Genomic DNA, 56,503 nt, shown 5'->3' with positions numbered 1-56,503 from the left:
ACACCACCAATTTTTTTTGGTGGGGTTGGCCCCCCTCCCCCCCCCCCCCCGCCGGGGGGGGGGGGGGGGCGGCCCCCCCCCCCCCCCCCCCCCCGCGGGGGGGGGGGGGGGCCCCCCCCCCCCCCCCCCGCCACATTGGGGCGCTTGGGGGCCGGGCCGTGCGCCGGGAGCAACGAAACGGCCCCGGTGGGAAGCCGGGGCCGTTTCATGGTCGCGTTCGGTGGTGGGCGGTTACTCCTCCGCGTCCGCCCAGGCCTTCAGCATCACGCGGGCGATCGACGAGTTCCCCGGCAGGATGATCTCCGCCGCGCCGCCGGCGATCGGCGTGGGGCGAGAACCCGCGCCCCGGTCGGCGCTGTTCTCGAACGCCTCCCGCACCTCCGCCCGCGAGACCCACAGCGCCTCTTCGATCTCCCCGTCCGCCGGCACCAACGGCAGCGCGCGGTCCGCGCGGGCCGTGAACCCCAGCATGATCGACCTCGGGAACGGCCACGGCTGGCTGCCCAGGTACCGCACGTCGGACACCGAAGCGCCCACCTCTTCGCGGATCTCCCGGACCACGCACGCCTCCAGGGACTCCCCCGCCTCGACGAACCCCGCCAGCACCGAGTACCGCCCCGCCGGCCAGATCGGCTGGCGCGCCAGCAGCACGTGGGAGCCGTTCACGCCCTCCGCCGAGTGGACCAGGCAGATCACCGCCGGGTCCGTGCGGGGGTACTCCTCGCGCCCGTCGTTCGTGCACTTGCTCGCCCAGCCGAACTGGATCAGCTCCGTCGGGCTGCCACACCGCGTACAGAACCGGGCCTGACGCCGCCAGAAGCGCAACGCCTGGGCCGTCGTGAAGAGCCCGGCCGACGTGTCGTCCAGGAGGTCTCCGTAGCCGCGCAGCTCGACCCAGACCTCGCCGTCCGCGCGCGGGACCTCCTCCACGAAACCCCAGCTGCCCGCCATCTTCACCGTGTCGGCCGCGCCCGACGGGCCGCCCGGCAGCGACCAATAATCGACGTCCTGCCACTCGCCGAGGAACACCGCGTCCTCCGGCGGCGAAGCACCGAAGTCGATCGCCTTCCGGAACGCCAGCGTCGACGCCCCTTCGGCCACCGGGGTGCGCCCGGCGTCGTCCAGGAGGACGACCCGGGCGTCCGGCCAGCGCGAAGCGAGCCGTGCGGGGTTGGTGCGCAAGCCTTCCTGACGGTCCACTGTGGACCGGGACAGGGTCGGCAGGTCCCCCAGGGTGAACGGGACCGACATCAGGCCGGCTCGCCCACGACGACGTCGCCGAGCGCCAGGAGCTTGCGCTCCAGCACCGCCGCGTCGCCGACCACCACGCCCGTGAACCGCTTGGGCGCGAAGTACTTCAGCGCCGCTTCGGCGACGTCGTCCGCGGTCACCGCCGCCACCCGCGCCGGGTGCTCGTTCAGCCACTCCAGGCCCAGCCCGGTCGACGCCAGCGCCAGCACCTGCCCGGCCAGCCCGGCCTGCGACGACGTCGACGTCAGCAGCGAGCCGATCGCGTACTGCCGCACCGACTCCAGCTCGTCGCCCGACGGCGGGACCTGGCCGAGGCGGCCCAGCTCGTAGCGGGTCTCCAGCAGCGCCGGGGCCGTCGCGTCGGTCGCCGTGTCCGCGTCGACGTTGACCACCGCCGTGCCGTCGGTGAACTCGAAGCCGGAGTGCGCGGAGTACGTGTACCCCTTGTTCTCGCGGATGTTCTCCACCAGCCGCGACGAGAAGTACCCGCCGTAGGCCAGGTTCGCCAGCTGCAGCGCCGCGTAACCCGGGTCCGTGCGCGGGATCGTCTGCGCCGAGAGCCGGATCTGCGACTGCACCGCACCCGCGCGCGGCACCAGCAGCACGCTCGGCCCGGTCAGGTCGGGCAGCGGCGGCAGCCGGACGGCGGAGCGGTCGGACGCCCAGCCGCCGAGCACCTTCTCCAGGTCGCCGACGACACCGGCCGGGTCGAGGTCGCCGACCAGCACCACCACCGAACCCCGCGGCAGCACCGACGCCTGGTGCAGCGCCCGCACCTGCTCCGGCGTCACGACCGCGACGTCTTCGGCGCGCGGGACCTCGCGCGTGGCCGGGTGGTCGCCGTAGCGGTGCTTCTGCAGGGCCTCCCGCGCGATCGTGCGCGGCTGCGTGCGCGAGACGGCGATCCGCTCGACCAGCCGCTCCTTCTCGCGGGCGATCTCCTCGTCGGCGTACGTCGCCCCGGTGAGGACGTCGCCGAGGACGTCGAGGAACGTCGGCAGCTTGTCGGCCAGCGCGGACCCGGTGAGCACCAGGCGCTCCGGGTCGACACCCGCGCCGATGTCGCCGCCGATCAGGGCCAGCTCGGCGTCGATCTCGATGCGGTTGCGGCGGGCCGTGCCGGTCAGGATCGTCTCGGCGAGCACCTCGGCCGTCGCCGGGTGCAGCGGGTCGTCGCCCGCGAACGGGATCCACAGGCGCGCCTCGACCATCGGCACGGTCGCCTTGCGGACGGCCACCACGCGCAGGCCGTTCGCCAGCGTCGTGTCCACATGGGACAGATCGGCGGCGGCCCGCTGCTCGCCGAGCGGCGGCAGCGGCCGCGGCCCCCGCGCGGTGCGGCCGATCTCCTCCGCGCTGCGGTGCGTTGCTGAAGTCACTGCTCGTTGTTCCCTTCCGAAGCGGGCTTGACCACCAGCACGGCGCGCGCGTCCGGGCGCAGCGCCTTCGCCGCCGCCGACACGGCCTCCGCGGTGACGGCGGACATCCGGTCCGCGAGCCGGTACACCAGCGACGCGTCGCCGTAGAGCAGCTCGAACGAGCCGAGGGCCAGGGTCCGCGACACCAGCCTGTCGTGCTCGGAGTGCAGACTCGCCGTCCAGCGGGCGGTGACCTTGCGCAGCTCTTCCTCGCTCGGCGGGGTCTCGGCGAGCTTCTCCAGCTCGTCGTCCAGCGCGGCGAGCACGCGCTCGCGGGGCACCTCGTGCGGGTGGATCAGGGTGATGGTGAACGTATCGGGGTCGCGGGCCTCGAACGGGCCGAACAGCCCGGCACCGGCGCCGATGTCGACGACCAGGGGCTCCTTGTGGACCAGCCGTTGCTGCAGGCGGGAGCCGTCGCCGTCGGTGAGCACGCCGGCCAGCACGAGGTAGGCCAGGTAGCTGTCGACGTCGTTGATCGGGTCCGGCATCCGGTAGCCGATGCCGAGCGCGGGCAGCGGGGCGTGCGCGTCTTCGATCTCGCCGCGCAGCTCGGTGGTCGGCAGCGGCTCGGCGAACGACGGCCGCTGCGGCGCCGGCCGGTGCGGGACGTCGCCGAAGTGGTCCTCGATCAGCTTCTTGGCGGTGTCGACCTCGAAGTCGCCCGCCACGGTCAGCACGGCGTTGGCCGGCGAGTAGTAGGTGTCGAAGAAGGCCGCGCAGTCGTCGACCGTGGCGCTTTCGAGGTCCTCGAAGCCGCCGTAGCCGTTGTGGGCGTTGGGGAACGTCGAGTAGAGCACCGGCGGCAGGGTGATCCACGGGAACCCGCCGTAGGGCCGGTTCAGCACGTTGAGCCGGATCTCCTCCTTGACGACGTCGATCTGGTTCGCCAGGTTCTCCGCGGTCAGCTTGGGCGCGCGCATCCGGTCGGCTTCGAGGAACAGCGCCCGCTCGAGCGCGGCGCTCGGGAGCACCTCGAAGTAGTCGGTGTAGTCCGGGTGGGTGGACCCGTTGAAGGTCCCGCCGCTGGACTGCACGTGCCGGAAGTGCGCGAGTTTCTCCAGGCTCTCGGAGCCCTGGAACATCAGGTGCTCGAAGAGGTGCGCGAAACCGGTGCGCCCCTCCGGCTCGGAGCGGAAACCCACGTCGTAGTGCACGCTGACGCCGACCACCGGCGCGGTCGCGTCGGGGGCGAGAACCACGCGCAGACCGTTGTCGAGGGTGTATCGGACGAGCTCGGGATCGGCCATGGCCCCACCCTACGACGACCCCGCGCTTCCCGGCGTCCCGGCTCGTGAGTGGTAAGGCGGGTTCTAACCCTCCTTACCACTCACGAGCTCGAGCCGGTGGGCGCGGTGGGCGGCGGCGAAGGTGCCGGTGAGCGCCGTCGCGAAGGATCCGGCCTGGTCAGGGCGGACGTCGCCGGCGTGCCAGTAGACCGGCGGCGGGTGCTTGAGGCCGTCGAAGGCAGCCACCCAGGGCGCCAGTTCGCCCAGAGCGAGCGCGTACGGCAGGCCACGGGAGAAGACGAGCTCGCGCTGCGGCTTGTCGAGGTCCTTGACCCGGACGGCGGTGACGCCGCGGAGCCGGCGCGCGACCTCGGCGCCCGCTCGCCGCCGCGCGGGCAGAGCGACCGAGGCGGCGACGGCGGCGACCCCGGCCAGCGCGAGGAGCACGCCGAGCTGGGCGTACCCGACCGTCAGGGCCAGCAGCACCGTGAGGAACACGCCGTAGCAGACGACCCGGAGGCCGGCCCGGCGAAGCCGCCCCGCCGCCCACCAGCCGCGCCGGACGAGGTCGGCGGCCAGCTCCGCGCGCGGGACTTCGACGCGTCGCTGCCGCAGTTCGGCGAGCGTCACCGTGTCTTCCGGCAGGACGGCTGCGAAGACGGCACGTTCGAAGGGCGACAGGTGCTCGTCGGCGGGGTTGCGGCGGCTCAGCCGGGTGCCGTCTTCGCTGACCCAGAGGTAGTTGCGGACGGCGAGGTCGAGCACGGTCGCGGCCAGGTCGAGGGGCCCGGCCCGGCCGCGCAGGAGGACCCCGGCGTGGCCCGGCAGCACCCCGGCCGGGGACGCGAACTCGCCGTTCGCGGTGACCGGCTCGGCCTTCGGCGCCGTCCCCGGATCGGCGTCACGGCGGCGCGCGAGGCCCACCAGCAGAGCGGTGACCAGCAGCAAGCCCGCGAAGGCCGCCCAGGCCCAGCCGACCGGCGCGGTGAGCACGAACGCGCCGGCGATCGTCTTCGCCGGGACCAGGACCTCGTTCGCCGGAACGGTTCCCGCGGGCAGCTCGACGGTCGCCGTCATCCGGTCACCCGCGGCGAGGTTCTGCTGGCTGAACCGGGTCAGCCCGGCGTGGTCGATCTGCGCGGCCGCGCACGGGAGGTCGCCGACGAGGCAGTCGACGGCGGTGGGGATCTTCGGCGCCGCGAAGGAGGCGCGAAGGAACTTCAGCTCGGTGCTCCAGCCGCCGGCCAGCTCCCAGGTGACCCGGTCGCCGGCGACCGCACCGTCCACTGTGTACCGGACGATCGACGTGCCGGGCGTCAGGTGGACGGTGAAGGCGTCTTTGTCCACGCTCGCCGTCCCGCCGCCTTCGAGGACGACGTCGCGGACGCCGTAGACGCGGTCGCGGTGGTGGGGCGCGGCGACCCGCAGCGCGACCCGGCGATCCATCGTGAGGCCGTCGGGGACCGAGATCGCTTCGACGACCGAGAGCGAGCCGTCGCGCTGGACCTTGAGCTGGATCTCCGCGCTCTGCGGCACGGTGGGCAACGGCGGCTGGTCCGCGGGGCCGGCGGCCAGTGCGAGCGCGAGGACCGCCCCCGCGAGCACGGTCAGCGGGCCGCGGCGGCGGTGAGGACGCCGTCGAGCGCGGTCAGGAAGGACGGGAAGTGCGCACCGAAGCGGCGCAGGTCCGGCTCGGCTTCCATGCCGCCGTACCAGTACAGCCCGGCCGAGCCGTCGGCCGACGGGTTGAGCGCGGCGAAGGTGCCGAGCCAGCGTTCGGTGTCGCCCAGGACGACCGCGTACGGCAGCGAGCGGGAGAACACCAGCTCGCGGTCGGCGGGCGGGATGTCGTCGGCCCGCGCGGTGTGCAGGTAGTCGAGCAGCCCGCGGACCTGCCCGGCCAGCGCCCGGCCGCGGGCGGTGCGGGACGGCAGCAGCGCGGCCACCGCGACGACGGCGAGCCCGGCCAGGGCCAGGGCGACGCCGAGCAGCGCGTACCCCGCGGTGAAGGTGAGCACCGCGGTGGTGACCAGGCCGAGGGTGAAGATCCCGGCGCCGAGCCAGGTCAGCCGGCCGCGGGCGGTGTCGGGGCGGCGGGAGAACCAGCGCTTGCTGACGACGTCGGCGTACATCGCGTCGCTGATCCGGCGCAGGTCGAGCCCGCCGCGGGCGCGCAGCTGCGACACGAGCACGGTGTCGGTGCCCGGCGGCAGCAGGGTTTCGCAGACGGCGCGTTCGAAGTCGTGGAGGTGCTCGTCCGGCGGGTTGCGGCGGGCGATCTGCCAGTCGGGACCCGGGACTTCGGCCAGCCACAGGTAGTTGCGGACGGCGAGGTCGACGACGGTGGCGCTGATGTCGACGACGTCGACGGTCTCGTCGACGACCGTGCCGACCTGGCCGGGCAGCACGCCGTCGGGGCTGGCGAAGAAGACTCGGTCACCGTCGCGCAGGAGCACCTCGACCGGGCCGGTGGCGGTGCGCAGCGCGCCGGCGTCCTGCTTGCGGCGCCGCCACACGAAAAGGGCGGCCGCGACGAGGAAGACGAGCAGGACGGCGAAGGCGATCCCGGTCGGCGGCGTCAGCGCGAAGGCGTTGGCCAGCAGGCCGATGGCGGCGAACTGCGCGTTCGCCGGGGTGGTGCCCGCGGGCAGGCCGACGAGCAGGTCGACGCGGTCGCCGGGGCGGACGTCGTTCTGTTCGAGCCGCACGACCCCGGTGTGGTCGAGCTCGGCGAGGGTGCAGCGCTGGTTCGAGCCGACCGGGCCGGCGAAACAGTCCACAGGGGACAATTGGGTCGCCGGGGCGACGAGGGACGCGGTGAGCTTGGCCAGCGGGGTGTCGAAGCCGCTGGCGACCTGCCACCGGGCCTGCTGGCGGCCGTTCTGGTCGGCGATGGCGCCGTCGACGGTATAGGTGACACTGCTGGTGCCGGCGGGGAAGGTGAGCACGAGCTGGTCGCCGGTGAGCTCGGTGGTGGCGCCTTCGGCCTTGACGTCGCGGACGGCGAAGACGCGGTCCTGGTCGTCGCCCGCGGGGACCTTGAGCGGGACGCGCGAGGTGAGGTGCTGCCCACCGGGGACGGTGACGTGTTCGGTGACGGAGAGGGTCCCGTCGCGGAGGACCTTGAGGGCGACGTCGGCGGTGGCGCCTTCGGGCGGCCGGACGTCCTGGCCGCCGAGCAGCTGGGGTTTCTTGGACTGGTCGTCGGGCAGGTTGGGCAGCACGGGCCCGGCCGACGGCCCCTGCGCGGCCGCGGGCCCGGCGGTCACCAGCACGGCCGCGACGGCGATCGCGGCGGCGGCCCCCCATTTCATCGACACAGCACCACACCCTAGAGCACTCGATCTATGCTGACGCCCGGAACGGCGCGATCACCGCAGGTACGCCGCTTCGGACGGGGAAAACGCACGGGGGGTTCCATTCGATGACGCACGGTCCTGGTGCCGGTCCGGGTCCCGGTTCCGGCCCGCACGACCCGCGCCGCCCGCAGCCACCGGGCCGGCCGCCGCAGCCGGGCCGGCCGCCGCAGCCGCCCCCGGGAGCGCGGCCGCTGCCGCCACCGGGGGTGCGGCCGCTGCCGGGGCAGGGTGGGCCGCCGAACCGCTCCGGCCCGCCCGCGCAGCAGCCGGGCCCGGGCGCACCCGGCCCCGTCGGACCGCCCGCGCAACAACCCAGCACCGGTAGCGCACCCGGGCCGTTCGCGGCGCCCGCGCAGCAGCCGGGCCAGGGCGCACCCGGCCCTTTCGGGAACCCCGCGCACCAACCCGGCCCCGGTGGCGCACCCGGCCCCTTCGGGGCGCCCGCGCAGCAGCCGGGCCTCCCGCAGCCGCCGCGCGGTCCGTACGGGCCGCCCACCGGGCCGTTCGGCCACCCCCTCCCGCCGCCCGCGCGGGCTCCGCTGCCACCTCCGGCCGCGGCCGCGGTGCCCGTCTTCGCGCCGGGTTACGCCGCACCTCCCGCATTCGGGCCGCGGTTCGCGCCCGGCTACACCCCTTACGTCGCCAAGAAGTCGAACACCGGTGTCGTCGTCGCCGTCGCCATCTTCGCCATCGTCGCCGTCGCCGGGGGGCTCATCGCCGCCGTTGCGCTGTCCGGGAACCACAAGCGGCATGTCGCCGACGCCGGCTACTCCAGCACCTATCCGACCACCACCGAAGAAACCACCACCGCAGCGACGACCACCGCGACCACGTCGTCGGCCGCGGAAACCACGACCGCCCGGACCACCGAACGACGGACGGCGACCTCGCAGCCGCCGTCCGGGCCGCGGTCGGTTGCGGCCACCGGGAACAACCCGCTGTTCGGCAGCCCGGACTACGGCCTGCAGAACGTCCCGTGCTCGCTGAGCCGCTGGGCGACCGACCAGAACAGCGTCACGCGCTTCTTCCAGTCCGGCATCGGCTGCCTCGACGCGATGTGGTCACGCATGCTCGGCGCCGTCGACCTGCCGTTCCGGTCGCCGAACCTGTCGGTGCCGCGGTCGCTGTCGGAATCGTCGACGCCGTGCGGCAGCGGCGGCACCACCACCGGTGTCACGCCGTTCTACTGCTCGGCGAACAACACGATCTACATGCCGATGGACCGCATCGAGCTCGACGTGTGGGGCAACCACCCGGGCCCGTACCTGTCGATCCTGGCCCACGAATACGGCCACCACGTGCAGAACATGTCCGGCATCACCGAGGCGTTCGCCAACCAGCGCTACGACGCGGGCGCCGACTCCGCGGCCGGCCTGGAACTGTCCCGGCGCATGGAACTCGAGGCCCAATGTTTCTCGGGGATGTTCCTCGGCTCGGCGTCGGTCTCCGGCGGCTCGGTCGACAAGAACCTCTACAACGAAGCCTGGAACGCCCAGGACCGCGGCGACGACTACGCCCGCAACGGCAAACGCGACCACGGCAGCGCCAAGCACAACATCAGCTGGTGGCAGCACGGCGCCACGAAGAACCGCAACCAGCAGTGCAACACCTGGCTCTCCCCCTCGGGGGACGTCTCGTGACGCCGGTCAGCTCGGCGGGGTGAACGGGTTCTCCACCCCCGTCGGCGGCGTCGGCGGATCCGGCTGCGCCACGGCCGGGACACCGGCCGCCGCCGGGTGCGGCTGCGGCAGCTGCCCCCGCGCCGCCGCGAGCCGGGCCTGGTAGGCCTGGACCGCCCGGGCGTGGTCGCGGTTGCGCCGCTCCGCCAGCACCGCCGCCAGGAACGCCCACGGCGGTACCCCGGGCGGCACCGGCGTTCCCAGCGCGTTGCCCACCTGCTGCGCGAGCCCCCAGCCGAGCGCGTGGGACGCCTCCGGGCGCAGCTCGCGGAACCGGGCGAGGAACTGGCGGCTGGCCAGCGCGAGGTCGTCCGGCAGGCGGGTCAGGTCGAGCTGCGACGCCCAGCCTTCGAGGCCCGGCGGCATGCCGATCGCCGCGTACGCCGCACCGTCCGGGACGCGCTCGCGGACCACCAGCGTCCCGGCGAGGAAGTCGCCGACGCGGCGGCCGTTCGACGAGCACAGCGACACGATCACCGCGACCGCGCCGAACAGGCCGAGCGCCCAGAAGTCGACGACGAAGCCGCCGAGGCCGCGGACCAGCGCGTGCCGGAAGCGGATCGGGCCGCCGTCGACGCGCACCACCCGCAGGCCCACCGCCATCTTGCCCAGGGAGCGGCCGCGCGTGAGCGTCTCGGAGATGACCGGGTAGCCGACCATGACCAGCACGACGAAGACCAGCAGCAGCGCCACGAAGAGCGACTCGTCGTCGGCCGGCGTCACGAACGAAAGCACCATGGCCGCCGCCAGCAGCAGGGCCAGCTGCAGGAGGACGTCCAGCGCCATCGCCAGCGCGCGGCTGGCGAGTTTGGCCACGCGCAGGTCCAGGACGACCGCTTCGCCGGTGACCAGCTCCGATTCCTCGTGCACGAAGACCAGCGTATCGACGGATAGGGTGGCCGGTGTGGATGTGGACGTCTTCGTCGCCGCGCACGCGGCGGAGTGGACCCGGCTCGGCGAGCTGACCCGGCGCGGCGGCAAGCTGACCGGGCCGGAAGCCGACGAGCTGGTGACGCTCTACCAGCGGACCGCGACGCACCTGTCGATCGTGCGGTCGGTCGCGCCGGACCCGGCGCTGCTCGGCCGGCTGTCGGACCTGGTCGCCCGCGGCCGGGCGGCGGTCTCCGGGTCGCACAACCCGGCCTGGCGCGAGGTCGCCCGGTTCTTCACGCGCCGGTTCCCGGCCGCGGTCTACCTTTCGCGGCGCTGGTGGATCCCGGCCGCGCTGGTGTCGATCGCGGTGATGGCGGTGATCGCCGTCTGGGTCGCGCGCGACCCGCTCGTGCGCGCGTCACTCGGGACGCCGGACGAGCTGCGCGAGCTGACCAAGCCCGGCGGCGACGCGGAAACGTACTACTCGACGGGACCGGCGGCGTCCTTCGCGGCGCAGGTCTGGACGAACAACGCGTGGGTGGCGGCGACCTGCCTGTTCCTCGGCGTCGCGCTGGGCCTGCCGGTGCTCGGCGCGCTCTGGCTGAACTCGCTCAACGCCGGGATGATCATCGGCGCGATGAGCGCGGCCGGCCGCGGCGACGTGATGATCGGCCTCCTGCTCCCCCACGGCCTCCTGGAGCTGACGGCGGTGTTCGTCGCGGCGGGAACGGGGCTGAAGCTCGGCTGGACGGTGATCGACCCGGGCCGCCGCTCCCGCACGGCGGCGCTCGCCGAGCAGGGCCGGTCGGTGGTGGTGATGGCGCTCGGGCTGACGTGCGTGCTGCTGGTGTCCGGCGTGATCGAGGCGTTCGTGACGCCGTCGGGCTGGCCGACGTGGCTGCGGGTGGGCATCGGCGCGGCGGTGGAGGTGGCGTTCCTGGTGTACGTCTTCACGCTGGGCCGCCGCGCGGCGAAGGACGGCGAGGTCGGCGACCTGGACGCCCGCGACGCCGGCGACGCGCTGCCCGAGTCGGCCTAGAGCCGTCCCGCGGCCTTCAAGGCCAGGTAACGGTCCGCCAGCGCCGGCGGCAGTTCCTCCGGGACCGCGTCCACCACGTGCACCCCGTGCCGCACCAGGCGTTCGGTCACGCGCTGGCGCTCGGCCGTCGTGCGGGCCGCCGAGGCCGCGTCGTACACCGCTTCCGCGTCCCCGCGGGCCGACAGCATCTCCGCCACCCGAGGGTCCGCCACCGACGCGACCACCAGCTCGTGCCGGCCCGTCAGCGAACTCAGCACCGGGAAGAGGCCCTCCTCCAGCGGTGCCGCGTCCAGCCCGGTCAGCAGCACCACCAGCGCGCGCCGCCGGGTCCGCTGGAGGACCTCCGCGATCATCCCGCGCGCGTCCGTCTCCACCAGCGACGGCTCGAGCGGCGCCATCGCGTTCACCAGCGACGTCAGCAGGGACGCCCCCGATGAGCCCTGCACCGCCGCGCGCAGGCGGCGGTCGTAGGCCAGCAGGTCGACGCGGTCGCCCGCGCGGGAAGCCAAGGCGGCCAGCAACAATGCCGCGTCCATCGCCGCGTCCAGCCGCGGTGCGTCGCCCACGCGGCCCGCCGACACGCGGCCCGTGTCCAGCACCAGCACCACGTGCCGGTCGCGCTCGGGGCGCCACGTGCGGACCATGACGTCCGCCGCGCGGGCCGTGGCGCGCCAGTCGATCGAGCGGACGTCGTCGCCGATGACGTACTCGCGCAGCGAGTCGAATTCCGTGCCCTGGCCCCGGATCAGCACCGCGTTGCGGCCGTCGAGCTGCTGCAGCCGCGCCAACCGGGACGGCAGGTGCTTGCGGCTGTGGAACGGCGGCAGCACCCGGACCGTCCACGGCACCGCGTGCGACCCCTGCCGGGCGGCCAGGCCCAGCGGGCCCACCGAGCGGACCGTCACCCGGGCCGCCGTCCGGTCTCCGCGCCGGGTCGGCCGCAGGGACGTCACCAGGGCCCGCCGCTCCCCCGCCGGGACGTGCACGGCATGCCGGTCGGCCGCGCCCGCCGACGGCGGCCACGCGTCGCGCAGCTGCCCGCGCACCGCACGGCCACCGGGGTTCGCGACCACCAGCCGCACCTCGCACGGCTCGCCGAGCCGGACCGAGGTGCCGCCCGAGCGCGCGAACGTCAGCGCCCGCACGCTGCCCGCCAGCGCCAGGTCGACGGCGACGAGCACCAGCAGCACCGCGCCGACCGCCAGGAGCCCGGTGGTCGACGGCAGCAGCAGCCCGACCACCAGCGCGCCGAACAGCGCCAGCAGCCCGAGCCTTCCGGTGACGGCCATGTCAGCGCGGCACGGGCACGGACGCGAGCACGCGGTCCAGCACGCCGTCCGCGGTGACGCCTTCGAGCTCGGCCTCCGGCCGCACGTCCAGGCGGTGCCGCAGCGCGGGCCGGGCGAGGGCCTTGACGTCGTCGGGCGTCGCGTAGTCGCGTCCGGCGAGCCACGCCCACGCGCGGGTCACCGCGAGCAACGCCGTGGCGCCACGCGGGGAAACGCCGATCCGCACCGACGGCAGCGACCGCGTCGCCCGGCACAGGTCGACGACGTACCCGATCACCTCGGGCCCGATCGTCACCCGCGCCACGGCTTCGCGCGCCGCCGCGAGTTCGGGAGCTCCCGCGACGGCCTTGAGGCCCGCCGCGGCGAGGTTGCGCGGGTCGAAGCCCTGCGCGTGCCGCCACAGGATGCCGATCTCGTCCTCGCGCGAGGGCGCGGGCATGGTCAGCTTGAGCAGGAACCGGTCCAGCTGCGCCTCCGGCAGCGGGTAGGTGCCCTCGTACTCCACCGGGTTCTGGGTGGCGATCACGATGAACGGGTCCGGCAGCGGCCGCGACTTGCCATCGATCGAAACCTGCCGCTCCTCCATCGCCTCCAGCAGCGACGACTGCGTCTTCGGCGGCGTCCGGTTGATCTCGTCGGCGAGCAGCAAGTTGGTGAACACCGGCCCCTCGCGGAAGGAGAACTCGCCGCTGTGCGCGTCGTAGACGATCGAGCCGGTGACGTCGCCGGGCATCAGGTCCGGCGTGAACTGCACGCGCGTGGTCTCCAGGTCCAGCGCCGCGGCCAGGGCCCGCACCAGCAGCGTCTTCGCCACGCCCGGGACGCCTTCGAGCAGCACGTGCCCCCGGCAGAGCAGCGCCAGGATCAGCCCGGTGACGGCGGCTTCGTTGCCGACGACGGCCTTGCCGACCTCGGCGCGCAGCGCGATCAGCGCGTCGCGGGCCCCGGTCGCGTTCTCGGTACCGCTGGTCAAGTTCGCCCTGCCTCTCGTTCCACCTGATCGAGTTCGCCGGCCAGCCGGACCAGCGCGGGGTCATCCGGCACCGGCGGGCCGTAGAGGATCGCGCCGACGTCGTTCGCCGGACGGCCGGTCCGCGTGCTCACCGACGCCACCAGCGCCGCCGCGTCGGCGTCGCGCGGCAGGCCCAGCGCGGTCCGCAGCCGGCCGCGCGCGGCTTCCCGCAGCGTCTCGCCCGCGTGCCCGGCCGCCTTGGCCCGCCGGTACAGCCGGGCGCGGCCCTCGGCCGTTTCGGCCGCGCGGACGACGATCGGCAGCGGCTCGGTGACCACCGGGCCGAGCCGGCGGGCCCGCCACAACGCCAGCAGGGCCACCGCGACGAGCGCCTGCGCGGCGCCGTAGTACCAGCCGTCCGGGATCAGGTCGAAGATCGACCGGCGGGAGTCGTCCAGCGCCGGGTCGGACGTGGTCGGCAGGTACCAGACGAGCTTCGGGTGCGCGCCGAGCAGCCGCAGCGACAAGGCCGCGTTGCCCTGCTCGGCGAGCCGCTGGTTGGTCAGCGGGGCCGGCGTGCCGAGCAGCGTCGTCGTGCGGTTCCCCTCGGCGAGCTGCAGCAGCGTGCCGCCGCCGTCCTCGCCGGGGTAGCACGAGCGCGCGCCGGGCGAGGTGTAGCCGATCCCGCCGAGCGTGACCTCGCCGGCCGCGACCGCCGCGGCGACCGTGCACTGCGGCGGCAACGTCCCGACGTCGCTGCGCCCGGCCGGGTGCACCAGCGGCAGCGAATCCCGCAGCGTCACCTCGCCCGGCGTCACCAGGACGACGTCGGCCGCGCGCTCCCGCAGGGCGTCGAACCGCTTCGCCGGGGCCAGGTCCGGGGCGGTCACCAGCAGCGTGGTGTCCTCGCCGACTTCGGCGTCCGCTTCGGCGACCGTGTGCGCGGTCCGGACGTCGACCCCCTGGTCCTTCAGCAGTTTCACCAGGGCGTGCGCGCCGCCGGGTTCGTACGAGCCGGGTTCGAGGGCGCCGTAGGCCTGCTCGCCCCGGCCGAGCAGCAGCAAGGCCCCGGCGACGAAGATCAGGACGAGGAGGGCGAGCGGGATCCGGGCACCGCGCCAGATCCGGCGCAGATCCGGCGAGACCGAGGTGCTCACTGGGCCGCCATGGCGACCGGCCGCTCACGGCGGCAGCGTTCGTCCAGCTCGGTCAGGGTCCGGTACGCCGCTTCGGTGCCTTCGCGGCCGCCGTAGTGGACGTCGTCGAAGAGCCGGGCGCCCTGCCGCAACTGGTCCGCGACGTTCGGCAGCAGCTGCCCGGCTTCGGCGGCGGCTTCGTCCGCCGTCCGCCCGGAGCGGACGTCGAGCAGCGCGCGTTCCTCCAGGGCCCGCACGACGGCGCGGAAGCGGTCGCGGACCGCGTCGTCGAACCGGCCCGCGGCGGCGGCTTCCGCGGCCGAGCGGCGGTAGTCGGCGGCGTTCTTGCGCTGCCCGCCGAAGACGACGCGCTCGGCCCGCGCCGCGCGGGCGACCTTGCCCGTGCGCACCCGGATCACCACGACGAGCACGATCAGCAGGGCCAGGACCAGCAGTACGCCGAAGATCCCGCCGGGAACGTCCGAGGACAGGCTGTTCAGCAGCTTGTCCAGCTGCTCCCCCAGCCACCGGCCGATCTCCTGCAGGAAGCTCGGCCGCGCCTCGCGGTACTTCGGGTCGGAGAGTTCCTGCTCGGCCGCGCGGCGGGCCGCGTCCCGGTCGAGGTCGACCGGGACGTCCGTCAGCCGGAAGGTCACCATGCCGGGGGCGGCTGCACCCCGGCGGCGCGAGCCAGCTCGATGTCCATGCCTTCGCGGCGCATCCGCTGGTCGAGGTAGACGATCACGGTGACCAGCGCGACGAACGGGATCGCGACGGTGCCGGCGATGATCTGCCCGGCCGACGCCAGCAGCAGGTCACCGGTGCTCGGCACGGTCACCTTGCCCGGGTTGAACATCTGGCTGAACATGCCCGTGCCGATGGTGAACGGCAGCTGGATGATGTTCTCGAAGAACGACTCGATGATCCGGGCCAGCAGCAGCACGCCGAGCACCCGCCAGAACGCGCCGCCGCCGACCAGCTTGACCGACCGCGCGAACGCCTCCCGGAACGTGCCGCGCTCGAGCACCAGCGCCGGGGCGGCCAGCGCCCAGAACACCCAGGCGAGCACGCCGGGGATGATGCAGAGCATGACGCCGATGGTGCTCAGGAGCGCGTAGACGAACGCCACGCCGAGCAGCGGCAGCAGCCGCGGCTGCACCTCGCGCCAGGCGATGCCGAAGCTGACCTCGCGGCCCAGCGCGGCCCGGCCCATCACCGCGGCCATCAGGCCGGTGGTGACGGTCAGCAGGAGCGTCGAGACCAGCGTCGAGGAGATCAGCACGATGAACAGGTCGCCGAACGTGCCGAAGAGGGCGTTGCGCAGCTCCTCTTCGGTCGCCGCCGGGCCGAGTTCGACCGTGGTCGCGAAGCTCTCCAGGTCGGTGAGGACGTACCTCTGCAGGACGAACGTGAGCGCGGCGCTGAGCACCGCCACCACCGCGCCGATGCCGAGGATCAGCAGCGCGTGCCGGCGGATCGCGGTGATCGCGCCGTCGAGGATGTCGCCGATGTTGAGCGGCCGCAGCGCGATCACGCCGGGCTTGCCGAGCCCGTCCGGGTTCCAGCGCGGCGGCTGGTACTGCTGCTGCCCGGTGAACGGCGGCAGCGCGTCCGGCCGGTAGGACGACCCGTGCTGCCAGCCCGGCGGCGGGGTCGCGGGTGCGGCCGGGGTGTCCGGTGCCTGCCAGCCGCGGGGCGGCGTCGGCGGTGACGCGGCGTGATCTCCGGGTGGCTTCGGCTCACTCGATCCGGGGGCGGGAGCCGAGGGCACGCCCTGGCTCGGAGTCGGCGTGTCGGCACCCTCGCCGCCGGGCGCGCCACCGGTGTCTGTCATCGAAGCCCCTCGCCTGCAGTACCTGCTTGGCAACACTCTCTCAGAGCCCGTTGCACCCGGCCAGACCTGGGGTGACGTCGGTGCGTCGTGACGCGGTGCGCACGGACGGGTGCGAGACGGGCCGTTCCCCCGATATGCTGAATGGCGGGATCGGGTACCCCCGGTCCGTACCGAGACCCTTCGGGACTGCCTAGTGACGCAACCGCCCCCCGGCCAGGAACCGCCTCGCGGAACCGTTCAGCCGCCGCCGGTGCCGGATGCGCAACCGGATCTCCCGTGGCTGGGCCGCCCGCACACCGTGTCCGCACCGAGGCGCCGGTCACCGGCGGCCGTCATCGGCGTGTGCCTCGGCGCGGTGGCCGTGCTGGTGCTCGGGCTGGTCGCGATCGTGGCCCTCAACCGCGACGACACGCCGCTGGCCAACCCGAACCTCCGCGACGTCCCGTCGTCCCAGGACGTCCCCCCGCAGCAGCTGCCGCCCGGCGGCGCGGGGGCCCCGGCGTCGGCGTCGAACCCGGCGACCGAGCTCTCCACGCCCAGCCCGACCGGCCCGCAGAAGATCCTCAAGCTGGCCGACCACCCGATCCTGCAGGACCCGAACGCCGGCCTGCAGAACCGCGTCTGCACGCTGCCGGCCTGGCAGAGCACGCAGAACGGCGCGGAAGCGTTCTTCACCGCGGCCAGCAAGTGCCTGGACGCGGCGTGGGGCCCGTTCCTCGAGGCCTACCACCTGCCGTTCACGCCGCCGTCGCTGCACTTCCCGACCGGCGCGAGCTTCGAGACCGAGTGCGGCACGATCCAGGTCGGCATCGCGACCGCCGCGTACTACTGCGAAAACAACCTGTACGTCCCGTTCCGCGGCCTGCAGACCGACCAGTACGGCAACAACCCGGGTGTCTACCTGGCCCTGTTCGCCCACGAGTACGGCCACCACGTGCAGGAGGTCGCCGGGCTGATGGACGCGGCCTGGCAGAAGATCTACGAAGCGGGCCAGAACAGCCCGGCCGGGCTGGAGATGTCGCGGCGCAAGGAACTGCAGGCCCAGTGCTTCTCGGGGATGTTCCTCGGCGCGCACGTCGACCAGGGCGGCACGATCAGCCGCGACATGTACAACAAGGCCTGGAACGACCAGGAGACCCGCGGCGACAACACCTCCCGCAGCCACGACCACGGGACGAACGCGCACTACGCGTCCTGGTGGCGGGCGGGCGCGACGAGCAACCGGATCGCCGACTGCAACACCTTCGCGGCGCCGTCGTCCGAGGTCAGCTAGCGGTTCTGGGGCCGGTTCTGGTGCGCAGCGGGATGCTCAGCCACAGGTAGGCGAACATCCCGCCGGAGAAGCACGCGAACACCAGCAGAGCCAGGCCGAGCGGGCGCCGGGCGTCGGACGCGCCCATCGACGTGTCCGCGGCGGTGACGGTGACCGACCCCGTGTCGGGCAGCACGTCCGGCACCGCGACCTCGACCCGCTCGCCCTGGCCGTGCCCGCAGCCGTCGAGCGTGCCTTCGTGGGCCTTCCCGGCGACGGTGAACTTGACGGTTTCCTTCGCGTCAGCCTGGCCGCAGGGCGCCGGCTTGGTCACCTCCGCCTGCACCGGCGCACCCAGGACGTCGTTGCCGATGCCGAGCAGGCCGGGCCCGGCCAGCCAGGCGAGCAGCACGACGAGCACACCCGCCGCGGCGGGGATCGCCACCGTGGGCCACGTGAGGGCGAGGGATCGCGGGGGCACCCGGCCATGGTTCCAGATCCCGCGGGCAAAACCCAGGCGCCCTGGTCACCGCTCGATCTTCTCCGCCTGGGTGACCTTTTTGACGTAAAGCAGCTTGTCGCCCGGTTCGATGGCGTCGGCCTGCGGGGCGTCCACGCGGTACAGGACGCCGTCGCGGACCAGGCCGAGGACGAGGTCGGCCAGGTGCCGCGGCGAACCGCCCTCTTCGGACGGTTCGACCGCCCGTTCGGCGATCGCCAGCCCCGATTCGGGGGTCAGCAGGTCCTCCATGATGTCGACGACGAGCGGCGTCGACGTCGCCATGCCGAGCAGCCGCCCGGCCGTCTCGCTGGAGACGACGACCTGGTTGGCGCCCGACTGCTTGAGCAGGTGGACGTTCTCCGCCTCCCGCACCGACGCGACGATGTGCGCCTTGGGCGCCAGCTCGCGGGCGGTGAGCGTGACGAGCACCGCCGTGTCGTCCCGGTTCGGGGCGACCACGACCGCCCGCGCGTGCTGGACCGCGGCGACCCGCAGGACGTCCGCCCGGGTGGCCGAGCCGTGCACGGCGACGAGGCCGAGCGCGCTCGCCGCGTCGAGGGCCTGCTGGTCGGTGTCGACGACGACGATCTGCTCCGGGGCGACGTCCTCGTCACCGAGCAGCGCGTTGACGGCGGACCGGCCCTTGGTGCCGAACCCGACGACGACGGTGTGGTCGCGCACCTTCGTCCTCCACTTCTGGATCTTGAACGCCTGGCGGGAGCGCTCGGTGAGCACTTCCAGGGTGGTCCCGACCAGGACGATGAGGAAGAGCACCCGCAGCGGGGTGATCACCAGGACGTTCACCAGCCGCGCGGACGACGTGGCCGGCGCGATGTCGCCGTAGCCGGTCGTCGAGAGCGAGACGGTGGCGTAGTACAGGCTGTCCAGCAGGGAGAGGCCGTCGCCGTTGGCGTCGCGGTAGCCGTCGCGGTCGAGGTAGACGATGACCACCGTGGCCAGCAGCGCGAGCGTCGCACCGATGATCCGCTTGACGATCGAGCGGAGCGGGCTGACCGTCAGCTCCGGCATCCGCAGGACGCCGACGAGCTCGTGGTCGGGCCGATCGGTGAGACTGCCCAGCGGCAACCGTTTGAGCGCCTTCATGCTGGCTCGTGTCGAGCGTCACTCACGCCCGGAGGATAGCCGAACCGGACACCGCGCCGCCGCGTGGAACGATGAGTCCATGGCAACCTCGCAACGGCCCGCGCACGTGTTGGCGGGCGCGCTGGGCTTCATGGGCGTGCTCCACTTCGCCGTCCCCAAGCCGTTCGACGGCCTGATCCCGGCGTCGCTGCCGGGCTCGCGGCGGGCCTGGACGTACGGCTCGGGCGTGGCGGAACTGGCGGTCGCGGCCGCGGTGGCGACACCCCGCACCCGCCGCCTCGGCGGCCTGGCGGCCGCCCTCCTCTTCCTGGGCGTCTTCCCGGGGAACGTCAAGATGGCGCTGGACGCGGCTTCGGCCCCGGCCCCCCAGCGCGCGATCGCCTGGGCCCGCCTCCCCCTCCAGTGGCCCCTGATCGCCTGGGCCCTGAAGGTCCGCGACAACGCGTAACCCGCGTGATCAAGCCCGGATCTCGCGTGACCGAACCCGGATCCCGCGTGACCGAACCCGGATCCCGCGTGATCAGGGCCGGATCTCGCGAGTTCCGGCTCCAATCACGCCAGTCACGTCCCCGATCACGCCAGTCACGTCCCCGATCACGCGAGTTGCGGGGCTGATCACGCTTCGGGGAGGTCGCGGAGCAGGCCGCGGAGGGCTTCCGGGGCCAGGAGGTCGGCCGGGCGGATCGTGCGGTTCGCGCGGACGTAGTGGAACGCCGCGCGGACCCGCTCCACCGGGACGTCCTTCAGCGCCGCCCAGGCCATCCGGTACGCCGCCAGCTGGACCGACAGCGCGGGGATGCGGGACTCCGGCGGGACCGCGCCGGTCTTCCAGTCGACCACCGTCCAGCCGCCGTCGGGGTCGGCGAACACCGCGTCCATCCGGCCGCGCAGGGTGATGCCTTCGACGTCGGCCGAGAACGTCACCTCCACCGCCACCGGGACCCGCGCCGCCCACTCGCTCTTCTCGAACTCCGTCTGCAGTTCCTCGAAGTCCGCGTCGGGGGCCTCGCCGAAGTCGGCCGCGCCCGGGAGGTCGTCGATCTCGATGAGCTGGTCGCCCGCGAAGCGGCGCTCCAGCCAGCCGTGGAACTCGGTGCCGCGGCGGGCGAAACTGTTGGGCTCCACCGGCAGCGGGCGGCGCAGGTCGGCGGCGAGACGGCCGGCGTCGTCGGCCAGGGCGACCAGCTGGCTCACCGAAAGCCGCGACGGCAGCGGAACCCGGTGCACGTGGTCGTCCTTGCGCGCCCACTCCTCCAGCAGGACGTCGGTGTCGGTCAGCCAGCCGTCGGGATCGTCGTCCTCGTCTTCGTCCGAAGGCTCGGCGGCCAGGGCTTCGGACACCAGCTCGACGCCGGTCTGCACGCCGGTGCGGCGGTCACCCAGCGGGTCGACCGGCCAGCGCGCCGCCCGCGAGTCCGTCACCAGCGGGTTTTCGTCGTCCTTGTCCGGTTCCGGCGCCCACTCCGCGAGCTGTCCGATGCCGGTTTCGCGCAGGACGTCGGCGATCTCGGTGAGGAACTCCGACGGCCCCTTCGCGCGGCTGCTGCTTTCGTTCCACCAGTGCCCGGAGACGATCATCGCGTGCTCGGACCGCGTCAGCGCGACGTAGCAGAGCCGCCGTTCTTCCGCCTGTTCCCGTTCGACGAACCCGGCTTCGTGCAGCTCCAGTCCTTCTTGGACTTCCTTGCGGTCGTAGCCCTCGGCGATGGCCAGCGTCGGCAGGTCTTCGGCGTCACCGCGCAGCTTGGCGGGCAGCGACGTCGCCGTCCGCAGCCACGACGACGACCGCCGGCGCCCGGGGAAGACGTCCTGCACCAGGTGCGGCACGGCGACGACCTCCCATTCGAGGCCTTTCGCCGAGTGCACGGTCAGCACCTGCACGCGGTCCGGCACGACCTCGACCTCGCCGGGGGTGAGCCCGTCTTCGGCGTGCGCGGCGGTGTTCAGGTAGTCCACAAAGGACAGCAGGGTGGCGGTCGGCGCCGTTTCGGCGTAGTCGGTGACGACTTCGGCGAACGCGTCCAGGTGCGCCCGTCCCGCGGATCCGGGCCGGGCCAGCGATTCGACGTCCAGCAGCATGGTGCGTTCGACGTCGGCGACGAGCTCCGGCAGCGACTGGTCGAGCCGCCGCCGCAGCGCCGCCAGCTCCCACCCGATCCGCCGGATCCGCTGGTAGCCCTCCTGGGAGTACCGCTCCGGGTCGCCCGGCTCATCGATGGCGTCGATGAGCCCGGCCTGCTCGACGCGCTCGACGACCAGTTCCGGCGTGTCCGGCTTTTCCGGGCTCGACAGCTCGCCGGCGCGCCGCCACAGCGCGGCGACGTCGGCGGCGGAGAGCCGCCAGCGCGCGCCGGTCAGCAGCCGGGCCGCGGCGCTGCCGGACAGCGGGTCCGCGAGCACCTTCAGCGTCGACACGAGGTCCGCGACCTCGGGTTCGTCCAGCAGCCCGCCGAGCCCGACAACCTCGACGGGCAGCCCGCGCGCCCGCAGTTCGGCGGCGATCGGCGCCATGTCGGCGCGGCGCCGGACCAGCACCGCGGCGGACGGCGGCTTGCCGGTTTCTTCCTGGTGGGCGTACCAGCGCCGGGCGAGCGCGTCGGCGACCCACGCGCGTTCGGCGCGGATGTCCGGCAGCAGCGCACAGGCGAGGTCCGCGGGCCCGGCGCCGTCGCGCGCCCGCAGCCGTTCGACGCCGAGGCCGCGGGCGCGCAACGGTTCGGCGATCGCGTTCGCGAGGTCGAGGATCTCCGGCGGGTTGCGGAAGCTGGTCAGCAGCCCGAATTCGTGCGCGGGGACGAGCCGTTCGCCGTCGAAGCGCGGGAAGTCCGTGGTGAACCGGGGCAGGTTGGCGGCGCTGGCCCCGCGCCAGCCGTAGATGGCCTGCGCGGGGTCGCCGACGGCGGTGACCGGCATCGGCGGGTTCTCGACGCCGCCGAACAGCGCCCGCAGCAGCACGCGCTGGGCGTGTCCGGTGTCCTGGTATTCGTCGAGGAGGACGGCGCCGTAGCGCTCCCGTTCGCCGCGCACGACCGACGGGTACCCGCCGGCCAGCTGGGCCGCGAGGGACATCTGGTCGGCGAAGTCGAGCGCGCCTTCGTTGCGCTTGCGGCGGTGGTAGTCGTCGACGAGCGGGAGGAGGGCGAGCCGGAAGTGTTGCGCGGCCATGATTTCGGTGAGCTTCTGCGGCAGCGCGGCTCGTTGTCCCTTGGCGCGCGGGGCGTTTTCGATGACGTTGCACAGCCACGTCGTGTACTCGGCGAGCTCTTCGGTGGAGACGAGGTGCTCGCCGAGCTCGCCGGCCAGCGCGAGGAGGTCGGCGGTGACGGTCGGCGGGACGCGGTCGGTGTCGAGTTCGTTGTCCCAAGTGGACACCACGCGGTGCGCGATCTGCCACGACGACGTCTCGGAGAGGAGCCGGACGCCAGGCTGGACGGGCAGGCGCAGGCCGTGTTCGGACAGCAGGCGGCCGGCGTAGGCGTGGTAGGTGAGGACGGTGGGTTCGCCGGCGACCACGGTCGACCGCAGGCCGCCGGTCGGATCGAGGCGGTCGAGGAGGCCGGACCCGGCGAGGCGGCGCAGGCGCGCGCGGACGCGTTCGCCGAGCTGGCGCGCGGCTTTGCGGGTGAAGGTGAGGCCGAGGACGCGGTCAGGGCTGACGATCCCGTTGGCGACGAGCCAGACGACCCGCGCGGCCATGGTTTCGGTCTTCCCGGCCCCGGCCCCGGCGACGACGAGGGACGGTTCGACGGGCGCGGCGATGACGGTGGCTTGTTCGGGGGTGGGCCGGTGCAGCCCGAGCGCATCGGCGAGTTCGGCGGGCTCGACGGGGTTGGCGATGACGAGCGGGCTCATGAACGCGCCCCTCGGAGACGCGGGCCGCGGGCCGGGGATGAACTCACCGGATAGTCCACAAGCCCGCCGCCCAGCCAGCGCCACGCCACCGCGCCTGAACTAACCAGGTGGTTCACAAGCCTCGCACCCGGCCGACCCCGCGCAACCAACGAACTCACCAGATAGTCCACAAACCCGCCACCCAGCCAGCGCCACGCCACCGCGCCTGAACTAACCAGATCGTTCACAAGCCCCACACCCGGCCGACCCCGCGCAGCCAACGAACTCACCAGATAGTCCACAAACCCGCCGCCCAGCCGACCCCGCCCCACCCCAGCCGAACTAACCAGATCGTTCACTGCCCCGGCACCTGCCGCCCCTCGGGCCGGAGCGGGCAGCACCCGCGAGCCGGGCAGCGGTCGCAGTCCGGGTTCTCCTGGGCCTGGTAGTCCGGCCCCGCCGCCGAGGCCGCCGCCTTCTGGACCAGCTCCAGCCACTGCTTGCCGCCCACCTCGTCGAGCGGCGGCTGGGACCGCTCCGTCGCTCCCGTCTTGTTGTTCGCCTTCGCCACATACACGAGCCGCGCGCCACCCGCCTCGGTCCGGCCCTCGATCGCCCCCAGCAGCACCGCCAGCTGATACGCCGCCAGCTGCGGGTGCGCCTCGGCCTCCGCCCCGGACACCGGGACCTTGCCCGTCTTGATGTCCACGATCACGGGCCGCCCCTCGGCGTCGAGCTCCACCCGGTCGACCCGTCCGCGCAGGAGCACCCGGACCTCGTCCGCGCCCCCGGCCGGCAACTCGACCTCGATGTCCTGCTCGACCCCGGCTTCCTTGAGCTCCGCCCGGCTGCGCTCCAGCCACGTCGTGAAGTTCCGCAGCATCTGCTCGACCCGCCGCCGCTCCCGCCGCGAAAACCACGGCGCCCCGGCGTCGACGCGCACCCACGCTTCGTCCAGCGCGGCCTGCAGCTCCGCGTCCGTCGAACCGGACGCCACCGCCTGGGCGAGCCCGTGCACCAGCGTCCCCGTCACCGCCGCGAGCTGGGCCGGGTCGCTGCCGCCGTGGCGCTCGATCATCCAGCGCAGCGGGCACTTCGTCAGGATTTCCACTGTGGACGGTGAGATCCGGATCAGGTCACCCGGCGGGTGCACCGGCTCGTCGCTGGACGCCGGCAGCAGGCCGTACCACGTCGACGGGTGCGCGCCGGGCACGCGCGCGTCGGCCAGGCGGGCCAGCTGCTTCGCCGCCCGACGCCGGCGCGCGGGGTCGGCCTTGTCGTCGCAGACGACCTCGCGCAGCTCTCCCACCAGCTCGGCGAGCACCAGCGACCGGCCGGGCGGCTTCATCCGCGAGTCGAGCCCGCCGTCGTCGGCGCCGTTCTCCTCCAGGTCGTCGAGGAACCGGGACGGCTGCTCGTCCTCGCCCGAAACCGCCGTGACCAGCAACGTCCGCTTCGCCCGGCTCAGCGCGAGGTAGAACAGGCGCCGCTCCTCGGCGAGGATCGGCGCGGTCTGGGAGACGGCGTCGTCGTCGACCCCGGCCATCAGGTCCTTGAGCCGCTCCACCCCGAGCACCGACCCGCGCAGCCGCAGGTCCGGCCACGCGCCCTCCTGCACCCCGGCGACGGCGACGACCGTCCACTCGCGACCGGCGGCAGCGTGCGCGGTGAGCAGCGAGACACCGTCGGACGGGACGGCCGCCGGCGCCAGCGTGTCACCGGCGATCCGTTGCGCGCCAAGGTAATCCGCGAAGGAGGCGACGCTCGCGCGCGGCAGCCGGTCGACGTACCGGCCCGCGGCGTCGAACAGCGCGACGACGGCGTCGAGGTCGCGATCGGCCTGCGCCCCCAGCGACCCGCCGCGCTCGACCTGCTTCAGCAGTTTGTCCTGCAGCCCGCTCTCCCGCCACAGCTGCCACAGCACCTGCTCGACGCCCTCGCCGCGCGCGACGGCCTGGTGCGTGACGCGCAGCAGCCCGCCGACGCGCCGCACCGGCTCGGCCTCGGCGTCGGCGAGCCCGGCCAGGATGTCGCCGCCGCGCAACGCTTCCACGAGCAGTTCGTCGCTCGACCGCTGGCCGCCGCCGGCCAGTTCGAGCCGGCGCAGGCCGCGCCGCAACCGCCGCAGCGCCAAGGGATCCGCGCCGCCGAGGGCCGACGAAAGCAGCATTTCCGCGAGGTCGATGTCGAGGAGCTCGGGCGACGGCGCGAGCTTCAGTACGGCCAGCAGCGGCCGCACCGCGGGCTGCTTGGCCAGCGGCAGTTCCTCGGTCGCCGACCCGATCGGGACGCCGGCCGCGCGCAACGCGCGTTGCAGGACCAGGAAAGTCCGCGCGGGCGACCGGACGAGCACCGCGATCTCCGACCACGGCACGCCGTCGACGAGGTGCGCGCGACGCAGCTGGTCGGCGATCCAGCTCGCCTCGGCGGCGGGCGTCGGCATCACGCGGACGCGGACGTTGCCGCCGGTGGCGCCGCGAGGCGGGACGATCTTGCGGTGCGGCGACGCGCCCGGCAGCGTCGCGCCGATCTTGGCCACCGCGAGCCGGACGGCCGGGGCGAGCCGGTGGGCCGTGGTGAGCGTGACGGTCCGGCTGCCGTCCGGGTCTGCGTCGGCGAACAGGCGCGCGTCCGCGCCGCGGAAGGAGAACACGTTCTGGTCGGGGTCGCCGGCCACGACGAACTCGGCGGCGGTGTGCCCGATCACCCGGACCAGGCTGGTCTGCAGCGGGTCGAGGTGGTGGGCGTCGTCGACGAACAGGTGCCGGACGCGGGTGCGCTCGCGTTCGCGCAGTTCGTCGTCGTCTTCGAGGGCGAGCAGCGCGGAGGTGACGAGCTCGGCGGCGTCGAGGGCGGGCGCGCTCGCGACGCCGAGGGCGTTGCCGCCCGCGCCCTGCAGCTGCGTGACTTCTTCGTACTGCGCCCAGAACTCCCCGGCGGCGATCCACTCCTCGCGGCCGCGGCGGCGCCCCAGCTCGGCGAGGTCCCCGGGGCCGAGGCCACGCTCGGCCGCACGCATCAGCAGGTCACGCAGCTCCTCCGCGAAGCCGGGGACCATCAGGGCGGGCCGCAGCTGCTCGGGCCAGTACTCGGCCTCTTCGTCGAGGTCGCCGGCCAGCAGTTCGCGGACGACGACGTCCTGTTCGGCGCCGGCCAGCAACCGCGGCGGCGGGAGCTCTTCGGCCATCGCCTCCAGCCGCAGCAGCGAGTAGGCGTAGGAGTGCACGGTGCGGACGAGCGGCTCGCGAACGGTCCGGGGCAGCGGCCGCGCCAGGCCGGGGTCGGCGGTGAGCCGCCGGGTGATGTCGGCGCGCAGCGCGTCGGCGGACTTGCGGGACGTGGTGAGCACGAGGACGCTCTCCGGGTCGGCGCCCTCGGCGATGCGGCGGGTGGCGGCCGAGGCCAGCAGTGCCGTCTTGCCGGTGCCCGGGCCGCCGAGCACGCGGAGGAACCCGCCGGGTGCGGAGAGCACGCGCCGCGCGCCTTCGTCCCAGGTGAACGAGGGTGTGGCGGTGACCGGCGTGCGCACCAGCCGCGCGTCCGCCTGCGCCGTTCGCCTCCCGTTCACCCCGCGATGGAACCACGCCCGGTCCCCCGGGTGGCGCACCGGCACGGCTTAGCGGGGGTCCGTTCGGCGAAGGCGCCGCAGCGTGCGGTGGATGGTTGCGAAAAGTGTCGTACCTGTCCGGCACAGTGTCGGTATGGACGACGTTCTGCACGAGCGCGTGCGGGAGATCATCGAGTCGGTGCCGGCCGGCACGGTGGCGACGTACGGCGACATCGCCTCCCTCGCGGGGGCGCCGTCGCCGCGGATGGTCGGCGCGATCCTGGCCGAGGACGGGCACGACCTTCCGTGGCACCGCATCCTGCGCGCGAACGGCACCCCGGCGCCGCACCTGGTCCACGACCAGCTGGAGCGGTTGCGCGCCGAGGGTGTCCTGGCCGACGGCCAGCGCATCGACCTGCGGAAGTACCGGTGGAAACCGGACGGAGAGGAGGACCACGGGCCGGAAGGACTGTTCTGAACCCACGTCATTAGGTTAGCCTCGCCTAATGACGACCCAGCTGGAGCGACCTGCCCTGACCTACCACCGGGCGCGGGTGACCGTCGTCCGGCCGGTCACGCCGCACCTCGTGCGCGTGACGTTCGCCGCGGAGAGCTTCCGCGACGTGCCGGCCGGGGCGCCCGACCAGTACGTCAAGGTGTTCTTCCCGCTGCCGGGGCAGGAAGCGCCGGTGCTGCCGGAGATGGCTTCCGACGTCATGTCCTGGTACCGCACGTACCTGGCGATGCCGGACGGCGTCCGGCCGCCGATGCGCACGTACACGGTCCGGGCCCACCGCCCGGCCGCGGCGGAGATCGACGTCGACTTCGTGCTGCACGGCGACACCGGGCCGGCCTCGGCGTGGGCGTCGCGGGCGACACCGGGCGACCGCGTGACGTTCACCGGGCCGTACGGGCTGTACGCGCCGCCGGAGGGCTGCGACTGGCAGCTGCTGGTGGGCGACGAGACGGCGCTGCCGGCGATCGGCGCGATCATCGAGCAGCTCCCGCCGGGCGCGCGCGCCGCGGTGTACGTCGAGCTGGCGGACCGCGCGGACAGGCAGGTGTTCGAGACGCGCGGAGCGGTGGAGGTCCACTGGGTGCTGCGCGGGTCACGGCCGCTGGGCGAGGCGTTGCTGGAGGCGCTGCGCGGCGCGGCGTTCCCGGGCGGGACGCCGTATGCGTGGGTGTCCGGAGAGGCGGGCGTGGTGAAGTCGGTCCGGCGCCACCTGGTGCGCGAGCGCGAGGTGGACAAGCGGCTGATCTGCTTCACGGGCTACTGGCGGCTCGGGATGAGCGAGGAAGCAGCCGGCCGCGAGGCAGTCCGGGCGGCGGAGGCGGGCGAAGCCCTGGCCGACGACTGACTGAGTTCGCGCAAGCGGGCGGGCTACTCCTTGCCGAGCTTCGTGGCCAGGAGCTTCACCAGGGCACCCAGACGCTGGCGGTCCGGCTGCAGCGTCTCGATGCCCGCCGCCTCCAGGGGGGCCGCCGTGACCGGGCCGACGCATGCGCACACCAGTGGGCCGCGCAGGGCCGTCAGCAGGTCGTCGTAGTGCCCGGACGTGCGCGCCAGGGTCAGGAAGTTCGCCGCGGCCGGGGCGCTCGTGAAGGCCAGCGCGGCCAGCTCGCCCGCGATGATCGCGTCGATCAGGTCGTACACCGGGGTGACGTCCGGCGGGGAGTGCCAGCGGTACGGCTGCACCTCCACCAGGGAGGCGCCGGCCTGCACGAGGGGGGCCGTGAGCTCCGGCAGCGGCGTTCCGTGCAGCTGGACGGCGACCCGCTCGCCGGCCACCCCGGCCGAGGCCAGCGCCCCGAACAGCTCGGCGTTCGACTCCGACGCGGCCGAGAAGGACTCGCGCAGGCCGGCGCCGCGGACCGCGCCCACCGCCTTCGGGCCGCGGGCGTAGATCCGCGACTCCCCCAGCGCCGCCACGAGCCGATCGCGCAGGCCCCAGCCCTCGGCCGCCTCGAGCCAGCCGCGGAAACCGGCGCCCGTGGTGACCACCGTGCAGCCGACCGGCTCCGCCAGGACCGCCTCGGTGCCCGCGCGCAACGCCGGGTCGCTGTCCAGGGGCACGATGGTGATCGTCGGCGCGTGGCGGACCTGGGCGCCGTGGCGTTCGAGGGCCGCGATGAATTCGCCCGCTCGCCGCTCGGCCGTGACCCCGATGGCGATCCCGCTCAGCTCACCCATAGAACGCGCCCATCTCCTCGATCGCCTCGGCCAGCTCCGCCCGGAGGTCCGCCGGTTCCAGGACCTCCAGGTGCGGCCCGAAGCGCAGCAGCTCGCCGATGGCCGGTTCGCCCGGCTCCACCGGCAGCTCCACGGTGAGCCAGCCGTCCGCGTCGGGCTCGTTCCGGCAGTCGCGCAACGCGCGGGCGCCGACGGAACCTCCGTAGAACGGTACGAGGGCCTGCGCCCGCGGCGAAAGGCGCACCACCGCGACGCGCGGGTACATCCGGCGTTCGAACTGCTCGGACCACTCCTGCCAGTACCGCGCGAGGTCGAAGCCGGCCGGCCGCTCGAAGACCTCGCCGAGGTCGGTCAGCTCCAGCACCCGCGAGATCCGGTACGTCCGGTCGGTGCCCTCGCAGCGGCCGGCGAGGTACCAGTTGCCCGCCTTGAGGATCAGCCCGAGCGGCTCCAGATCCCGTTCGACGACCCGCTGCCCCCAGCGTTCGTAGCGGATCCGGATCCGGTGCGACGACCACACGGCGTCGGCGATCGCCGACAGCGTCGGCAGGCTCTCGATGCCCCGGTGCCAGCCCGGGACGTCCAGGTAGAACCGCTCGGCGACCCGGCCGGCGCGATCGCGCAGCTCGGCCGGCAGCGCGGCGTACAGCTTGAGCTGCGCCGCCGCAAGCACCGTGCCGAGCCCGAGCTCGGCCGCCGCCACCGGTAGCCCGGCCAGCGACAGCGACTGGGCCTCTTCCTCGGTCATCCCGGTGAGCCGGGTGCGGTAGCCGTCGACCAGCCGGTAGCCGCCCGTGCGGCCGCGGTCGGCGTACACCGGGACGCCGGACGCCGAGAGCGCGTCGATGTCCCGGTACACCGTGCGCACCGAGACTTCGAGCTCCTCGGCCAGCTCCTCGGCCGTCATCCGGCCGCGGTTCTGCAGCAGCAGGAGGACGGACAGGAGACGGCTCGCGCGCATGTCCCGATTCTGGCAGAAATACCTGACACGAGCTGACAGGTATGCCCGGCAGGGTGGTCCCCATGAACGCATTCACCGCGAAGAACTGGGAAGAGAAGATCGTCAGCGGCGCCGAAGGCGGTCCGCGGGTGGCGTACGCGCACACCACTTTCGCGTACGAAGGGGTCATGGAGGGCGAATCGACCGGCGACCTGCTGCTGTTCTACGTCGGCGAAGGGTACGAAAGCGGCGGGACGACGGCCCCGGGTTTCGAGCGGTTCGAGGGTAAGGTCGAGGGTCGCGAAGGGACGTTCGTCATCCGCCACGAGTACACCTTCGACACCAAGGGCTTCGCCTCGACGTTCACCGTCGTCCCCGGCTCGGGCACCGGCGAGCTGACCGGGCTCGGCGGCAGCGGCACGTCCGGCGGTGCCATGGGCGAGGACAAGATGGGCTACACCTTCGAGTACGCGTTCTAGGAGCCGCACGTGGACCGCCGTCAGGTTCTCGCCTACCGCATCGCCGAGCACGGCCTGCACCGCTCGGCGAAGGACGTCGCCGACCTCGCCGTGGTCCGGGCCGGGCTGCAGGACAGCATGCGCGACACCGCGCTGCTCGCCCTGGTGGCCCGGCTCGACGCTCCGGCGCTCCTGGACGACGAGCGGCTCGTCCTGGCCTGGACGTTGCGGGGCGCGCCGCACTACCACCTGCGTTCGGACCTGCCGGAGGCGATCCGGGCGCTGGTGCCCTTGGACGACGCGGACGCGCTGGCCCGGATGTTGTGGCAGCGCAAGGAAATGGCGGCAACGGGACTGGCCGCGACCGAGGTGGTCTTCACGGCGGCGGGCGCGCTCCGGAAGGTCGTCACGAAACCGATGTCGAAGGGTGCGGTGTCGACGGCGGTCACGAAGGTGTTGCCGCCGTCGTTCTCGCGGTGGTGCCGGGGTTGCCACGCGACGCACATCCAGGAGCAGCTGATGCGCATCGCGACGCCGCACGCCGGAGTCCGCCTGGTGACGGGGGCATCACCGGCAACGCTGGCCCCGCTGGAAGGCCGCGGGCGAATGCGCAAGACCCCGGACCCGGCCGCGGCGACGGCGGTGATCGAGCGCTACTTGAGGGTGAACGGCCCGGCCTCCCCGGGCGACGCGGCGGAGTTCGCGGGCACGGCGCGCGCGGTGGTCGACCGCACGTGGCCGGAGGGCGTGGTCTCGGTGCAGGTCGAGGGCAAGACGCGGTACTTGCCGGAGGACCGGCTCCCGGCGCTGGAGAACCCGCCGGAGCCGGACGCGGTGCGGCTGCTGCCACCGCTGGACCCGTTCATCCAGGCGCGGGACAAGGGGCTGCTGGTCCCGGACCCGTTGCGGCGCAAGGAAGTCTGGAAGATGCTGGGCAACCCGGGCGTGCTGCTGGCGGACGGCGACATCGCGGGAACGTGGCGCACGAAGGGCAGCGGGGCGAAACTGACGTTCACGGTGACGGCGTTCGACCCACTGCGCCCGGCATTGCGCGAGGAGGCGGAGGCCGAGGCGGCCCGGGTGGCGGCGGCGCGGGGCTTCGAAAAGCACGCAGTCACCTGGGCCGGCTGACCACGGCCCGGCCTCGAACACGCGGCGCCCGCTGACCACACCCGCGGGGGCGCCCCCCGTTTTCCACGCTACCAGCGGGCACCGACAATTTCGGTCCCTCCCCAGCGCCCCAATGTGGCGTTCGGTGCGTCCCGCGCACCCAATGTGGCGTTCGGTGCGTCCCGCGCACCCAATGTGGCGTTCGGTGCGTCCCGCGCACCCGATGTGGCGTTCGCAGAAGCCACCAACGCCACATCGGGGGCGCTCCAGGACCGGCCTCACAGGCTGTGGGCGTCGATGTCGCCGTAGGACGTGGTCGCCTGGATGGCCAACCCCGGCGTTCCCTCGTTCTTCAGCGCGTTGCGGATCCGGCCGTACGTCGTCCCCGCGTCCAACGATGCCGAGACGCCCGGTGCCGCTGCCACCGTGATGTTGCCCGCCTGGGTGCTCAGCACCAGCGTCCCGCTCGCCGCCTCGGCGATGCGGATGTCGCCCTTGCCCGTGGTGATCTCCGCCGGGCCCGTCAGGCGGCCCACCGAGATGTCGCCCGCGTGGGCCGTCACCCGGAAGCTTGCCGCCTCGTCGAAGACGACCTCGCCGTGCGCTCCCGAGACCGTGACGTCACCGAGGCGTCCGACGCCCCGCAGCGAGACGCTCGCCGCCTTGGCCTCGACCGACGAGCCCGCCGGCAGTGAGACCGTCACGTCGAGCGCCCCGGATGGGCCGAAGTACTGGTTCTTCGCCTCGAGTGAGATGCGCAGGACGCCGTCGTCGAACGACACGGACGCCTCCGAGGCCGCCTTCACGTCGCGGTTCTTCGCCGGGTCGGCGGGCAGGACCTGGACGACGGTGTCGGGCCCGTCGGCAGCGACGAAGCGGACGCGGCCGGCCGGGATGGCGAGGGCGGTGGTGATCGGGGCGGGGGTGGTGAACTTCTGCATCGGATTCTCCTTGGCTCGGTGTGTGAACCCACCTTCGCCGCCCCCGCTGACACCGGAAGGCCACCGCGCTGACACGGCCCCTGACAGGGCTGACCCGCTCCTCAGGCGTCGACCGCCAGCCGGTATCCGCGCTTCACCACCGTCTGGACCACCTTCCCGCCGCCGAGCGACGTCCGCAGCCGGCCGATCGCCGTCTCCACCGCGTGCTCCTCGCCGCCCCCGGGCAACGCCGAGATCAGCTCGCGCCGCGACACCACCCGCCCCGGCGACGCCGCCAGTGCCCGCAACAACGCCATCGGCGCGGGCGCCACTTCGCGCCACTCGCCGTCCACGATGGCCGCTTGGCCGCGCAGCTCGATCGAACGTCCTCCCGCGCGCAGGCGCGGCGAACGCGCGACCAGGGTCTCCGCCACCGTGCGGGCCAGCGCCCCGATGCGCGCGCGGTGGGGCTGGACCGTCGGCACCCCCAACGCAGCCAACGGTCCGGCCGTGATGGGGCCGACGCAGGCCGCCACCACCGGGCCGGACAGCGCCGTGACGAGCCCCGGCAGCCGGCCCGTGCGGCGGGCCAGGGCGATGAGCGCCGCCGCCGCCGGCGCGCTGGTGAACGGGAGCGCGTGGATCGAGCTGTCCAGGACGCCGTCGAGCAGGCGGTCCACCGGGCCCGGGTCCACCGGGCCGACCCAGCGGTACACCGGGATCTCGATCACCTCGGCGCCCGCTGCGCGCAGCGTGTCCACGAAGTACGGCAGCGGCTCCCCGTGCAGCTGGACCGCGATGCGCAGCCCGGCGACCCCCGACGACAGCAGGTGCTGCAGCAGCTCCGCGTTGCTCTCCGACGCCGGTGAGTACGACTCCGACAGCCCCGCCGCCCGCAGCGCGCCGGTCACCTTCGGCCCGCGGGCCAGCAGCGCCGCCGTCGACAGCCGGTCCAGCAGCGAATCCCCCAGCCCCCAGCCCTCGGCCGCCTCCAGCCAGCCGCGGAAGCCGATGCCGGTGGTCGCGACGACCGCGTCGACCGGCGCCGCCAGCAGCGCCGACGTCGCCGCGTGCAGCTCCCGGTCGTCGGTCAGCGGCACGATCCGGATCGCCGGCCCGTACCGGACGCTCGCCCCCTTGCGCACCAGCAGCGCGCCGAGCTCGTCAGCCCGGCGCGCCGCGGTGATGCCGATCACGAAACCGGCCAGTGGGAGCACATCGCTCACGGGCTCTCCACTTCGACGACGCCTTCCCGCACGCGCACCTCGTACACCGGCACCGAAACGTCCGGAGCGTCCAGGCACTGGCCGGTTTCGAGGGCGAACCGCTCCTTGTACACCGGCGACGCCACCACCGGCACACCATCCGCGTCGCCGACGATGCCGCGCGAGAGCACCGCCGCGCCGCTGCACGGGTCCCAGTTGGACAGCGCGTACAGCCGGTCGCCGGGCAGCCGGAAGATCGCCACCTGGACGCCGTCGCCGAGCAGCGCCGCCACCCCGGCGTACTCGGGCACCGCGCCGACGGGGCAGACCGCCGTCCAGGTCCGTTCGATCGACGTGGTCATCGCCGCACCTCCGGAACTCCCAGCATGACGGGCACCTTCTGGTCCCGCTCGGAACGGAACGAGATGGCCGGGTCGGGCGCGCCCGGCGCGTTGACGAACGAGGAGAACCGGGCCAGCTTCTCCGGGTCCTCCAGGACGCCCTTCCACTCGTCGGCGTAGTTGTCGACGTGCTTGGCCATCGCCGCGTCGAGGTCCTCGCAGATGCCGAGCGAGTCGTCGACGATCACCGCGCGCAGGTGGTCGAGCCCGCCCTCCAGCTCCTCGATCCAGGGCGCGGTCCGCTGCAGCCGGTCGGCGGTGCGCACGTAGAACATCAGGAACCGGTCGATCGTGCGAATCAGCGCCGCGGTGTCCACATCGGACACGAGCAGGTCGGCGTGCCGCGGGGTGGTGCCGCCGTTGCCGCCGACGTAGAGGTTCCAGCCGTTCTCCGTGGCGATGATCCCGAAGTCCTTGCTCCGCGCCTCGGCGCACTCCCGGGCGCACCCGGACACCGCCGACTTCAGCTTGTGCGGCGAGCGCAGCCCGCGATAGCGCAGCTCCAGCTCGATCGCGAGACCGACACTGTCCTGCACGCCGTAGCGGCACCACGTCGACCCGACGCACGACTTCACCGTGCGCAGCGCCTTGCCGTAGGCGTGGCCGGACTCGAACCCGGCGTCGACGAGCCGCCGCCAGATCAGCGGCAGCTGGTCCACGGTCGCGCCGAACAGGTCGATCCGCTGGCCGCCGGTGATCTTGGTGTACAGCCCGAAGTCGCGCGCCACCTCGCCGATCACGATCAGCTTCTCCGGCGTGATCTCGCCGCCGGGGATCCGCGGGACCACCGAGTACGTGCCGTTGCGCTGCAGGTTCGCCAGGTACCGGTCGTTGGTGTCCTGCAACGTCATCTGCTCGCCGCCGAGCACGTGCCCGTTGCCGAGGGTGGCCAGGATGGACGCCACCGCCGGCTTGCAGATCGCGCAGCCGCTGCCCGCGCCGTAGCGGGCGATGAGCTCGCTGAACGCGGTGATCCGGGTCGCCTGGACGATCTCGAACAGCTCCGCGCGCGACTGCGGGAAGTGCTCGCAGACGGCCTTCGACTGCTCGACGCCGGCCGCGGTGAGCAGCTTGGACAGCAGCGGGACGCACGACCCGCAGGCGGTGCCCGCCCGGGTGCACGCCTTCAGCTTCGGGACGGTGTCGCAGCCGTCCTCGTGGATGGCCGTCGTGATCGCGCCCTTGGAGACGGCGTTGCACGAGCAGATCTGCGCCGCGTCGGGCAGCGCGTCGACACCGACCGCGGCGCCGCCGCCCGCCGGGGCGAGGATCGCGCCCGGCTCGGCCGGCAGCGGACGGCCGACCAGGGCGCGCAGCGTGTTGTACTCGGTCGCGTCGCCGACGAGCACGCCGCCGAGCAGCGTCTTGCCGTCGTCGGTGACCACGAGCTTCTTGTACGTCCCGGCGACCGCGTCGTTGACGGCGACTTCCAGGGCGCCCTCGGTGGTCGCGTGGGCGTCCCCGAAGGAAGCGACGTCGACGCCCATCAGCTTCAGCTTCGTGGACGTGTCCGGCTCCGGGAACGTCCCGCCGCCACCGGTGAGCTGCGCGGCGACGATCTCCGCCATCGCGTAACCGGGCGCCACGATGCCGTACACGCGGCCCTCGACCGCGGCGCACTCGCCGATCGCGTAGATCGCCGGGTCGCCGGTGCGGCAGGAGGCATCGGTCAGCACGCCGCCGCGTGGGCCGAGGTCCAAGCCGGACTGGCGGGCCAGGTCGTCGCGCGGCCGGACACCGGCGGAGAACACGACCAGGTCGACGTCCAGCTCGGTGCCGTTGCCGAGCTTGGCCAGCAGCCGCGAGCCGTCGGCCTCGATCGCGTCGGTCGACGTTCCCGTGTGGACGGTGACGTCCAGGTTGGTGATCAGCCGCCGCAGCAGCGAGCCACCGCCCTCGTCGACCTGCAGCGGCATCAGCCGCGGCGCCATCTCCACGACGTGCGGGGACAGGCCCATGTCCCGCAGTGCCTTCGCGGCCTCCAGACCAAGCAGGCCCCCGCCGATGACGACGGCCGAGCGGCGGCCGCGGCCGGGCTTGTCGACCGCGGCGGCGCGGATCGCGTCGAGGTCCTCGATGGTCCGGTAGACGAAGCAGCCGTCCAGGTCGTGGCCGGGCACCGGCGGCACGAACGGCCGCGAGCCGGTGGCCAGCACCAGCGCGTCGTAGGAGACGACGTCACCGGAAGCCGTGGTCACCGTCTTGGCCGAGCGGTCCACCGACACCGCCAGTTCACCGAGCCGGAGGTCGACGTGGGAATCACCCGCGTAGTCCGAGCCGGGGAGGGCCAGCGTGGCCGGCTCCCAGGTGTCCACATAGGACGTGAGCGCCACCCGGTCGTACGCCGGGCGCGGCTCCTCGGACAGGACGACGATGTGCCAGGTCCCCGAAGGGTCTTCCGCACGCACCGCCTCCACGAGCCGGTGGGCGACCATGCCGTGTCCGGCGACGACCAGGGTGGGCATCTCAGACCTCCGCTCCCGCGAGCGCCAGACCGCGCTCACTCGTGGGCTGTTCGGCGGGCTTGCGCAGGTAGACCGCCCAGGTGACGGCGAAGCAGAGCCCGTAGAAGACGAGGAATCCGATGAAGGCGGGCACGCCGCTCTTCGCGTCGGCGAACGACTGCCGGAACGCCAGGTTGATGAAGAGGCCACCCTCGGCACCGATCGCGCCGGCCAGGCCGATCAGCGCACCGGACAGCCGCCGCGCCTTGAGCAGCTCGGCCGTCTCCTCGGCGCCGTTGGCGATGGCGACCTTCGCCTTGGCGCGGAAGATGGCCGGGATCATCTTGTACGTCGAGCCGTTGCCGATGCCGGTGAGCACGAACAGCACGATGAAGGCGATCGTGAACAGCGTCAGGGACTTCGACGTCGAGGCGAGGATCAGCACCACCGTGGCCAGCGCCATCCCGGTGAAGGTGGCGAAGGTGACCTTGCCACCGCCGATGCGGTCGGCCAGCCAGCCGCCGGTCGGCCGGGAGAACGAGCCGAGCAGCGGGCCGAGGAACGTCACCGCGGCCGCCTGCAGCGGGGTGCGGCCGAACTGGTTCTGCAGGACCAGGCCGAAGGCGAAGCTGTAGCCGATGAACGAGCCGAACGTGCCGACGTACAGAAACGACATCACCCAGGTGTGCGGGTCCTTGACGACCTCGCGCATCGCCTTCGTGTCGCCCTTCATGGTGGCGAGGTTGTCCATGAAGAAGTACGCGCACAGCGCCGCGACGACGATCAGCGGCAGGTAGATGAACAGCACCAGCCGCGGCGCGGTCGCGCCCGCCGTGCCGATCACCAGCAGCCCGACCAGCTGGATCGCCGCGACACCGAGGTTGCCGCCGCCGGCGTTGAGACCCAGCGCCCAGCCCTTGTGCTTCTCGGGGTAGAAGGCGTTGATGTTCGTCATCGACGAGGCGAAGTTGCCGCCGCCCACCCCGCCGAGGGCGGCGACGATCAGGAAGGTGCCGAGCGACGTGCCGGGGTGCAGCACGATCGCGGCCAGCGTGGTCGGGATCAGCAGCAGCACGGCCGAGACGACCGTCCAGTTGCGGCCGCCGAACTTCGCCACGGCGAACGTGTAGGGCAGCCGCATCAGGCCGCCGATCAGCGTCGGCGTCGAGACGAGGAGGAACTTGTCGGCGGCGGAGAAGCCGTAGTCCTTGCCCATGAACAGGACGATGACCGACCAGAGGGTCCAGATCGAGAAGCCGATGTGCTCGGCGAAGACCGAGAACCACAGGTTGCGGCGGGCGACCTTCTTGCCCGTCGACTCCCAGAACGCTTCGTTCTCGGGTTCCCAGTGCTCGATCCAGTGTTTTCCTTGGTGCGCCACGGCGGTCTCCTCAGTGCGGGTCGGGTCGGTCATTGCGCGGCGAGCCAGTTCGCGATGCCGCCGACGGTGTCGGTGCACCCGCCGCATCCCGTGGTCGCTCGCGTGGCCCGCGCCAGTGCGGGAGTGTCGGTGGCCCCGGCCTTCCAGGCCTCGATCAGCCGGCCCTTGGTGACGTTGTTGCAGCGGCAGATCACCGCCGCCGCGGGCAGGTCGCCCGGGCTGGCCGCCGTGGTGCTGCCGCTGGGCAGCGCGCGGCCGAGCAGGACGGCGAGCCGGTCTTCCGGCAACGGCGTCCCGCGGTCGTGGAACTGGGTGATGGTGGCGGCCGCGTCGGGCAGGCCGAGCAGGATCGCCCCGGTGACGCGGTTTTCGCGGACGACGAGCTTGCCGTACCGGCCACCGGTCGGGTCGTTGAAGGTGAGCACCTCGGCGCCGTTGTCGGATGCTTCGAGCTGGGTCTCGCCGAGCGCGGCGAGGTCGATGCCGCGGGCCTTGAGCCGGGTGACGGCCGTGGTGCCGCGATAGCGGGCCGCCGCGTTCGTCCCGGTCAGGACGTCGGCGAGGACTTCGGCCTGCTCCCAGGCGGGCTGGATGAGCCCGGCCGGGGCGCCGGGGTGGCGGGCGCAGTCGCCGAGGGCGTGGATGCGGCCGTCGCTGGTGCGCAGGACGTCGTCGACCAGGATGCCCAGGTCGACGTCGAGGCCGGCTTCGGCGGCCAGGCTCGTCTCGGCGCGGACGCCGGCCGCGACCACGACCAGGTCGGCCGGGACGAGGCTGCCGTCGTCGAGCTTGAGCCCGTCACCGGGCAGGTAGCGGGCCGCGGTCGCGCCGAACTTGAACGTCACGCCCATCTCGGTGAGCTGCCGGGCCAGCACGTGGCCGGCAGCCGGGTCGAGCTGGCGTTCCATGACGTGCCCCAGCGGGTGCACGACGGTCACCTGGTTGCCGCGCCCGGCCAGCCCGCGGGCGGCTTCGAGGCCGAGCAGGCCGCCGCCGAGCACCGCGACCGGCGCGCCGAAGCGGGCGGCGTCGAGGATCTTGGCGCAGTCGTCGAGGCTGCGGAAGGCGACCACCCCGGGCCCGGCTTCGAGGCCTTCGACCGGCGGGATCCACGGGTTCGCGCCGGTGGCGAGCACCAGGGCGTCGTAGTCGGCGGAGGAGCCGTCGGCCAGCTCGACACAGCGCTTCTCGCGGTCGATGCGGGCGACGTCGACACCGAGCCGGAGGTCGATGTTGTGGCGCTGGGCCCATTCGTCGTCGTGCAGGCGGACGCTTTCGGCGCTCATCCCGCCCGCGACGACGGCGGACAGCAGGACCCGGTTGTAGGCGGCGTGCTTTTCGGCACCGAGGACGGTGAGGCGGACGCGCTCGGCGATCGGGTCACGGCGGCGGATTTCGTCGGCGAGCCGGGCGCCGGCCATGCCGTAGCCGACGATGACGACTTCACGGGGGGTCATGCGGCACCATCCACTGTAGACAAGGACACGGCACACACCTTGAACTCCGGCATCCGGGAAACCGGGTCGAGCGCCGGGTTGGTGACCAGGTTGGCGCGCTGCTCACCCGGGAAGTGGAACGGCAGGAAGACGAGGTCGGGCTTGAGGCTCTGCGCGAACCGGACCCGCGCGACGGTTTCGCCGCGCCGGGAGCGGATCAGCGCCCGGTCGCCTTCTTCGAGCCCGGCGCGCTTGGCGGTGTCCGGGTGGACCTCGACGAACGCCTCCGGGACGACCTCGTTGAGCTCGCCGATCAGCCGCGTCTGGGCGCCCGACTGGTAGTGCTGCAGGACGCGGCCGGTGGTGGCCTGCAAGGGGAACTCGTCGTCCGGGAGCTCGGCCGGGCCGGTGTGCTCGACCGGCGTGAACCGCGCGCGGCCGTCCGGGTGGGCGAAGGCGTCGAGGAACATCCGCGGGGTGCCGGGGTGGTCGTTCCCGGGGACCGGCCAGTGCAGGGCCTCGCCGCTGCGGAGCCGGTCGTAACTGACGCCGGAGTAGTCGGCGATGCCACCCTTGGACGCGACCCGCAGCTCCTCGAACACCGTCTCGGCGTCGGTCGGGAACCGGCCTCCGGGCTGGCCCAGCCGGAGCGCGAGGCCGTGGAGGACGTCGAGGTCGGACCGGACGCCCGGCGGCGGGGTCAACGCCCTGCGCCGCAGCAGGATCCGGCCTTCGAGGTTGGTGAGCGTGCCGTCCTCCTCGGCCCACTGGGTGACCGGCAGGACGACGTCGGCGAGCGCCGCAGTCTCCGACAGCACGAAGTCGGCGACGACCAGAAAGTCCAGTTCGGACAGTCGATCCTGGACCCGTTGTGAGCGCGGCGCCGAGACGACGACGTTGCTGCCGAACACCATCAGCGCCTTGGGGCCGTTCTCCTGGCCGAGCGCTTCGAGCAGTTCGGTGGCCGAGCGGCCGGGCCCGGGCAGGCTTTCGGCGTCCACACCCCAGACCCCGGCGACGTACGCGCGCGCGGCGGGGTCGTCGAGCTTGCGGTAGCCGGGCAGCTGGTCGGCCTTCTGGCCGTGCTCGCGTCCGCCTTGGCCGTTGCCCTGGCCGGTGAGGCAGCCGTAGCCGGAGCCCGGGCGGCCGGGCAGGCCGAGGCCGAGGGCGAGGTTGATCCAGGCGCCGACGGTCGCGGTGCCGGTGGCGTGCTGCTCGGTGCCGCGGGCGGTGAGGACGTAGGCGTTGCGGGCACCGGCGAGCTTCTCGGCGGCGAGGCGCATGTAGGCGGCCGAGACACCGGTGACGCGTTCGGCGCGCTCCGGCCACCAGCTCGCGGCGATCCGCCACACGTCGGCGAACCCGCTGGTGCGGTCGTCTACATAGGACCGATCAAGGTGGCCGCCTTCGACGACGGCATGCAGGATGCCCAGCGCCAGCGCGAGATCCGTGCCGGGCGCGGGGGCCAGGTGCAGGCTCGCCAGCTCGGCGGTCGGGGTGCGCCGCGGGTCGACGACGATCAGGTCGGTGCCGCGCAGGTGCTGGGTGAACGGCGGCATGGTCTCGGCCGGGTTCGCCCCGGCGAGCAGCACGACGTCGGCGTTCTTGAGATCGGTGACCGGGAACGGCATCCCGCGGTCCGCGCCGAAGGCCTTGATCCCCGCGGCGGCGGCCGAGGACATGCACCACCGGCCGTTGTAGTCGATCTGCGAGGTGCCGAGCGCGACCCGGGCGAACTTGCCGAGCAGGTAGGCCTTTTCGTTGGTCAGCCCGCCGCCGCCGAAGATCGCGACGCCGTCCGGACCGTGGTTCGCCTGCGTTTCGCGGAGCTTGTGGGCGACGTGGTCGAGGGCGAAGTCCCAGCTGACCGGCTCGAGCGCGCCGTTGACCCGCAGCATCGGGGTGGTCAGCCGCTTCGGGCTGGTGAGGAGGCTGCCGGACGTCCAGCCCTTCTGGCACAGGCCGCCGGCGTTGACCGGGAAGTCCCGCGGGGTGACGCGGGTGCCGTCGAGGCTCATCCCGCACTGCAGGGCGCAGTACGGGCAGTGGGTGTCGACCTGCGGCATCGGGCACCTCCTCGGCGTTTCGGGCGTGCCCTGACGCTAAGGAGGCCTTGTTAACCGGATTCGACCGAATGTTTCAGGCAGTTGACATTGCGGCAGTGTTTCCGCCGCCCGGCCGGTGAGATCCGTGTCCACCTGGCGGGAGTCGGGAGGTCAGCGGTCCTTTCCGGAGGTGACACGGGTACTTGGGACGTGGGTCACAAGACGCCGGAAACCTCGCGGGCCGCCGCGCGCAGGCCGTCCAGCGATGCCTGGGTCGATTTCGGGTTCAGCGCGTTCGACGCCAATCGGAACAGCACCGCACGCAACAGCAGCTGCGGCCACTCCGGCAGGTGGGCCCACCGTTCGAGCAGGTCCCGACCCGCGCCGCCCCAAGCCAGCGCGTCCACCGCGACGATCGCCGCGCCGTACTCGCCCGGGCGGTAGTACGGGACGAAATCGACCAGGCCGGGGCCGGCGTCTCCGTCGAACAGGAGCCCCGCCAGCAGCTCGCCGTGGGCCACCTGCGACGGCAACCGGATCGGCCTGCGGGCGCCCGCGAGGACCTCGAACCAGCGGCCGCCCTTCGTCTCCGCCAGGGGGACGTCGGCCTCTTCCCACGCGACACGGTCCGCCACCGCGTCCACGTCCGTGCGGGCGTCGAGGAACTCCGGCCGGGGCAGGCCGACCGTGGCCCGGTGCAGTTTCACCGCCGCCAGCACCGAAGCGTCTCCGCGGTGCTCGTGCGTGCCCGGGACGAACCTCGACGCCGTCCAGCCGCCGACGATCCAGCGGCCGTCCGTCGAACGGACCGGCTTGCCGACCCGCAACCCCGGCTCGCGGACGTAGTCGAGTGCGTGCGCGGTCCACAGTGTCCGGACCTTGTCGGTGACCGGCTTGAGCACCAGGTCGCCGCAGCGCCACGCCGTCGAATCCGGCAGGCGTTCACCGTCGTCCGCGGGGCCGCCGAAGGCCGCGCAGACGTGCGCCGGGGGACGTTCGAGGGTTGACCGCACGAGCCGTGACGTTACCCGGCCGGGTGTTCCACGAATGAGAAGACTCGCTGCTCACACGCGGTTTCCCGGCCGGGCAAAACACACTGTCAGTAGGTCGGCAGGCTCGGGTCGATCTGCTTCGCCCAGGCGAGCACGCCGCCGCCGAGGTGCGTCGCGTCCTTGAAGCCGGCCGCGTGCAGGGCGGCGAGGGCCTCGGCGGACCGGGCACCGGACTTGCAGTGCAGGACGATCGGCTTGTCCTGTGGCAGCTCGGCCAGCGCCTCACCCGAGAGGATCCGGTCCTTCGGGATGAGCGTCGCGCCCTTGATGTTGACGATCTCGTACTCGTGCGGCTCGCGGACGTCGATCAGCGCGAAGTTCTCGCCGCTGTCGAACTTGGCCTTGAGCTCCGCCGGGGTGATCGTGCTGCCCGACGCGGCCGACGCCGCCTCGTCCGAAACCACACCGCAGAACGCCTCGTAGTCGATCAGCTCGGTGATCTTCGGCGTGTCCGGGTCCTTGCGGATCTTGACCTCGCGGTACTTCATCTCCAGCGCGTCGTAGCTGATCAGGCGGCCGAGCAGCGGCTCGCCGATGCCGGTGATGAGCTTGATCGCCTCGGTCACCATGATCGAGCCGATGGACGCGCACAGCACGCCCAGCACGCCACCCTCGGCGCAGGAGGGGACCATGCCCGGGGGCGGCGGCTCCGGGTAGAGGTCGCGGTAGTTGAGGCCCTTGCCGTTCGGCGCGTCCTCCCAGAACACGCTGACCTGGCCTTCGAACCGGAAGATCGAGCCCCAGACGTACGGCTTGCCCAGCAGCACCGCGGCGTCGTTGACCAGGTAGCGCGTGGCGAAGTTGTCGGTGCCGTCGACGATCAGGTCGTACTGCTCGAAGATCTCCAGCGCGTTCGACGAGTCGAGCCGGTCGGTGTGCAGGTGCACCTTGACCAGCGGGTTGATCTCGGCGATCGACTCCTGCGCGGACGCGGCCTTGAGCTTGCCGACGTCGGACTGGCCGTGGATGACCTGGCGCTGCAGGTTCGACTCGTCCACCACGTCGAAGTCGACGATGCCGAGCGTGCCGACCCCGGCGGCGGCCAGGTACAGCAGCGCGGGGCTGCCGAGGCCGCCGGCCCCGATCACCAGGACCTTCGCGTTCTTCAGCCGCTTCTGCCCGGTCACCCCGACGTCGGGGATGATCAGGTGACGGCTGTACCGGGCCACCTCTTCCTTGGTGAGCTCGGCAGCCGGCTCGACGAGCGGCGGCAGTGCTGACATGGGTCCTCCATCTCGCGCGCGTATCGCGTCCATCCCACTATGCACAACGCGCGCAGGCAAATAGGTCTTCCCGCGTCCACATGATGGGAGAACTCAGGCGGCGGGCTTGGGGTTCGGCCACGCGTTGGGCAGGCAGGTGCGGCCGTCCTTGGCCACCTTGCCCTTGTCGCCGCCGGGGATGTCGTTGAGCATCGAGACGTAGTCGTCGGAGACCCCGAAGGACTGCTGCATCATCACCGGCGCCGGCTGGCCTTCGCCGCCGCAGCCGACGTGCTGGTTGCCCAGGGCGTGCCCGACCTCGTGGTTGATGGCGTACTGCCGGTAGCCGGTCATGTCCGCGTTGAACGCCTTCGCGCCGCGTACCCAGCGGGCCAGGTTGATCAGCACCCGGCCGAGGCTCTTGCGGTAGCAGGACGCCTCGAACTTGATCTGGAACCCGCAGGCGTCCGGCCGGTGCGTGGTCTCCGGCGTGGTCAGGCTCACCCGGAACGACGGGTTCGGGAAGTTGCCGTCCACCCGCTGGAACGCGATCTTGCCGTCCCAGGTCCAGCCCTGGGCCGGGTTCGACAGCGTGCCCTGGACGGCCGTGGCAAAGGCGTCGTCACCGGCGTAGCTCGCCGGGTCGATGCCGTCCTCGACCTCGACGGTGTAGGTGTAGAGCTTCCCGTTGCCGATCTTCGGGCCGCTGCCCGGGACGACGTGCCACTTGCCCGCGCCCGCCTGCGTGAACGGGATGCCCTCCGGCAGGTCCGCGGTCGGCACCTTCAGGTCGACCGGAGTGGCCGGGTTCTCCGGGATGGGCTGCTCGCCGTTGCCGTCGATCGCGCCGCCGGAGGAGTCTCCGCCCGCCGACTCGACGCCGGGCGCGGAGGCGCCGGGGCCCTCCTCGGCGATCGGCTGGGCCGGGCTGTTGGCCGTGTTGACCACGACGAGCACGGTCAGCACCACCAGGATCGGCAGCGCGTAGACGCGCCAGCCGTAGGTCTTGGTCAGCTTCCCCAGGCCGGACTTCGACGGCGGGTCCGCCTCCTCCCGCGCGACCGGCACCTCCGGCTTCCAGGAGGCGCTCAGCGGCTCGGCGCTGGTCCGGCGGCTGCCCGAGCGGTAGCGGTCCTCGCCGGCGCGCTGGGACGGCGCCTTCCCCGGGCGGTACTGCCCGGTGCGGGGGTGGTCCTCGGCGTCCGGCGTCCGGCGGGCCGACGCGCGGTGGGGCGTCCGCCGATCTTCGCCTCGCGCGTCCTGCTTCACCCGGTCCACCGCACCAGGGTGCCACAGCGGCGAGGCACCGCTCGCGCCGACTGGCGGATCATCGAGTGAACCCGCCGTCCCCCGATCGGGTCACCAGGTGCCCGCTTCGACGTGCTCCCACATGCCCAGCACGGCCTTCGCGACGACGACCGGGCGTTCCATCTGCGCCACGTGGCCGGTGCGCGGCAGCACGAGCAGCCGGGCCCGCGGGATCGCCCGGGCGGTCCGCACCGCGCGTTTCACCGAGATGACGCGGTCCTCCCGGCCCCAGACGACCAGCGTCGGCGCCTTGACGAGCGGCGCGACCGACCACAGCGACGCCTTCCCGAGCGTCGACCACGCCCGGAAGATGGCGAACGTGCTGCGGGCCATCGCGGGCGCGGCCCAGGCGAACCCGGCGCGGGCGCCGTGTTCCTCGGTCAGCTCGTCGAGGCGGCTCTCGGGGAACCGCGACGGGTCGGCGAAGCACAGCTTGATGACCTGCGCGGCGCGTTCCCGCGGCCCGAGCGCGGCGAGCTGGGCCCGCACCCGCGCGCCGACCAGCGGCAGGTACGCGAACGCCATCCGCGGGTCCGACAGCCGCCGCGGGTCGAGCCGCAGGTCCGGCACCGCCGGCGAGATGAGCGTCAGCGTCTTCACGAGCTCGGGCTTCTGGGCCGCGACCAGCAGGGCGATGGCGCCGCCCATGGAGTTGCCGAACAGGTGGACCGGCGCGCCGACCGCTTCGACGTGCTTTACAACGACGTCCGCGTGCGCCTGGAGCGTGAAGTCGAAGCCCTCTTCGGGCTCGGAGTAGCCGAACCCCGGCAGGTCGATCGCCGTGCCGCCGGCGACCGGCGAGAGCAGGGCGGCCAGGTCGGTCCAGTTCGTCGACGAGCCGCCGAGACCGTGGACGTACACCGCCGGGACGCCGTCCGGACCCGGCGTGCGGCGGACGTGCAGCCGGGCGGTGCCGACCTCTTCGAACGCCGCCGGCCAGGGCGGCGGGACCGGGTCGAGCGACGGCAAGGCCCTGCTCGAGAGCGGCACGTGGGTCAGCGGCGGCCGGGCCTGCACGGGGGTCTTCACGGGTCCAGAATGCCCGACCCTTGGCGCGGCACACGTACCGGCGAGTAATCTTCAGGGCGACTTCACGCGGTGGCGACCCCGCCCGTCGAAGAAGCGATGACGGGAGGATGAGCATGACGGAGATGACGCGGCTGCAGCAACGTGGGGTGCGGCTGCCCCGGACCGAGCGCCGGGCCCAGCTCCTCGCCGCGGCGCAACGGGTCTTCGCCGAAAACGGTTACCACGCCGCCGCGATGGACGAGATCGCCGAGGTCGCGGGCGTCTCGAAGCCGGTGCTGTACCAGCACTTCCCCGGCAAGCTCGATCTGTACATCGCGCTGCTGGAGAGCCACGTCGACGAGCTGGTCAAGCGCGTCCAGAACGCGCTGGACTCGACGACGGAGAACAAGCAGCGCGTGCCGGCGACGGTAGGCGCGTTCTTCGACTTCGTGAGCAACGACGCGGGCGCGTTCCGGATGGTCTTCGAGTCCGACCTGCGCGGCGAGCCGGCGGTCCAGGAAGCGGTCGACCGGGCGACGTCGGCGAGCGTGGACGCGATCACCGAGACAATCACGGCGGACGCGGGCCTCGACGAGGACAAGGCGCGGCTGCTGGCCGTCGGGCTGGTCGGGATGAGCCAGGTCAGCGCCCGGTTCTGGCTGGCCCACCACCAGTCGATGAGCCGCGAGGAGGCGGTGGCCCTGACGGCCAACCTCGCCTGGCGCGGCATCGGCGGCGGCTTCCCGCTCAAGGACTCCTGACCCGCTCACCACCAAGCGCCCCAATGTGGCGTTGGTTGCGTCCAACGCACCCAATGTGGCGTTCGGTGCGTCCAACGCACCGAACGCCACATTGGGTGCGCTGGACGCAACCAACGCCACATTGGGGCGCTGGTCAGCCGGCGACCCAGAAGGCGTAGTCCGCCGAGTACCGGACCGCCGTCTGCGCGCCCGCTGTGCACGTTCCGGCCGGGGCGACGCCGCCGCGGGTGTTGAGGCGCTGGACGTAGGTCACCTTGCCGAAGATCCCGTCGCCGGTGTTGAGGTTCGCCTTGAGCAGCAGTTCCGGGATCGCGTTCGTCCGCGGCGAGGAAGCGGCCGCCGCGGCGCCGACCGTGCTGCCGTCCACAATGGACGTCCAGACCGGACCCTTGCTGTGCAGCGCCACCGGCTTCCCGTGCTTCGACAGCACGGCGGCGGGCTGGATCAGCGTCCACGCGCCGTTCGTGCAGCCGTAGATCTGCACGCCCTCGGCCGCGTAGCTGGCCACCGGCCGGTTGCCCGCCGGAACCTTGATCGCGTCCGGCACCTTGGCGGCCGCCGGGGTGGCCGAAGCCGTCGCCGCGCCGCCGACCAGGAGGGCACCCACCGCGAGCGCCACCGTCATCCGCTTCATGGAATCCACCTTCGAAAATCCTCCCGCCGCTTCTCGGCGGGCTCCCGCCCCTCCACACGGGAGCCCGCCGGAAACGGTTCAGGAGGATCAGGCGGCGCGCACCTCGGCGGTCGCGGCGTCCGCTTCGGCCGCCTTCGGGTCCGGCGTCCGGTGCCGCAGGGCCAGCAGGCCGCCGACGACCAGCGTGATGACCACGCCCATCAGCGTGTACCACGGGTACGCCAGCGCCACCTTGTCCCCGGCCGCCTTGCTGAAGTCGACGCCGATCAGGCCGCCGGTCTTCGCGTTGAACTTCACCCCGAGGATGACGAACGCCATCACCACGACCGTGACCACGAACGCGATGATCGCGTCCACCTGCCGCGCCTTCTTGATCAGCAGGCCCAGCAGGAACGACCCCAGCAGCGCGCCGTAGGTGTAGCCGGTGATGGCCAGGCCGAGCTCGATCACCGAGTTCTTCGTGGTGGAGAACAGCGAAGCGAACACCGCGAACACGACGGCCCAGATCAGTGTCCACATGCGACCGTGCTGCAGCAGCTTCGAATCCTCCGGCGAGCGCTTGGTGAACCGCTGGTAGAGGTCGGCCACGGTGGACGTCGACAGCGCGTTGAGCGCCGAAGCCAGCGCGCCCATGGTCGAGGCCAGGACACCGGCGATGAGCAGGCCCGAGACACCGACCGGCAGGTCGTCGATGATGAACCGCGAGAACACGTCGTCCGGGCTCTGCAGGCCCAGCTGCGCCACGGACTTGCGGCCGTTGAACACCCACAGCATCGCCCCGACCAGCAGGAACAGCGCGAACTGGACGGTGACGATGACGCCGCTGCCGATCAGCGCCTTCTGGCCGTCGCGCAGGCTGCGGGTGGCCAGCAGCCGCTGCGCGATCAGCTGGTCGGCGCCGTGCGACGCCATCGACAGCGCCGCGCCGCCGAGCACCGCCGTGATGAAGGCGTACGGGCTGGTCAGCAGGTTCTTCGTGAAGTCGACGAGCATGAACTTGCCGTCCGCGGACGCCTGGGTGGCCCAGTCGGCCGGCAGCTTGTTCAGCAGCACGATCGCGGCCACCGCGGCGCCGCCGAGGTAGAGCGTCAGCTGGATGACGTCGACCCAGACGACCGCCTTGATCCCGCCGATGTAGGCGTAGACCAGCGTCAGCGCGGTGAGGATGACGACGATCACCCAGTAGTCCAGGTGGATGCCGTAGTGGCCGAGGATCACCTTGATCGGGATCGCGCCGGCGAACAGGCGCACGCCCTCGGCGAGCAGCCGCGTGATCACGAACGTCACCGACGCCGTGCCCTGCAGCCCCGAGCCGAACCGCTTCCCGAGGAAGGCGTACGCGCTGACGAGGTTGCCCCGGAAGTACCGCGGCAGCAACACGAACGCGGCGATCGTCCGGCCGATGATGTAGCCGAAGGCCAGCTGCAGGAACAGGAAGGCGTTGCCGAAGACCAGCCCGGGCGTGCTGATCACGGTGAGCGTCGAGGTCTCCGTGGCCACCACGGACAGCATCACCGCACCCCACGGGAGGCTGCGCTCGCCGACGAAGTAGTCCGCCGCCGACCGTTGTCTCCGGCCGACCAGCACGCCGATCAGCGGCATCGCCGCCAGGTAGATCACGATGATGGCGAGGTCAACACCGCGCATGGATCACTCCTACCGTTCTCCGGCCTTCTCCGCGACTCGCAACCGGGTCACGGTGCCCCCCAGCGGGGCGGGAAGGGTCAGGGGACCGCGGCCCGGGACCAGCGCGCCGAGCACGCGCGGCCCGCGGGCACCGGTCGCCGACGGCACCGTACCGGGCACGCCGCACCAGCTCAGCCAGCCCAGCAACGCGGTCAGGTACGCCTCTTTGCCGGCGCCGGGCAGGCCGAGGTCGTCACTGGTCTTGACCACCGCCGGCCCCACGGCGCGGATCAGCGCGGCCATCAGCGCCGGGTTGGCGACGCCGCCCCCGGAGGCGATGACGGTGGTGACACCGTGACGGCGGCACTGGTCGGCCACGGTGACGGCGGTCAGCTCGGTCAGCGTCGCGAGCAGGTCGCCGGGTTCGACGCTGTCCAGGCCGGCCAGTGCGGTGTCGAGGTAGTCCGCGTTGAAGTGCTCCTTGCCGGTGGACTTCGGGGGTGCGGCGGCGAAGTACGGGTCGGCGAGCAGCCGGCCGAGCAGGTCGGCGCGCACCGACCCGCCGAGGGCGAGCCGGCCGTCGACGTCGCTGCGCTGCCCCGAGACGCGGTGGGCGGCGACGTCGAGCAGGGCGTTGGCGGGCCCGGTGTCGTAGGCGATCACCGGCCGCCCCTCGGTGACGACGGTGATGTTCGCGATGCCGCCGAGGTTCAGCGCGGCGACCGGCCGTGCGGTGTCCTCGGCGAGGCCGTGCAGCCACAGCCGGTCGAGCGTGCTCGCCAGGGGCGCGCCGTGGCCGCCCGCGGCGACGTCGCGCGCCCGCAGGTCGGCGATCACCGGCAGCCCGGTGCGCTCGGCGATCCAGGCGGGCTGGCCGAGCTGGAGGGTGCCGCGGACGTGGTTGTCCTCGACCCAGTGGAACACCGTCTGGCCGAGCGACGCGACCAGGTCCGCGCGGCCGCCGAGCTCTTCGACGCCGCGCGCGGCCGCGTCGGCGAACGCCTGGCCGACGCCGGTGTCCAGCCGCGTCAGCTCGCCGGCGGTGCACGGGTTCGGCGGCAGCGCGGCGAGCAGGCCCTCGCGCAGGTGGTCGGGGTAGGGGACGTCGAGCTCGCCGAGCGGTGTCAGCACGACCGTGTCCTCTTCGGCGTGCAGGTCGGCGGCGGCCACGTCGATCCCGTCGAGCGACGTGCCCGAAATCAGGCCGATCACCCGATAGCCGTGACTCGCTCGCAGCCCCATCCGGAGGGGTTTAGTGGAGCGTTGCCTGTGACGCAACCCACTTGGTGAAGTCTTGCCCCAATCGGGACCTAGCTGGTGACGAATTGCCTGTGCGGACGGGGTGTCCGGCGCGGGGGAGCGCGGATGAAAGGATGGGTCCGTGTCGAGCACCTGGTTCCTGTTCGTAGTCGTCGCCGTCGTCGTCCTGGTCGCCCTGCTGGTGACCGGCCTGCTGATCGCACGCAGGCGGCGGATCAGCCTGGACGCCCAGCGCGAGGTCGAGGCGAAACCGAAGGGCGGTTCGTACGCGGCCAGCGGGGGCATCGCGCTCGCGCCCGGCGGCACGGCCGAGGCCGAAGCCCCCGAGCACCCGGTCGAGGACCGGCCGGAGACCGACGGCCAGCCCGCGGTGGGCGACGACGCGGCGGTCCCGCGCGACTCGGCGCAGCGCACGGTCCGCGACGTCGAGCTGCCGGACGCCGAGGTCGTCGAACCGGCCCCGGTCGCCGAGGAGATCGAGCCGGCGACCGGCCGCATGGAGCGGCTGCGCGGCCGGCTGTCGAAGTCCCGCTCGGTGTTCGGGACGAGCCTGCTGGGCCTGCTCGGCGCGGGTGACCTCGACGAGGATTCCTGGCAGGACGTCGAAGACACGCTGCTGCTGGCCGACCTCGGCGCGGCCACGACGAACCAGATCGTCGAGCGCCTGCGCGACGAGCTGTCCCGGCGCGCGGTGCGGTCGTCGGCCGAGGCGCGCGAGGTGCTGCACGAGGTGCTGACGGCGCAGCTGTCCACCGACGGCCACCGCGCGGTCCGGGCGCTGCCGCACACGGTCGACGGCAAGAAGCAGCCGGCGGTGGTGCTGGTGGCGGGCGTCAACGGCACGGGCAAGACGACGACCACGGGCAAGCTCGCCCGCGTCCTGGTGGCCCAGGGCGGCACGGTCCTGCTGGGCGCGGCGGACACGTTCCGCGCGGCGGCGGCCGACCAGCTCCAGACGTGGGCCGAGCGCGTGGGCGCGGAGGTCGTCCGCGGCAAGGAGGGCGCGGACCCGGCGGCGGTCGCGTTCGACGCGGTGAAGCGCGGCGTGGACACCGGTGTCGACGCGGTCCTGGTCGACACGGCGGGCCGCCTGCACACGAAGACGGGCCTGATGGACGAGCTGGGCAAGGTCAAGCGCGTCGTGGAGAAGCAGGCCAAGGTCGACGAGGTCCTGCTGGTCCTGGACGCGACGACGGGCCAGAACGGGCTCATGCAGGCCCGCGTGTTCGCCGAGGTCATCGACGTCACGGGCATCGTGCTGACCAAGCTGGACGGCACGGCCAAGGGCGGCATCGTGTTCCAGGTCCAGAAGGAGCTGGGGGTCCCGGTGAAGCTGGTCGGCCTGGGCGAGGGCCCGGACGACCTGGCCCCGTTCGAGCCGGGCGCCTTCGTGGACGCCCTGCTCGGTTAGCGGACCTTCGCCGGCGGTTCCAGCCGGAACAGCGGTGTTCCGTCTGCCTTCCGCAAGCCCAGCTGCAGGATCACCGGCGCCGAGGGGCGGTTGACCGGGATGAGGCACGGGGACGTCCCGCGGGCCGGCACGGTCAGGTGGGACCAGCCGATGCCCTGCAGCGTGCGGCGGGCCGGGTCGAGCACCATCGCCGCGCTGAAGTAGCGGCCGCTGGGGACCGCGATGCGGGCCGTGTGGCCGAGGATCGCCGAGAACGCCGTGCCGGTGCGGCCGCCGTCTTCCTGCATCGTCAGGATCACCGGTGTCCGGCCCTTCGCGGCGCCGTGGTGCCGCACGGTGATCTCGACGGTGCCCGCGGCGGTCTTCGCCGGGCCCGGCCAGGCGGGTGGTGCGGCGGGCCCGTCGAGCGCCCGGTCGACGAGCCGGTCCAGGAGGTTCGAAGCGGCGCCCTGCGCGAGCCAGGCCAAGGCGCCGGCGTGCGTGTCCATGCGGCCTCCGGCGGATATTCGGATGACGGCGGCGGCGGTGCGAGCGCAGAATCCGGGCATGCCCGGTTGACGCACGCGCGCCCCTCCTCGTGACAGACGCTCCGAAGCCGTCGTTCGCTACGAGAGAGGACCCATCATGACCGCCATTCACGGCGACCGGGTGCGCCTGCGCCCGATTGGCCCAGCCGACCGCGTCCGGGTGCGCGAAATCCTGGCCACCCCGGAGGTCGCCCGCTGGTGGGGCGACCCGGGCCACGAGACCGAAGGCCTGTACGAGGTCGAAGAGGGCTACACGGTCTACGTGATCGAGTTCGACGGTGCCGTCGTCGGCCTGATCCAGAGCTGCGAGGAGCTGGACCCGCAGTACCACCACGCGGGCATCGACATCTCGGTGCACCCGGACTTCCACGGCCGCGGTATCGGCACGGACGCGATCCGCGCCCTGGCCCGGCACCTGTTCGCGACCGGCCACCACCGGCTGACGATCGACCCGGCGGCGTCGAACGAGACGGCGATCCGGGTGTACACGAAGGTGGGCTTCCGGCCGGTCGGGATCCTGCGGAACTACGAACGCGCCCCGGACGGCACCTGGCACGACGGGCTGCTGATGGACCTGCTGGCGGGGGAGCTGAGCTGAGTCAGCCCTTGTCGATGATCTGCTGAAGCAACCGGCTCATCTGCTCCATGCCGACGTTGATCTTGGTGAACCCGCTGCGCATCTCAGCCCGGAGGTCGGTGACCTCGGTCTTGAGACCGGTGACGTCAGTCTTGAGGCCGGAGATGTCTTGCCCGTGCTCGATCTGCGTCTCGCGCATCGCGTTGAGCACCTTGGTGTGGCCGTTCAAAGTCTGCTTGAACTCAGACACATCCCGGTCTGCAGTGCCGGCGAGAATGCGGGCTGCCGCGGCGTCGTGCCGGGACTGCTGCACCTGTTCCTCCAACGCGGTCACGCGGGCTTCGAGGTCTTCGAGGCTGGCCATGTCGCCGACTTTACCGGCGCCGGATTTGCCCCCCTCAGGGGGGTCACTTTGTGTCACCTTAATTTCACCCACTGTCACACTTGTGCGACGGCCTGGGTCAGGCTAGCCCCCAGGGCGTCCGCGACCCGCTGCACCGCCGGGGCGATGTGCGCCACTGCTTCGGCGGTCAGCCGACCGGACGGCCCGGACACCGAAACCGCCGCCGGCACCGGTGCGCCCGGCACCGCCACCGCCACGCACCGCACCCCCAGCTCCTGCTCGGCCTCGTCCAGCGCGTACCCCTGCGAAGCGATCCGCGACAGCTCCACCGCCAGCGCGTCCGGGTCGGTGAACGTGTGCTCCGTGTACGCCGGCATCCCCGTCCGGTCCAGCAGTGAACGGACCTCGGACGACGGCAGGTGCGCCAGCATTGCCTTCCCGACCCCGGTCCCGTGCGGCAGCAACCGCCGGCCGACCTCGGTGAACATGCGCATCGAGTGCTTCGAGGGTACCTGGGCCACGTACACGACCTCGTCGCGCTCGAGGACCGCCAGGTTGGCCGTCTCGCCGACCTCCTCCACCAGCTCGGCCAGCAACGGCCGCGCCCAGGCGCCGAACTGCATGCTCGCGTTCTCGCCCAGCCTGATGAGGCGCGCACCCAGTGCGTAGCGGCGGTTCGTGTTCTGGCGGACGTACCCGAGGTCCACCAGCGTGCGGATCAGCCGGTGGATCGTCGGCATCGGCAGCCCGGACAGCGTCGCCAGCTCCGACAAACTCGCCTCGCCGCCGGTGTCCGCGAGGTGTTCCAGCAGCTCGAAGGCGCGCTGCAGGGACTGGACGCCGCCGTCGCGACCGTTCTTCTCCGCCGGCACGGTGGCCCTCCTTACGTCGGCGTTGAGCTTCCGCTATGCAGAAACTATAGTCCGGCTGGTAGAAAACCGTAGGGCCGTTATCCAAAGATCCGAACCCTCGAGGTGTTTCCCCATGTCTTCTGAAGTCCAGGTGCTGGGCGACCCGGTCGAGCGCGGCGACGAGATCCTCACGCCGGAGGCGCTCGCCTTCCTCGCCGGCCTCCACGACGCCTTCGCCGGCCGCCGCGACGAGCTGCTCCAGGCGCGGAGCAAGCGCCGCGAGGAGGCCCGGACCACCGGCCGGCTCGACTTCCTGCCGGAGACCAAGGAGATCCGCGACGGCGACTGGCAGGTCGCCGGGGCCCCGGAGGCGCTCCGCGACCGCCGCGTCGAGATCACCGGGCCGACCGACCGCAAGATGACCATCAACGCGCTCAACTCCGGCGCGAAGGTGTGGCTCGCCGACCTCGAAGACGCCAACACGCCGCACTGGCACAACGTGGTGTCCGGCCAGGTCAACCTCCACGACGCCATCCGCGAGACGATCACCCTGGAAAGCGGCGGCAAGAGCTACGCGCTGAAGGACGACGTCGAGCACGCCACGATCGTGGTCCGCCCGCGCGGCTGGCACCTGCCCGAAGCCCACCTGACCTTCGGCGGCCGCGAGGGTGTCGGCGCGCTCGTCGACTTCGGCCTGCACTTCTTCCACAACGCCGCCGAACTGCTCAAGCGCGGCAAGGGCCCGTACTACTACCTGCCGAAGATGGAGAGCCACCTCGAAGCGCGGCTCTGGAACGACGTCTTCACCCACGCCGAGAAGACCCTCGGCATCGAGCACGGCACCGTCCGCGCCACCGTGCTGATCGAGACCATCCCGGCCGCGTTCGAGATGGAAGAGATCCTCTACGAGCTGCGCGAGCACGCCTCGGGCCTCAACGCCGGCCGCTGGGACTACCTCTTCAGCGTCATCAAGTACTTCCGCGACGCGGGCGAGAAGTTCGTGCTGCCGGACCGCAACTCCGTCACCATGACCGCGCCCTTCATGCGCGCCTACACCGAGCTGCTGGTGCGCACCTGCCACAAGCGCGGCGCCTTCGCGATCGGCGGCATGGCCGCGTTCATCCCGAGCAAGGACCCCGAGACCAACAAGGGCGCCTTCGAGAAGGTGCACGCGGACAAGTCCCGCGAGGCCGGCGACGGCTTCGACGGCTCGTGGGTCGCGCACCCGGGCATGGTCGAGCTCTGCAAGGAGGAGTTCGACAAGGTGCTCGGCGACCAGCCGAACCAGCTCGGCCGCACCCGCGACGAGGTCAGCGTCACCGCCGATCAGCTGCTGGACGTCGCTTCGACGCCGGGCAGCGCGACCGCGGCCGGCCTGCGCGCGGCGGTCGACGTCGGTGTCCGCTACATCGCCTCGTGGCTCGGCGGCAACGGCGCGGCGGCCATTCACAACCTGATGGAAGACGCGGCCACCGCCGAGATCTCGCGCTCGCAGATCTGGCAGTGGGTCAAGAACGGGACCACTTTGGACAGTGGTGACACCGTCACCGCGGAGCTGGTGCGCGGCGTGCTGGCCGACGTCCGCGGCGAGCTGGCCGGCGAGCTCAAGCCGGAGCTGCTGGAGCCCGCGGTGGAGCTGTTCGAGCAGGTCGCGCTGGCCGACGAGTTCCCGGACTTCCTGACGCTGCCCGCGTACGAGAAGATCAAGTAGTGCGGCTTTCCGAGGACGTCTACGACGCCGCCGACGCGCGCCTGGCTGCGGCCGACGCGCGCGTCGCGGCGTCGTACCCGGGCGAGCGGCCGGGACGCCAGCCCGTGCACACGGTCTACGTCCCGGCGTCGCAGTACAAGACGCGCCTGGTCGCCGACTGGGGCAAGCAGGCGATGCGGGTCTTCATCGAGCACGGCGACCTCCTCGGCGCCGACGCGGACGTCTTCGAACGCGTCCGCACGAAGCTGCTGACCGAGCCGATCGAGGACCTGCGGATCGACTTCGAGGACGGCTTCGGCCGCGTGCCCGACGACGTCGAGGACGCGGCGGCGGTGGCGGCCGGGCAAACGCTGGCGACGACCGGCGGGACACCGTTCTGCGGCATCCGCTTCAAGAGCTTCGAAGCGGCGACGCGCCGGCGTGGTATCCGCACCCTGGACCTGTTCCTCGGGTCGTTGCTGGACCACGGGCCGTTGCCGCCCGGGTTCGTCGTCACGCTGCCGAAGGTGACGGCGGTCGAGCAGGTCGCGGTGGCCGCGGAAGTCCTCGCTCGCCTGGAAACCGCGTACGAGCTGGCTGAAGGGGCGTTGCGCTTCGAGGTCCAGATCGAGACGGCACAGTCCATTGTGGACGTCGACGGGACGCTGTCGGTGGCGCGGATCGTGCAGGCGGCCGAGGGCCGCTGCTCGGGACTGCACTACGGAACGTACGACTACAGCGCGGGCCTCGGCATCGCGGCGGCGTACCAGAGCATGGAGCACCCGGCGGCCGACCTGGCCAAGGGCCTGATGCAGATCGCGGCGGCGGGCACCGGCGTCCGCCTCTCGGACGGCTCGACGAACAGGCTCCCGATCGGCGACGCCCTGCCCGCGGCGTGGGCCGAACACCTCCGGCTGGTCCGCAGGTCCTTGGAGCGCGGCTTCTACCAGGGCTGGGACCTGCACCCCCACCAGCTGCCGACCCGCTTCGCGGCAACGTACACGTTCTACCGCGAGGGCTTCTCGCAGGCGGTGGCGCGGTTGCGCGCGTACGTGGACAAGCGGGCCGGGGGAGTGCTGGACGAACCGGCGACCGCCCAGGCGCTGGCGGTGTACCTGCTGCGCGGCCTGGACTGCGGGGCCTTGGACGAGGGCGAGCTGCCGTTCGGGCGGCCGGAGCTGGAGAAGTACGCCCGGCGCGAAGTGTGACGGCTACTCGCCGAGGCGGGCGCGGTCGGCGGCCGCGCGCCCGGCGCCCCAGCCCTCATGGCTGCGGACGGTCACGGACTTGTTCACCACTTCGGGGAACAGCTCGGTGAACGCCGCCGCCACCTGCTTCTCGCGGGAAGCCAGTGCCGGGAGCAAGTCCGGCGCCTCGGCGATCGTCGCTTCCGTCGCCCGCTCGAGCCGCTCGCCGATCCGGGT

At 72.8% G+C, this 56,503-nt stretch carries 48 protein-coding genes (1 of these 48 only partly in view); 13 read left to right on the top strand and 35 right to left on the bottom strand.

Annotated elements, in window-relative coordinates:
* Window positions 1-231 precede the first annotated feature (231 nt).
* The 5 genes from nudC to ACWEF6_RS16795 all read right to left on the bottom strand — a co-directional run bounded on the left by nudC (window position 232) and on the right by ACWEF6_RS16795 (window position 7,212).
* Window positions 232-1,251, bottom strand: coding sequence for an NAD(+) diphosphatase (gene nudC / locus ACWEF6_RS16815; RefSeq protein ID WP_449683748.1), 1,020 nt, complete (start codon window positions 1,249-1,251; stop codon window positions 232-234).
* The gene (locus tag ACWEF6_RS16810) at window positions 1,251-2,630 is read right to left on the bottom strand and encodes a M16 family metallopeptidase (protein WP_449683747.1); all 1,380 of its coding nucleotides are present in this window, start codon (window positions 2,628-2,630) and stop codon (window positions 1,251-1,253) included. The genes nudC and ACWEF6_RS16810 overlap by 1 nt, the downstream gene beginning before the upstream one ends.
* Window positions 2,627-3,919 (bottom strand): M16 family metallopeptidase, encoded by a 1,293-nt coding sequence (locus ACWEF6_RS16805; protein WP_449683746.1) that lies wholly within the window; start codon window positions 3,917-3,919, stop codon window positions 2,627-2,629. Before ACWEF6_RS16805 ends, ACWEF6_RS16810 begins: the two co-directional genes overlap by 4 nt.
* Window positions 3,920-3,982: 63 nt before the next feature.
* The gene (locus tag ACWEF6_RS16800; protein WP_449683745.1) at window positions 3,983-5,503 is read right to left on the bottom strand and encodes a DUF2207 family protein; all 1,521 of its coding nucleotides are present in this window, start codon (window positions 5,501-5,503) and stop codon (window positions 3,983-3,985) included.
* Between the two features lie 2 nt (window positions 5,504-5,505).
* Window positions 5,506-7,212, bottom strand: a complete 1,707-nt coding sequence (locus ACWEF6_RS16795) for a DUF2207 domain-containing protein (RefSeq protein ID WP_449683754.1) — start codon at window positions 7,210-7,212, stop codon at window positions 5,506-5,508.
* 608 nt (window positions 7,213-7,820) lie between these two features.
* Here ACWEF6_RS16795 and ACWEF6_RS16790 point away from each other — a divergent pair.
* The gene (locus ACWEF6_RS16790) at window positions 7,821-8,897 is read left to right on the top strand and encodes a neutral zinc metallopeptidase (RefSeq protein ID WP_449683744.1); all 1,077 of its coding nucleotides are present in this window, start codon (window positions 7,821-7,823) and stop codon (window positions 8,895-8,897) included.
* A gap of 6 nt (window positions 8,898-8,903) precedes the next feature.
* On the opposite strand, the gene ACWEF6_RS16785 is transcribed toward ACWEF6_RS16790, so the two are convergent.
* A complete protein-coding gene (locus ACWEF6_RS16785; RefSeq protein WP_449683743.1) occupies window positions 8,904-9,806 on the bottom strand; it encodes an RDD family protein in 903 nt (300 codons plus the stop codon).
* 34 nt (window positions 9,807-9,840) lie between these two features.
* Between ACWEF6_RS16785 and ACWEF6_RS16780 the strand changes: the two genes are divergently transcribed.
* Window positions 9,841-10,848 carry a stage II sporulation protein M gene (locus ACWEF6_RS16780; protein ID WP_449683742.1) on the top strand — a complete coding sequence of 336 codons (1,008 nt, stop codon included), beginning with the start codon at window positions 9,841-9,843 and terminating at the stop codon, window positions 10,846-10,848.
* On the opposite strand, the gene ACWEF6_RS16775 is transcribed toward ACWEF6_RS16780, so the two are convergent.
* The 5 genes from ACWEF6_RS16775 to ACWEF6_RS16755 are packed head-to-tail and all read right to left on the bottom strand — an operon-like array spanning window position 10,845 to window position 16,059.
* The gene (locus ACWEF6_RS16775) at window positions 10,845-12,137 is read right to left on the bottom strand and encodes a DUF58 domain-containing protein (protein ID WP_449683741.1); all 1,293 of its coding nucleotides are present in this window, start codon (window positions 12,135-12,137) and stop codon (window positions 10,845-10,847) included. The two genes, ACWEF6_RS16780 and ACWEF6_RS16775, sit on opposite strands and share 4 nt — an antisense overlap.
* A gap of 1 nt (window position 12,138) precedes the next feature.
* A complete protein-coding gene (locus ACWEF6_RS16770; protein WP_449683740.1) occupies window positions 12,139-13,110 on the bottom strand; it encodes an AAA family ATPase in 972 nt (323 codons plus the stop codon).
* Complete coding sequence (locus ACWEF6_RS16765; protein WP_449683739.1) at window positions 13,107-14,246, bottom strand: DUF4350 domain-containing protein; 1,140 nt, start codon at window positions 14,244-14,246, stop codon at window positions 13,107-13,109. Before ACWEF6_RS16765 ends, ACWEF6_RS16770 begins: the two co-directional genes overlap by 4 nt.
* A complete protein-coding gene (locus ACWEF6_RS16760; protein ID WP_449683738.1) occupies window positions 14,243-14,884 on the bottom strand; it encodes a DUF4129 domain-containing protein in 642 nt (213 codons plus the stop codon). The genes ACWEF6_RS16765 and ACWEF6_RS16760 overlap by 4 nt, the downstream gene beginning before the upstream one ends.
* Window positions 14,878-16,059, bottom strand: coding sequence for a hypothetical protein (locus ACWEF6_RS16755; protein ID WP_449683737.1), 1,182 nt, complete (start codon window positions 16,057-16,059; stop codon window positions 14,878-14,880). Before ACWEF6_RS16755 ends, ACWEF6_RS16760 begins: the two co-directional genes overlap by 7 nt.
* 250 nt (window positions 16,060-16,309) lie before the next feature.
* Here ACWEF6_RS16755 and ACWEF6_RS16750 point away from each other — a divergent pair, with 250 nt between their 5' ends.
* Window positions 16,310-17,332, top strand: a complete 1,023-nt coding sequence (locus ACWEF6_RS16750; RefSeq protein ID WP_449683736.1) for a neutral zinc metallopeptidase — start codon at window positions 16,310-16,312, stop codon at window positions 17,330-17,332.
* Here the strand turns inward: ACWEF6_RS16750 and ACWEF6_RS16745 are convergent.
* Together ACWEF6_RS16745 and ACWEF6_RS16740 are read right to left on the bottom strand one after the other, a co-directional pair.
* Window positions 17,325-17,756 carry a hypothetical protein gene (locus tag ACWEF6_RS16745; RefSeq protein ID WP_449683753.1) on the bottom strand — a complete coding sequence of 144 codons (432 nt, stop codon included), beginning with the start codon at window positions 17,754-17,756 and terminating at the stop codon, window positions 17,325-17,327. The genes ACWEF6_RS16750 and ACWEF6_RS16745 overlap by 8 nt on opposite strands.
* 81 nt (window positions 17,757-17,837) lie before the next feature.
* Window positions 17,838-18,917, bottom strand: a complete 1,080-nt coding sequence (locus ACWEF6_RS16740) for a potassium channel family protein (RefSeq protein ID WP_449683735.1) — start codon at window positions 18,915-18,917, stop codon at window positions 17,838-17,840.
* A 79-nt stretch (window positions 18,918-18,996) separates the two neighbouring features.
* Between ACWEF6_RS16740 and ACWEF6_RS16735 the strand changes: the two genes are divergently transcribed.
* Window positions 18,997-19,365: a DoxX family protein gene (locus ACWEF6_RS16735; RefSeq protein ID WP_449683734.1), complete on the top strand. Its 369-nt coding sequence runs from the start codon at window positions 18,997-18,999 to the stop codon at window positions 19,363-19,365.
* Between the two features lie 167 nt (window positions 19,366-19,532).
* On the opposite strand, the gene ACWEF6_RS16730 is transcribed toward ACWEF6_RS16735, so the two are convergent.
* Together ACWEF6_RS16730 and ACWEF6_RS16725 are read right to left on the bottom strand one after the other, a co-directional pair.
* On the bottom strand, window positions 19,533-22,769 hold the full coding sequence (locus ACWEF6_RS16730; RefSeq protein ID WP_449683733.1) for an ATP-dependent helicase: 3,237 nt from the start codon (window positions 22,767-22,769) through the stop codon (window positions 19,533-19,535).
* A 334-nt stretch (window positions 22,770-23,103) separates the two neighbouring features.
* A complete protein-coding gene (locus ACWEF6_RS16725; RefSeq protein WP_449683752.1) occupies window positions 23,104-26,277 on the bottom strand; it encodes an ATP-dependent helicase in 3,174 nt (1,057 codons plus the stop codon).
* A gap of 172 nt (window positions 26,278-26,449) precedes the next feature.
* Here ACWEF6_RS16725 and ACWEF6_RS16720 point away from each other — a divergent pair, with 172 nt between their 5' ends.
* Both ACWEF6_RS16720 and ACWEF6_RS16715 read left to right on the top strand, forming a co-directional pair.
* The gene (locus tag ACWEF6_RS16720; protein ID WP_449683732.1) at window positions 26,450-26,773 is read left to right on the top strand and encodes an MGMT family protein; all 324 of its coding nucleotides are present in this window, start codon (window positions 26,450-26,452) and stop codon (window positions 26,771-26,773) included.
* A gap of 28 nt (window positions 26,774-26,801) precedes the next feature.
* Window positions 26,802-27,656, top strand: coding sequence for a siderophore-interacting protein (locus tag ACWEF6_RS16715; RefSeq protein WP_449683731.1), 855 nt, complete (start codon window positions 26,802-26,804; stop codon window positions 27,654-27,656).
* A gap of 23 nt (window positions 27,657-27,679) precedes the next feature.
* On the opposite strand, the gene ACWEF6_RS16710 is transcribed toward ACWEF6_RS16715, so the two are convergent.
* Complete coding sequence (locus ACWEF6_RS16710; protein WP_449683730.1) at window positions 27,680-28,489, bottom strand: uroporphyrinogen-III synthase; 810 nt, start codon at window positions 28,487-28,489, stop codon at window positions 27,680-27,682.
* Entirely contained in the window at window positions 28,482-29,450 is a 969-nt protein-coding gene (locus tag ACWEF6_RS16705; protein ID WP_449683729.1) for a helix-turn-helix transcriptional regulator, read from the bottom strand. The genes ACWEF6_RS16710 and ACWEF6_RS16705 overlap by 8 nt, the downstream gene beginning before the upstream one ends.
* Window positions 29,451-29,512: 62 nt before the next feature.
* On the opposite strand from ACWEF6_RS16705, the gene ACWEF6_RS16700 reads away from it, so the two are divergent.
* Entirely contained in the window at window positions 29,513-29,908 is a 396-nt protein-coding gene (locus tag ACWEF6_RS16700) for a DUF3224 domain-containing protein (RefSeq protein WP_449683728.1), read from the top strand.
* A gap of 9 nt (window positions 29,909-29,917) precedes the next feature.
* Entirely contained in the window at window positions 29,918-31,018 is a 1,101-nt protein-coding gene (locus ACWEF6_RS16695) for a DNA glycosylase AlkZ-like family protein (protein ID WP_449683727.1), read from the top strand.
* A 257-nt stretch (window positions 31,019-31,275) separates the two neighbouring features.
* Here ACWEF6_RS16695 and ACWEF6_RS16690 read toward each other — a convergent pair whose 3' ends face one another.
* From ACWEF6_RS16690 to ACWEF6_RS16640, 11 genes are all read right to left on the bottom strand, one after another.
* A complete protein-coding gene (locus ACWEF6_RS16690; protein ID WP_449683726.1) occupies window positions 31,276-31,938 on the bottom strand; it encodes a DUF4097 family beta strand repeat-containing protein in 663 nt (220 codons plus the stop codon).
* Between the two features lie 101 nt (window positions 31,939-32,039).
* Window positions 32,040-33,143, bottom strand: coding sequence for a uroporphyrinogen-III synthase (locus ACWEF6_RS16685; RefSeq protein ID WP_449683725.1), 1,104 nt, complete (start codon window positions 33,141-33,143; stop codon window positions 32,040-32,042).
* The gene (gene nirD / locus ACWEF6_RS16680) at window positions 33,140-33,484 is read right to left on the bottom strand and encodes a nitrite reductase small subunit NirD (RefSeq protein WP_449683724.1); all 345 of its coding nucleotides are present in this window, start codon (window positions 33,482-33,484) and stop codon (window positions 33,140-33,142) included. Before nirD ends, ACWEF6_RS16685 begins: the two co-directional genes overlap by 4 nt.
* Window positions 33,481-35,988, bottom strand: a complete 2,508-nt coding sequence (gene nirB, locus ACWEF6_RS16675) for a nitrite reductase large subunit NirB (RefSeq protein ID WP_449683723.1) — start codon at window positions 35,986-35,988, stop codon at window positions 33,481-33,483. Before nirB ends, nirD begins: the two co-directional genes overlap by 4 nt.
* 1 nt (window position 35,989) lies before the next feature.
* A complete protein-coding gene (locus ACWEF6_RS16670) occupies window positions 35,990-37,381 on the bottom strand; it encodes a nitrate/nitrite transporter (protein ID WP_449683722.1) in 1,392 nt (463 codons plus the stop codon).
* Window positions 37,378-38,805 (bottom strand): FAD-dependent oxidoreductase, encoded by a 1,428-nt coding sequence (locus tag ACWEF6_RS16665; protein ID WP_449683721.1) that lies wholly within the window; start codon window positions 38,803-38,805, stop codon window positions 37,378-37,380. Before ACWEF6_RS16665 ends, ACWEF6_RS16670 begins: the two co-directional genes overlap by 4 nt.
* Window positions 38,802-40,850, bottom strand: a complete 2,049-nt coding sequence (locus ACWEF6_RS16660) for a molybdopterin oxidoreductase family protein (RefSeq protein WP_449683720.1) — start codon at window positions 40,848-40,850, stop codon at window positions 38,802-38,804. Before ACWEF6_RS16660 ends, ACWEF6_RS16665 begins: the two co-directional genes overlap by 4 nt.
* A 194-nt stretch (window positions 40,851-41,044) precedes the next feature.
* Window positions 41,045-41,842 (bottom strand): TIGR02569 family protein, encoded by a 798-nt coding sequence (locus tag ACWEF6_RS16655; protein WP_449683719.1) that lies wholly within the window; start codon window positions 41,840-41,842, stop codon window positions 41,045-41,047.
* 86 nt (window positions 41,843-41,928) lie between these two features.
* Entirely contained in the window at window positions 41,929-43,104 is a 1,176-nt protein-coding gene (gene moeZ, locus ACWEF6_RS16650; protein ID WP_449665983.1) for an adenylyltransferase/sulfurtransferase MoeZ, read from the bottom strand.
* A 93-nt stretch (window positions 43,105-43,197) separates the two neighbouring features.
* The gene (locus ACWEF6_RS16645) at window positions 43,198-44,361 is read right to left on the bottom strand and encodes a DUF3152 domain-containing protein (RefSeq protein WP_449683718.1); all 1,164 of its coding nucleotides are present in this window, start codon (window positions 44,359-44,361) and stop codon (window positions 43,198-43,200) included.
* An 81-nt stretch (window positions 44,362-44,442) separates the two neighbouring features.
* The gene (locus ACWEF6_RS16640; RefSeq protein WP_449683717.1) at window positions 44,443-45,420 is read right to left on the bottom strand and encodes an alpha/beta fold hydrolase; all 978 of its coding nucleotides are present in this window, start codon (window positions 45,418-45,420) and stop codon (window positions 44,443-44,445) included.
* A gap of 113 nt (window positions 45,421-45,533) precedes the next feature.
* Between ACWEF6_RS16640 and ACWEF6_RS16635 the strand changes: the two genes are divergently transcribed.
* Window positions 45,534-46,160, top strand: a complete 627-nt coding sequence (locus tag ACWEF6_RS16635; protein ID WP_003095505.1) for a TetR/AcrR family transcriptional regulator — start codon at window positions 45,534-45,536, stop codon at window positions 46,158-46,160.
* Window positions 46,161-46,293: 133 nt separating this feature from the next.
* On the opposite strand, the gene ACWEF6_RS16630 is transcribed toward ACWEF6_RS16635, so the two are convergent.
* The 3 genes from ACWEF6_RS16630 to ACWEF6_RS16620 all read right to left on the bottom strand — a co-directional run bounded on the left by ACWEF6_RS16630 (window position 46,294) and on the right by ACWEF6_RS16620 (window position 49,662).
* The gene (locus ACWEF6_RS16630; RefSeq protein ID WP_449683716.1) at window positions 46,294-46,794 is read right to left on the bottom strand and encodes a DUF3455 domain-containing protein; all 501 of its coding nucleotides are present in this window, start codon (window positions 46,792-46,794) and stop codon (window positions 46,294-46,296) included.
* 87 nt (window positions 46,795-46,881) lie between these two features.
* Window positions 46,882-48,441: a sodium:solute symporter gene (locus tag ACWEF6_RS16625; RefSeq protein ID WP_449683715.1), complete on the bottom strand. Its 1,560-nt coding sequence runs from the start codon at window positions 48,439-48,441 to the stop codon at window positions 46,882-46,884.
* A 9-nt stretch (window positions 48,442-48,450) separates the two neighbouring features.
* A complete protein-coding gene (locus tag ACWEF6_RS16620) occupies window positions 48,451-49,662 on the bottom strand; it encodes an anhydro-N-acetylmuramic acid kinase (RefSeq protein WP_449683714.1) in 1,212 nt (403 codons plus the stop codon).
* Window positions 49,663-49,801: 139 nt separating this feature from the next.
* On the opposite strand from ACWEF6_RS16620, the gene ftsY reads away from it, so the two are divergent.
* Window positions 49,802-51,091, top strand: coding sequence for a signal recognition particle-docking protein FtsY (gene ftsY, locus ACWEF6_RS16615; RefSeq protein WP_449683713.1), 1,290 nt, complete (start codon window positions 49,802-49,804; stop codon window positions 51,089-51,091).
* On the opposite strand, the gene ACWEF6_RS16610 is transcribed toward ftsY, so the two are convergent.
* Complete coding sequence (locus ACWEF6_RS16610; protein ID WP_449683712.1) at window positions 51,088-51,579, bottom strand: hypothetical protein; 492 nt, start codon at window positions 51,577-51,579, stop codon at window positions 51,088-51,090. The genes ftsY and ACWEF6_RS16610 overlap by 4 nt on opposite strands.
* Before the next feature lie 136 nt (window positions 51,580-51,715).
* Here ACWEF6_RS16610 and ACWEF6_RS16605 point away from each other — a divergent pair, with 136 nt between their 5' ends.
* Window positions 51,716-52,216 (top strand): GNAT family N-acetyltransferase, encoded by a 501-nt coding sequence (locus ACWEF6_RS16605; protein WP_449683711.1) that lies wholly within the window; start codon window positions 51,716-51,718, stop codon window positions 52,214-52,216.
* 1 nt (window position 52,217) lies between these two features.
* Here the strand turns inward: ACWEF6_RS16605 and ACWEF6_RS16600 are convergent, their stop codons facing one another.
* Window positions 52,218-52,559, bottom strand: a complete 342-nt coding sequence (locus tag ACWEF6_RS16600) for a hypothetical protein (RefSeq protein WP_449683710.1) — start codon at window positions 52,557-52,559, stop codon at window positions 52,218-52,220.
* Window positions 52,560-52,633: 74 nt separating this feature from the next.
* The gene (locus ACWEF6_RS16595; protein WP_449683709.1) at window positions 52,634-53,410 is read right to left on the bottom strand and encodes an IclR family transcriptional regulator; all 777 of its coding nucleotides are present in this window, start codon (window positions 53,408-53,410) and stop codon (window positions 52,634-52,636) included.
* Window positions 53,411-53,522: 112 nt separating this feature from the next.
* Between ACWEF6_RS16595 and aceB the strand changes: the two genes are divergently transcribed.
* Together aceB and ACWEF6_RS16585 are read left to right on the top strand one after the other, a co-directional pair.
* Window positions 53,523-55,100, top strand: coding sequence for a malate synthase A (gene aceB / locus ACWEF6_RS16590; RefSeq protein ID WP_449683708.1), 1,578 nt, complete (start codon window positions 53,523-53,525; stop codon window positions 55,098-55,100).
* A complete protein-coding gene (locus ACWEF6_RS16585; RefSeq protein ID WP_449683707.1) occupies window positions 55,100-56,287 on the top strand; it encodes a DUF6986 family protein in 1,188 nt (395 codons plus the stop codon). Before aceB ends, ACWEF6_RS16585 begins: the two co-directional genes overlap by 1 nt.
* Window positions 56,288-56,290: 3 nt before the next feature.
* On the opposite strand, the gene ACWEF6_RS16580 is transcribed toward ACWEF6_RS16585, so the two are convergent.
* Window positions 56,291-56,503, bottom strand: partial view of a DUF2786 domain-containing protein gene (locus tag ACWEF6_RS16580; RefSeq protein WP_449683706.1) — the 3' end only. The gene runs 942 nt beyond the window's last position; the window shows 213 of its 1,155 coding nt (coding positions 943-1,155); its start codon lies off the right edge, out of view; its stop codon occupies window positions 56,291-56,293.

Source organism: Amycolatopsis sp. NPDC004772 (genome assembly GCF_053601215.1).
The sequence above is the reverse complement of the archived record's forward strand: the minus strand, read 5'-3'. Positions and strand labels throughout refer to the sequence as shown.

What these genes read in the sequence shown, in the direction of transcription:
- ACWEF6_RS16775 (WP_449683741.1), bottom strand. Translation starts at nt 12,137, where the DNA reads ATGGCCGTCACCGGAAGGCTCGGGCTGCTGGCGCTGTTCGGCGCGCTG.
- aceB (WP_449683708.1), top strand. Translation starts at nt 53,523, where the DNA reads ATGTCTTCTGAAGTCCAGGTGCTGGGCGACCCGGTCGAGCGCGGCGAC.
- nudC (WP_449683748.1), bottom strand. Translation starts at nt 1,251, where the DNA reads ATGTCGGTCCCGTTCACCCTGGGGGACCTGCCGACCCTGTCCCGGTCC.
- ACWEF6_RS16760 (WP_449683738.1), bottom strand. Translation starts at nt 14,884, where the DNA reads ATGGTGACCTTCCGGCTGACGGACGTCCCGGTCGACCTCGACCGGGAC.
- ACWEF6_RS16620 (WP_449683714.1), bottom strand. Translation starts at nt 49,662, where the DNA reads ATGGGGCTGCGAGCGAGTCACGGCTATCGGGTGATCGGCCTGATTTCG.
- ACWEF6_RS16730 (WP_449683733.1), bottom strand. Translation starts at nt 22,769, where the DNA reads ATGAGCCCGCTCGTCATCGCCAACCCCGTCGAGCCCGCCGAACTCGCC.
- ACWEF6_RS16605 (WP_449683711.1), top strand. Translation starts at nt 51,716, where the DNA reads ATGACCGCCATTCACGGCGACCGGGTGCGCCTGCGCCCGATTGGCCCA.
- ACWEF6_RS16625 (WP_449683715.1), bottom strand. Translation starts at nt 48,441, where the DNA reads ATGCGCGGTGTTGACCTCGCCATCATCGTGATCTACCTGGCGGCGATG.
- ACWEF6_RS16690 (WP_449683726.1), bottom strand. Translation starts at nt 31,938, where the DNA reads ATGCAGAAGTTCACCACCCCCGCCCCGATCACCACCGCCCTCGCCATC.
- ACWEF6_RS16610 (WP_449683712.1), bottom strand. Translation starts at nt 51,579, where the DNA reads ATGGACACGCACGCCGGCGCCTTGGCCTGGCTCGCGCAGGGCGCCGCT.
- moeZ (WP_449665983.1), bottom strand. Translation starts at nt 43,104, where the DNA reads ATGTCAGCACTGCCGCCGCTCGTCGAGCCGGCTGCCGAGCTCACCAAG.
- ACWEF6_RS16635 (WP_003095505.1), top strand. Translation starts at nt 45,534, where the DNA reads ATGACGGAGATGACGCGGCTGCAGCAACGTGGGGTGCGGCTGCCCCGG.
- ACWEF6_RS16735 (WP_449683734.1), top strand. Translation starts at nt 18,997, where the DNA reads ATGGCAACCTCGCAACGGCCCGCGCACGTGTTGGCGGGCGCGCTGGGC.
- ACWEF6_RS16795 (WP_449683754.1), bottom strand. Translation starts at nt 7,212, where the DNA reads ATGAAATGGGGGGCCGCCGCCGCGATCGCCGTCGCGGCCGTGCTGGTG.
- ACWEF6_RS16805 (WP_449683746.1), bottom strand. Translation starts at nt 3,919, where the DNA reads ATGGCCGATCCCGAGCTCGTCCGATACACCCTCGACAACGGTCTGCGC.
- ACWEF6_RS16700 (WP_449683728.1), top strand. Translation starts at nt 29,513, where the DNA reads ATGAACGCATTCACCGCGAAGAACTGGGAAGAGAAGATCGTCAGCGGC.
- ACWEF6_RS16670 (WP_449683722.1), bottom strand. Translation starts at nt 37,381, where the DNA reads ATGACCGACCCGACCCGCACTGAGGAGACCGCCGTGGCGCACCAAGGA.
- ACWEF6_RS16630 (WP_449683716.1), bottom strand. Translation starts at nt 46,794, where the DNA reads ATGAAGCGGATGACGGTGGCGCTCGCGGTGGGTGCCCTCCTGGTCGGC.
- ACWEF6_RS16705 (WP_449683729.1), bottom strand. Translation starts at nt 29,450, where the DNA reads ATGCGCGCGAGCCGTCTCCTGTCCGTCCTCCTGCTGCTGCAGAACCGC.
- nirD (WP_449683724.1), bottom strand. Translation starts at nt 33,484, where the DNA reads ATGACCACGTCGATCGAACGGACCTGGACGGCGGTCTGCCCCGTCGGC.
- ACWEF6_RS16660 (WP_449683720.1), bottom strand. Translation starts at nt 40,850, where the DNA reads ATGCCGCAGGTCGACACCCACTGCCCGTACTGCGCCCTGCAGTGCGGG.
- ACWEF6_RS16755 (WP_449683737.1), bottom strand. Translation starts at nt 16,059, where the DNA reads ATGACAGACACCGGTGGCGCGCCCGGCGGCGAGGGTGCCGACACGCCG.
- ACWEF6_RS16665 (WP_449683721.1), bottom strand. Translation starts at nt 38,805, where the DNA reads ATGACCCCCCGTGAAGTCGTCATCGTCGGCTACGGCATGGCCGGCGCC.
- ACWEF6_RS16720 (WP_449683732.1), top strand. Translation starts at nt 26,450, where the DNA reads ATGGACGACGTTCTGCACGAGCGCGTGCGGGAGATCATCGAGTCGGTG.
- ACWEF6_RS16715 (WP_449683731.1), top strand. Translation starts at nt 26,802, where the DNA reads ATGACGACCCAGCTGGAGCGACCTGCCCTGACCTACCACCGGGCGCGG.
- ACWEF6_RS16740 (WP_449683735.1), bottom strand. Translation starts at nt 18,917, where the DNA reads ATGAAGGCGCTCAAACGGTTGCCGCTGGGCAGTCTCACCGATCGGCCC.
- ACWEF6_RS16710 (WP_449683730.1), bottom strand. Translation starts at nt 28,489, where the DNA reads ATGGGTGAGCTGAGCGGGATCGCCATCGGGGTCACGGCCGAGCGGCGA.
- ACWEF6_RS16600 (WP_449683710.1), bottom strand. Translation starts at nt 52,559, where the DNA reads ATGGCCAGCCTCGAAGACCTCGAAGCCCGCGTGACCGCGTTGGAGGAA.
- nirB (WP_449683723.1), bottom strand. Translation starts at nt 35,988, where the DNA reads ATGCCCACCCTGGTCGTCGCCGGACACGGCATGGTCGCCCACCGGCTC.